We start from the raw sequence: 41,575 nt of genomic DNA, 5'->3' as shown, positions 1-41,575 counted from the left end.
CGTGAAAGTCACATGATCCACCAACCACGGCGGAACCAATCCTAACGCGAGAGAAAACAGCTCTTCAGGGACCATCAGCTAACTCCAATTCAGGGCACGACCGCTCCACAGCATTCTACCCCCTACCCACTCAATCTGACGAAGAGCCAGCAGCAGATAACGATACAACCGGTCCAGGCGCAGAATCACTGCTTTTTGTGTTTCTGCTCCTAAATGCAGAAGGAGATGTTGTACGAGTTGTTCGGCGCGTTCTACTGCCACACGTTTAGCCACATAATCACGGTGCTCGAGAGCGTTCTGGATACGCGTTAAATAGGCTACAACGCCCTCCAGGCCAAGCTGCATCAGTGAAAAATCTGTTTCCTGAATGGAATCGAGACTCTGGTCACGCGCAGATTGCTTCAATGTATGGTGCATAATGGATCTCCCCACCCGTAATGAACAGGATAACGGCACATCTCGAGAAAAACTTAAGGATGCCTCTTCAACAACGACTTGAGCCAAAAAGTCGGAAAATGGCATACGTTTTGCTTTCAAGAATCCCAAACGGAGGTGAGCCATGACTGCACGATCACAAACTGAAACATATGCGTATCCAAATAATGCTTCTCAAGTTGACAGCGGCCCCTATCTGGCTGATCTCGTCAATTTTTATGAGGCATGGAAATCATTCTGGCAACTTTGGCTACGCGAGCATCTGCAAGGACGCCCATTACCTCGACCGGCTGAGCAGGGCGTCCTGCAATCCATCCATACACCGGAATCGCGGGTCCCGGAAGCACGTCGTGTGTTTTGGCAGGAGCTCCAAAAAAGCTATCACAATATCCTGCAAAAACTGCAAGATCTCAATTTAAATGAGGAACCTGCCAATGATTTATTTGCGGTGATGAATGCTGCCGAGGCCCTTGAACGTCAATGTTTTGACGAAATCATGGCATTCAGTAGAAATTTGGGCGAAGTGGACCCTCTCACTGGCCTGCTTAATCGTCGCCGCATGGAGGATGACCTTTGTCGCGAACAGGCCTTGGTTGACCGTGGCGCTTCTGCATTTATTGCCATGCTGGATGTGGATCATTTCAAGACATTCAATGATCGCTTTGGGCATGTGAATGGCGACCTTGTTCTGAAGGAGCTTTCCCGACGTTTGCACTCTGCATTGCGCCCTTACGATGGATTATATCGCTACGGTGGCGAAGAGTTTATGGCCATATTTCCGCAAATGCATAAAAGCTGCGCGCTGCTTACTGCGCAAAGATTGTGTCAAAAAATTGCCTCCGCACCCTTTCCGCTAGAACAACACACGCCTGTTCAAGTAACTATTTCCATTGGGATCACCCCCTTGCTGCCTAACGTGCCATCCCATGAACGGGTTGTCATTGCCGATGCAGCACTGTATCAAGCCAAACACGAAGGACGAAATCAGGCCCGCCTACTGCCTTGACCTTTCCTTTTTTCCATTAAGTTATTACGATAGCTTTTGAGCGTAGCAATAATCAGAGGCATTATCAGCATGACCCACAAAAACCCCTCAGAAATTGCCCGGGAAGCCCTTAAACGCCTTATGGAGCTTGATTTATCCCCGACTCCCGAAAATTATACGCAGTACTATCATGAAATTTCTGGAACGCATAGCACCCCCGAAATAAATTGGCAACATCTTATGCGCCGCTTCTGTACGGAATGGGAAAGGTCGCAAGCGGGTTTATCGCATCTTCAAAAAATATTAGCTAAAAATCAGCTTCTGGACGAAAAAAATACCGGCACTTTAGCCATAAAACTGGAACAACTTCTCCAAAAATGGGAAAAGCTTCCCACACGTCAGGCAACAATCAGCTCCGATGAAATCAATGAAAATGATGGTTACGATGTAAATTGTGTGCTCTGGCAGAAGTTATTCAGGACAGTTATCCGGCATTCCATACGAGAACAAGATCAGCCTAGCGCCCTTCTTCTGGAGCAAATGGATGGACTCCTCAACGAAAAAGAAATTCAAGCGGATGCACTGTTTCCTCTAGCCAGAGATCTTTTACATCATCAGCAGGAACTGCACGAAAAGGAAACAAAAATTCGCAAGGGATTACAGGAACTTTTGCAACAACTTCTGCGAAATGTTGCCGACCTGCTTGATAATGATGCGTTTTTGTCCGGGCAAATGGACTTTGTGCGGCAGGCCGTTCAAATTGCCGATAATCACGAAGAGCTGGATTTGGCAATCAGCCGGGCGAAAGAAGTCATTTTTCAGCAAGGAAAGCTCAAATCTGAAGTTAGAGAAGCCCGCGAGGCCATTCGTGATCTCGTGAACCTGGTGCTGGTATCTGTCGAAAGTATGGCCGGTGAAAACGGACGCAATCACCAGCAATTGGAGAATTTGGCTAATGAGTTGGATAGCGCGGCAGATTGGCAGCAAATAAGAAAAATTGTCAACGAAGTCTTAAATACCAGCAAAAACATCACCAAACAATCCATTGAAGCAAGAGACACCTTGCTCCAGGCAAAAAATCGCCTGAGCGCTGCCCAGGAAAAAATTCGTAAGCTGGAAGAAGAAATGGAATCCATCAGTCAGCTGGTTCATGTAGACCCTCTCACAGGGGCGTTGAATCGCCGGGGCATGAGCGCCGCTTTTGACCGCGAATCCGCCAGGACCCAGCGCCTCAATCAGCCGCTGATTGTCGCCATTATAGATCTTGATCATTTTAAACAAATCAATGACCGGTATGGACACGATCTGGGTGATCAGGTGTTACAGGGAGTGGTTAAAATCATGCAAGATACCTTACGAGCCAATGACGTCATCACCCGTTATGGAGGTGAAGAATTTGTCATTTTGATGCCCGACACAACGCCAAAAAATGCGTTGGACATCCTCGAACGTGTGCAAACCCGACTGAATCGGCAGTCATTCCAGACTCAAGAACAGCCGCTGAAAATCAGTTTCAGCGGTGGGATCGTTCTCTGGCAAAATTCCTGCAGTCTGGAACAAAGCATAGCTGTTGCCGATGATGCCATGTATCACGCTAAAACAGACGGACGCCAGCGCATTTACCTGGCTGATCAGGCAAACTCATCCACTTGATGACCAGGCTCCCCCTTCTTGCGCTTAGGGGTTTTGGGCGACTTTGGATTTTGCTTTTGATCCTGACCGACAGAACGCAAAGGTTGGACAGGTTGAGTGCCGGTTTCTACTGGACGAAAAGGAATATCAGCCATGTGGTTGCTCCTTATTCCGCATAAAAGCTTTGAAGTCGTCCTTCAATAAGTTTTGGATTTTCTCCTTCCGCAATGCCGACCAGACCTTCAATGATCATCTCCCGCAAATAATTCTGCTGGTGAACAATGCCCTTAAGCTTGTTGGAAATAGGCAGAAACAGCAAATTGGCAGACCCTACCCCATATATCGTGGCAACAAAGGCTGTGGCGATACCTGCTCCCAGCTTAGCAGGATCGGCAAGGTTTTCCATCACGTGTATCAAACCCAGAACCGCACCGAGGATACCTATGGTCGGTGAGTATCCGCCCGCTGACTCAAACACCCGCGCCGCCTGACGTTCAATTTCCGAGCGGGAATCCATATCCACTTCGAGGGTAGCACGGATTTTGGCAGGCTCTGAGCCATCTACCAGCATCTGCAGCCCTTTACGCATAAATGGATCGGTGACGCTCTCCAATAATCCTTCCAAAGCCAGCAGGCCATTTTTGCGCGCTGTATTACTCCATTCCAGAAGCTCTTGAATAATCGGTTGAGGATCTGTTTTGGGGGGCAAAATAATCCACGGCACCATTTTCAAAGAACGTACAAAAACCGGGAGCCGATACTGCACCATTACCGCCCCCATGGTGCCGCCAATGACTATGATAAAAGCCGTAAGCTGCAAAACAGAACTCAGCTTACCGCCCTCCAGCAATTGCCCTAAAAATATCCCGCCAAAGGCCACCACCAGCCCTATGATTGTCAAAAAATCCATGTAGCACCCATTTTACGGAGCATCATTCCAATCACCAAGATTACTGCGCAAACGCAAAATCGCCTGACGCATAATCTGGCTAACCCGGGACTCCGTGACTTCAAGCACGATGCCGATTTCTTTCAGGGTCAACTCTTCCTGATAGTACAGGGCTAATACCTGCTGCTCCCGCTCGGGAAGGCCTTTTATACCACCTTGAAGCTCTCGAGCGAATTCTGCAGAACCCAATATGGAAGCCATGTCGGGGGTTTTATCGCGCAAATAGCGACCCGCAAAAACATCCTGATCCGCACTTAAATCTTCCAGATAAACAATTTGCCCGCCCGTATCCTGCAAAGCGGATTGATAGGTTTTGAGATTCCATCCCAACGCAGCGGCAATTTCTTCTTCTTCAGGAGCGCGGCCCAGTTGCTGTTCAAGGCGATTAATGGCTTTGCGTATAGATTGCTCCTTGGCCCGCGCACGCCGGGGAAGCCAATCCTGGTTACGTAGCTCATCCATAATGCTGCCACGGATACGCAAACTGGCATAAGCTACAAAAGCTTCACCCGGATTATTTTCCTGGCCGGAAAGCGCATCCATCAAACCAATCAATCCCGCCTGAACCAAATCTGCCAATTCAATATTGGCTGGCAACCGGGCCCATACCCGCTGAGCAATACGCTGTACCAATGGTGCGAAACGCGCCACCTCTGCACTCATTGCAACTGATGGATCAGCGGCCCGTCGAGCACTCATCAGATAGATGTCTCGGGATTTTTCATCAGCAGACGCTCCATGAAAAAAGCCATATGCCCAGAAGCATTAAAGGCGTGCGGCCAACGTTCAACCGCCACAGCCAAATCTTTCAGTGCGCGCGAAACCGGCGCATCCGGATACATTTCCACAACGGCTTTCTGGGAACGAACCGCCGCACGCAGGGCAGGATCCAGCGGAATACTACCAATCTGTTCCAACGTCACATCCAGATATCCATCAGCCACTTTGGCAATACGCTGGAATAAGGCATCTCCCTCTTTTTGATCTCTGACCATGTTGGGTAACACCTTGAAACGACGCACTCCGTGATTACGGCTAAGTACCTTGATTAACGCATAAGCATCTGTAATGGAAGCAGGCTCATTGGAAACTACGACCAGAATATTTTGTGCTGCCTGACTAAAAGTCAGCAAGTCCCCGGCGATACCGGCAGGCAGATCTATCAACAAATAGTCCATATCCAGACTCAGATCACTAATACCCTGAATTAAATTAGCTTGAGACTGTGCATCCAGATTGGCCATCCGTGCCACTCCACTGGCAGCTGGCAAGATAGAGATATTCCGAGGCCCGGTAATCAGCACCTCTTCCATACTTTTTTCGCCGGAAATGACATGCGACAGGTTATAACGCGGACTAAGCCCCAACAGCACATCGACATTACCAAGACCGAGGTCCGCATCAAAAAGCAGGGGTTTGGCCCCCTGTTGCGCCAAAGCTACCGCCAGATTAACGGCCACATTGGTTTTACCCACCCCGCCCTTGCCACTGGCAATAGCGATTACTTTGATTGGATTTCTTGCCCGCATTCGGCGCAGCCCTTCTGCCTGATCTATTCCGTTCTCTTCCTGAACCATTACATTTAACCCGGACTCATTCATAGCTGGGCGCCATGGTAACGGCTCCCTGATTCAACTGCCAGCTTATCCTTCTGGAGCACAATATTCATCTTGAGCAAGTTCATTAATTGCTCCCACGGAGCCTCATGCATATCTTCCGGGACTCTCTGGCCATCACTGTACCAGGCAACAGGCAAATGCTGAGCAGCAAGCCATTCCAGCACTGCCGCAAAGGCCGGAGTTTCATCCACCTTGGAAATAATGGCTCCACTGAGAGGAATATCCGTATAAGGTTGCAGAACGGCAGATAGATTTCGACCACTGAGGCTGGCCGGAATCAGCAAAAATCTTTGCGCATCAGTGCCCAGTGCCGCGAACCACTGGAGTTGTTCATTCAAGCGGGGATCCTTGGGTCCCATGCCGATAGTATCTATAAATATCCATGAACGGTCACGATGCTTTTCCAGGGATTTCAACAAATCCTCAGGGCCTTTGATCACATCCAGAGGAACACCAAGAATACGCGCATATATATCGAGCTGTTCAACACCGGCAATCCGATAGGTATCGGTAGTCAGAAGGGCCACCGAGTGAGGACCATGACGGAGAACCTGAGCTGCAGCTAATTTGGCGATGCTGGTGGTTTTACCCGAGCCCGTTGGCCCCATCAGAATAAATAAACCTGGTTTTTCCAAAGATGCCTGGCTAATCCCGACTTTTTCTTGCAGTATTCTGAGCAATGCTGGCTCCCACTCCTGGGATTGTTCCTGCTCTAGAAACTCAGCAATCCACGCTTCGGAAAAACCCATCTCCGTCAAGGACGATTGAGCAGATTGCTGCACGGGTTGCGCCCCCCAACGTCTTTCCACCAGCTGTTTGAGGGCTTGCAGTTCATCACGCAATGGCGCGGAGGCCTGTGGATGTGATAAGTCACGATGCGAGGCTGTTACCGAAGGTTGAGGCGGTGCTATTGCAGCTCCTTGAGTCAGTATTTGTGATGGCTGAAATGCTTCGGATTTTTCCGGGTTCGTACGCAAAGGCTCTGGCCAAGCCGGTATGGACTGATTTTCATTCCATTGTTTTTCTTCAAAATCAATGGCTGCTACTATTTCCACTTCACCGTCAGACTCCCGATTGGAGAGAATCACTGCATCGGGACCCAGAGTAAGCCGAATCTGCTGGAGAACCTCTCGGGTGTTGGCACCACTAAATCGTTTGATTTTCATAAAAACTGTCTCCTGTTAGACGTTCAGGCACCATCCTGAAAAATCAGGCACCCAGGGTAGCCACCACCCTGATTTTTTTACTTTCGGGTATTTCCGCATAAGAAAGAACCCGCATCCGGGGCGCACTGCGCGCCAGAAAACGCGCCAAAAACGTGCGCATGGGGGCCATGGCCAACAATACCGGCTGCATACCCCCTGCCTCCATTTGCTGCATCAAGTCCCCTGCCTTTTCCAGTACGCGTTGAGCCAAACCCGGCTCCAAAGCTTCGCCGTTACTATTGCGCAGACTCTCTTGCAATAAGTGTTCCAACTGCCCGTCCAGCACGGCAACAGGTAGTTCGGACTGCCCGGGAAACAGCCCCTGAACAATGTAGGGACCCAGAGCTGTGCGCACGGCTGCCGTCAATTCGTCAACATCCTGGCTTTGGGGTGCATGCTCCGCCAAAATTTCGACGATAGTGCGCATGTCGCGAATCGGGACCCCCTCATTCAGGAGGTTCTGCAAGACTTTTTTCAGTTTGTCCGGAGAAAGCATTTTGGGAATGACATCTTCCACCAGCTTGGGGGAGCGGCTGGCCAGATGAGAAAGCAAGCCTTCCACCTCTTCCCGACCCAGCAAGTCCGCACCATGGCTTTGGAGAATCTGGTGCAACTGGGTGGCAATGACGGTGGCCGGGTCCACTACGGTATAACCCAAAGCCACGCTTTTATCGCGTTCATCCTTATCAATCCAAACAGCGGGCAATCCAAAAGAGGGATCAGTGGTCGGGGTGCCCGCGATTTTTCCGAGAACATTTCCGGGATCAATCGCCAGCAGCAAATCCGGAAACACCTCCCCACCCCCCACCTCCACGCCTTTGACGTTAATACGGTAAGCCGTTGGCCTTAATTCCAGATTATCCCGAACATGGACTGCCGGTACCAAAAATCCAAAATCCTGGGCAAATTTTTTGCGAACGCCGCGAATACGTGCCAGCAATTCACCACCCTGACCTTTGTCCACCAGCGGAATCAAACGGTACCCGACCTCCAGTCCCAAAGGATCCAACGGCTCCACACTCGCCCAGGTCACCTCCTCCGGCTCTGTAGCACCAACAGGAGGTTCAACAACTTTTTCCGGCGCTTTAACTTGTTTGCCATACCAGACGATTGCACCCAGCAAGGCTGCCGCCCCCAGGAATGGCAAATGAGGCATCCCTGGAATCAGACCCAGAATGGCCAAAATAACAGCCACAATAGTCATCACTTCTCTATTTTGAAATACCTGGCCGATCAGCTGCTTGCCCAAATCCTGACCGGTATTGACGGTGCTGACCACAATACCGGCCGCTATGGAAATGACCAAAGCCGGAATCTGTGCAACCAGGGCATCACCAATACTCAACAAGGTATAATCGTGGGCGGCTGTACTCAAACTCAGACCATGCTGCCAAATGCCAATAATCAGACCACCAATCAGGTTGATAAACAGAATCAAAATGGCCGCTACCGCATCACCGCGTACAAATTTGCTGGCACCATCCATCGATCCGAAAAAGTCGGCTTCCTGAGCAATTTCGCTGCGCCGCCGATGAGCCTCTTCCTGATCGATAATTCCTGCATTTAAATCGGCATCAATGGCCATTTGTTTGCCGGGCATGGCATCCAGGGTAAAACGGGCGCTGACTTCGGCAATACGACCAGCCCCTTTGGTAATCACCACAAAATTGATGATCACCAGAATGGCGAAAACAATAATGCCAACGACGTAATCTCCACCCACCACAAACTGACCGAAAGATTCAATCACCTGCCCTGCGGCGCCCGGACCATTCTGTCCATGCAGGAGAATAATTCGCGCAGCAGCCACGTTCAGGGACAAGCGCAGCAGAGTCGTCAGCAACAAGGCCGTAGGAAAGGCGGCAAATTCGAGGGGCCGCTTCATGTAAAGGCTGACCAACAGAATAATCAACCCCAGGGTAATATTGAACGTAAACAAAATATCCAGCAGAAAAGTGGGTAGCGGGATAATCAGCATGGCCAGCACCATAATCACCAGTATGGGCGCGGCCAGGGTATGCCAGTTGAGTTTTTGCAAGAGACGGCTGATAAAATTCATCGGTTAATCCCGTTTGTCCAGTTCTGCAGGCACTGACCAGGTATCCGGCAATGGCGGATACTGCTGCGGAGCAGCAACCCGTAATTGATATAAATAGGCGAGAAGTTCTGCCACTGCCCGATACAAGCTCACAGGAATTTCCTGCTCCAGTTCGACATGATGAAACAAGGCGCGCGCCAATGGTGGCGCTTCGACAATAGGAATGTGATGTTCGCCGGCAATTTCACGAATTTTAGTAGCCACCAGATCGGCACCTTTGGCGAGTAACATGGGGGCACGTTGTTCCCCTTCTTTATATCGCAGGGCAACGGCATAGTGGGTTGGGTTCGTCACAATGACATCGGCTTTAGGAATGGCTGCCATCATCCGCCGGCGCGCCATTTCCCGCTGCATGGCGCGCACTTTGGATTTAATTTCAGGATTACCATCAGATTCTTTCATTTCATCCTTGATTTCCTGATGAGACATTTTTAACTTCTGATTCAGGGTCCATATCTGAAAAGGTACGTCAAAAAGTACGATCAACAGTGTGGTAGCGGAGAGGATCAAAAAAACCAGTCCGCTCATACGCATCAGATGTAAAAGAGCATGATCGGGGGTTTCCGCCATAAGGCCGAACAGGGCGTGGCGCTGCGCCCAAAGCAAGGTCACCCCGAAGCCACCGATCACCAGGGTTTTCAAAACTGCTTTCACCAGTTCCAGAGCACCATGTTTCGAGATGATTTTCTGGGCACCACTGATTGGGTCCAGCTTGGTAAAATCCGGTATTAAGGATTGGGTACTGAAAACCCAACCGCCGACCATCAGTCCCGACGCAATAACTGCCACCAGCAAAATCAGGAAGTAAGGCAAGGTCATCCAGGTAGCCATCATTAACATACGTGCAAAATGTCTGAGCAAATCACCAGAATCCGTCATTTCGGGAGTAGACAAATGCAGACCGGCATACAAAAAAGCCGCAAGACTCTGATAAATGTGGTTCGCAAACACATAAAACAGGCTGGCAGAAACCAGTAACAGAGCACTGGTAGACAGCTCCCGGGAGCGCGCCACCTGGCCTTTTTTGCGGGCGTCCTCCTGACGTTTCGGCGTCGCCGCTTCAGTGCGTTCCTGCGCGTTTTCTTCCGCCATCAGACGGCATCTCCAATGAGGTGTGGCTGAATAGTCATGGCTGTGCCGCCGTCAACATGGTTTTACCGGCAAAGCTCATGGACATGCTCAGCAAATGTTCAACCAGCATCTGCATGGCGGGCATGAATATATAAATGGCCAGCAGCCCAAGTCCCAACAATAGCGGAAAACCAATCACGAAGATGTTCAGTTGTGGTGCCAGCTTTCCCAATATCCCCAGGGCAATATTGACCAGTATTAATGTACCCAATACCGGCGTGGAAATGGCCAGGCCCAGGGAAAATATCACGGCACCTTCGCTGACCAGCAAATGCCAGGTTGATGGGTTGAGGCTGAGGCTGGCGCTGACCGGCAACAAGGTAAAGCTGCGCATCAAGGTTACGAGTACCAGCAGTTGTCCATTCATCCCCATGAACAGCAGCAGCACCAGCAAATTCAGAAAATTGGACAAGGTCGGGACTTGCACACCGGTAGTAGGGTCAAAAAAGCTGCTGAACCCTAGCCCCATCTGCAAACTGATCACCGAGCCCGAAAACTGGATCACACTGAAAATCAGGGTAACGGCAAAACCCAGTCCAAAACCAATCAATAATTGCTGAATCAGGAGAACCACCCCTTCGCCGCTCAGGAAATGCACGGCGGGCATGGCGGGCAATGCCGGGGCAATAGCCACGCTGATCAGCAGCGCCAAGCCTACCCGAACCTGGACCGGCACCTGCGTCGCACTAAATACCGGAGCCGTGGACAGTAGCGCCAGCACCCGTACGAAAGGCCAGAAGACCAGGCCTATCCAGTGCTCTAATTGCAGACTGGTAAAGTGAATCATTGATCAATAAGATGAGGAATATTATGAAAAAGCTGGATGGTATAATCCATCATCAAATGCAACATCCAGGGTCCGAGAATAACCATGACCAAGCCCATGGCAATCACCTTGGGCACAAAACTCAGGGTCATTTCGTTAATTTGCGTAGCCGCCTGGAAAATACTGACCAGCACCCCGACCACCAGAGCAATACCCAAGAGCGGAGCAGAAAGCAGAAGAGTCGTCCAGATGGCCTGTTGCCCCACATCAATAACACTTTCTGGAGTCATAATAGGCTCTCCTCAATGCACAAAACTTTGTACCAGCGAACCAATCACCAGATCCCAGCCGTTGACCAGCACAAAAAGCATCAGCTTGAAAGGAAAAGAGATGGTGACGGGTGACAACATCATCATGCCCATGGACATCAGCACCGCTGCCACGACCAGATCAATGATGACAAAAGGAATAAATATCAGAAAACCGATCTGAAACCCGGTTTTCAGTTCGGAAGTCACAAAAGCTGGAACAAGCAAAGTCATGGGCGTATCGACAGGGGCCTGCAACTGCTTGTGTCCGGATAATTTGACAAAAAGCGCCAGGTCATCCGGTCTGGTCTGGGAAAGCATAAATGTTCGCAGGGGCCCTTCGGCACGAGACATGGCCTCAGTGAGGTTGATCTGGTTTTTGGTTAATGGCTGCAGGGCCTGAGTATTGAGCTGCTGAAAAACTGGAGCCATCACAAAAAACGTCAAAAACAGGGAAAGTCCGACAATAATTTGACTCGGAGGCATCTGGGTAGAACCAAGAGCTTGTTTGAGCAGGGATAACACAATGATGATGCGGGTAAATGCGGTCATCATCAGTAACATGGCTGGCAGGAAAACCAGCACGGTCATGAAAATCAGGGTTTGGATGCTGAGGCTGTACTCAGTAGCACCTCCAGCCTGTGGAGTTGCGGTCAGGGCCGGGAGTCCTCCTGCCAGGGCAATCCCCGGCAGAAAAAAAACCATCAGTCCGGTGAAGAATCTCCTGAAGGCGGATGTTGATCGCCGGTTTTTACATTTCCCTTGGGGGCTGGGGTGTTTGGGCTCCATGTTCCTTGCTTACGCCTCTCCATCGCAGTACGTAACCAGCTGGCAAAAGCCGTTGCTGAATTACTGGTCGTATCCGGCAGCGCTGTCTCCAGGGTATGCAACAGATGAATGCCTGTTGGTGTTACCCCGAGTAGCAATTGCTGCTCTCCGACCTGTACTAGCAAAAGACGTTCCCGCGTACCCAAAGGCAGGGATGTCACTACTTTGAGCCCGGCAACCGGGTTATTCATTGCGCCCGGCTGGAAATGTTTGAGCATCCAGATCACCACAAAAAATATAGCCAATACAAACAACAAAGCGGCAAACAACTGCAATATGGACATCCACGAAAAGGGGCTGCCCGTGTCCATCACGGCGGGAGTACTGGCTTGGGCCAAGGGACTGAACCCGGACAATATCCAGAAGATCAGCCAAAATTTTGGCGTTTCAAAAAGACGTTTCATCGCAATTTTTTGGCACGCTCTGCAGGGCTGACGATATCGGTCAAACGGATGCCAAATTTGTCATTCACCAGCACGACCTCGCCCTGGGCGATCAGATAACCATTGACCAACACATCCATGGGTTCACCGGCAAGTCGCTCCAACTCGACCACTGAACCTTGGGCAAGCTGTAACAAATTACGAACCTGAATTTTGGTTTTCCCCAATTCCACCGAGAGGGTTACTGGAATATCCAGTATCATGTCGAGATTTTGTGCCTGGGTTCCGGTTGATCTGGAAGCTTGTAATTCCGGCATGGGCACGGGTGTTGCTGTTTTCGCAGATGCGGCAGAAGAAGGAACACTCTGCTCTGCAGTGGCCCCCGCCTCTCCGGAAACAGCTTCGGAATGATTTTCAGCCGTTGTTTCTGCAGCCTCCTGTTCGCTCATTGCTGCTGCCCAGTCATCCATAATATCGTCTGCCTGAGCATTGTCAGCAGACTCTGTTGCAGACGCCGTCGGGGTTTTCTCTTCTTCTGCCATCTTTTATTTCTCCATAGCTACCATTGCTGCCTGTCCAGCAATCATTTCCGGACATAAATGTTTTTCCAACTGTACAGCAATTTTTCCGTTAGAAACCCCATAACGTCCCGAAAAAATAGGGATACCATCCACCTGAGCAAAAACCTCCTCGGGCATTTCTACGGGAATAATGTCTCCGTCACGGAGTGCCATTAATTGTCGGAGAGTCAATTGTGCTTTCAGAAAAAGCACTTCTATATCCATAGAGGCTTCCTGCATTTCTTCTTGCATGGATTGTACCCAACGCCGATCAACTTCTGAGCGGTCTGCCGTCGTTCCGGCGGTCAGCTGATCGCGAACCGGTTCCACCATGCCATAAGGCAGACAGATCTCAAACGTACCACTCCCCGACTCCAGCTCAACATTGAATGTACTGACAATTACTACTTCCGTAGGCGTGGCAATACTGACAAATTGCGGGTTCACCTCGGAACGGGTTAATTCTGGATTTAATTCGGTTACGGGTGTCCAGGCACTTTTGAAGTCTTTAAATGCCAGGTCCAGCAGTCGTTTAATGATTCTTTGTTCCAGAGGCGTGAATTCACGGCCTTCGATACGCGCATGGAAACGCCCATCCCCCCCAAAATAATTATCCACCACCGCAAAAATCAGTCGTGGATCAAAAACAAACAATGCGGACCCTCGCAAGGGTTTAATTTGCACAATATTGATATTACTGGGAACGACTAGTCTGCGTATAAATTCACTATATTTAATTAGGCGCACCGGACCCACAGAGATTTCGGCCGTACGGCGGAGAAAATTAAACAGACTGACCCGCCAGAGTCGTGCAAAGCGTTCGTTGACCACTTCCAGAGTGGGCATTCGGCCACGCACAATCCGATCCTGATTCGCCAGATCATAAGTACGAATACCGTCTTGATCGGGCTCAGGTTCAGCTTGTGTTTCGACATCACCATCTGACATGCCCTTAAATAGAGCATCCACTTCATCCTGAGAAAGAATATCCTGTGCCATGGCGTCACCGTATATTGAATGTCAGGACAAAGCAAGATTCATGCAAAGGCATTGATCAGGCCTAATTGCACTCTAATAACAGAGGATGGCGCTGTACTATCCAGCGGCTTTGTCACGGATTTTAAAGTGTCTGACGGGGCTGATCTGTTTTTAGAAAAAAACCGTCCACCGCCATCTGCACCTACATTGGCTTGACCAAGACTCATACCCGCAGCGGCAAAGCTTTGTTGTAACTGCGGGATGGCCGTACTAATGGCCTGCAGAACCTCCGGATGGGGCGATATAAAAGTCGCATTTGCCTGTCCATTAGCCTGAATATCCAAATGCACTTCCAGTGGACCTAAATGCGGCGGATTGAGTTGTAATGTTGCCTGCTGAATCCCCTGCCCCAACAGAAACTGAACCTGCTGTCCCAGAGCTTCACCCCACTGCGGATTCGCACCGACCGGAGCGGCCACAACCTGCGCAGAAGGCGTCGATGCAACGGGTGGCAACATAATCGTGCTGGCAAGTAACGGCGGCGCACCATTACCTGCAAGGCTGACTCCCGAATCAGAAACAGTCTTTAATAATTGCGTTGAAGAATCGACCAGGGAACTGCTGAAAGTACTTGTGGAGACAGGTTGCGCGCCTGAAGTGGAACTTGCAGCCTGAGCGAGATTTTGCAGAAAACGTCCGACAATTTGTGAAGATGATCCATCTTTAATGGCAGAATGCACTACTGAAGCAGTTATTTTTTCGTCCGTAGCCGGGTGATCGGCATTTGCTATTTTTAAAAGATCCTGTTGCAAAGACCGGGGCAAAACGGGCTTTGCTGATACTTGCACTGACTGGTTCTCCAGTCCATCCATATGGATAGCAGCGTTAGACTCTCCAGCAGCATTAACGGATGAAAGCGCCTGACTGGAACCCGGCGGCATGATGACAGGTAACGGCAGCACTCCACTTGGCAAATTTTCTACCATTGAAGCAGGTAAATTGACTGATTGAACCTTCGATTTTTTATGGTCATCGTCTTTGGCAGCCGGTACATTTTGACCCCTAACATTTAACTGCGACTGTGACTGCGGCAAACTTTTGCCGCTTACGGATTGCATGAAATCCGCCAAGTCTGCCTGCGCAGTTTTAGCCAAGGGTTGCGAGCGCTCATTGTGATCCGAATCCGAATTCAGCTTCAGTTTAGAATTCTGCTTAGAATTCAGCATCGGATCCTGGTGCTCTGGTGACTTTTGCGGCAGCGTTTCCGGGGATTGCTGTTTTGCCATGACCGCAGCAAATTTTGTATTGTCAGACTTTTCCTTGCCTGCTGGCGCGCTGCCCTTACCCACGGGGTTTGAGGCAAGACTTGATGAAGACACGAGGTTGACGATGCTTACGGCTGCCATCCGGATAAATCCTCAGCTTAAAATTATCAGACAGTACCCAAGCAAATTTCACACCAGCTCATTGACAGCCAGGGCGACGATTCGCCCACTCATCCAGTTCTTTCTGAATTTTGCGTAATTCCAGCTCATGTTGTTCAATCTCGATACGGCGTGCCAAAGCGGCAAAGCCTTTTTCCTGGACACGGGCAGAAGCCCATTCAGACTGGATTTGCGCCACGCTTTGCTGTTGACGTAGAGCATTTTCCTTCTGAATCTGCAGGACCTGCTCCAGTTGATGAATAAAATTGCGGGTATCCAGAGCCTGCGCACCGAGGATTCCTGAAGTCTCGGCCGCAATCGCCTGATTTCGATACTGCTGCAGATAATTTTCCAGGAGTTGCAACTTCTGCTGCACTTCACTCAGTAAACTTCGCTGCTTTCCTAGACGAACAGCTATTTCTTTCTGTCTTTTATCAGCATCCTCCCGCAAAAATAACAAGACGTTCTGGCGGCTCATCATCTATAACTAACCCTCTTCCATATATGTTGCCATGATCTGCGCCAATTGCTCCTGACTGCTCTGCAAAGACACGGACTGCTGCTGATTCTGGCGGAGAAATCCCAGAATGGCCGGATAAGCACGTACTGCCTGATCCAGCAATGGATCCATGCCCGGCGTATACGCACCCACCGCAATCAGATCCTGATGCTCCCGATAACGACTGTAGAGACGTTTTAAACGATGAAGCTGATTGATCTGAGCAGAAGACACGATGTTGGGCATGACCCGACTGATGGATGCTTCCAGATCAATGGCCGGATAATGGCCCTGCTCCGCCAGACTGCGTGACAAAACCAGATGCCCGTCAAGAACTGCCCGGGCATTATCAGCAATAGGGTCTTGTTGATCATCCCCTTCCATCAAAACGGTATAAAAAGCCGTAATACTCCCGCCGCCCACCGGACCGTTGCCCGCCCGTTCCACCAGCGCTGGCAGCCGCGCAAAAACCGAAGGTGGATAACCCCGAACAGCAGGTGGTTCGCCCACGGCCAGGGCGATTTCTCTTTGGGCCATGGCATAGCGGGTGAGTGAATCCATGAGCAGCAAAACATGCTTACCCTGGCTACGATAATATTCGGCTATGGCTGTGGCCAGATGGGCCCCACGAATCCGGGTCAAAGCCGGAACGTCAGCAGGGGCTGCGACTACGACAGCGCGACGCAGCCCCTGGGCACCAAGAATATCTTCTATGAATTCCTTGACTTCACGACCACGTTCACCAATCAGCCCCACCACAATCACGTCAGCATCGGTGTTTCGCGCCATCATACCCAATAAAACACTTTTGCCGACGCCACTCCCGGCAAAAAGCCCCATGCGAGCGCCGCGACCAATGGTAAACAAGGCATTGATGGCGCGCACCCCAACATCCAGGGGGCGCTTAACCGGGGCACGCTGCATGGGATTGATGTTGACACCCAACAGAGGCACGCGGATGAGTCCTGATACCGGGCCAAGACCATCCAGAAACTGACCCTGTCCATCCATTACGCGACCCAGAAGACGTTCGCTGACACTCGCCTGTGCTTCCCCGGACAAGGGCTGCACCCGGGCACCGGGCCTGACTCCGTGCAAATCACCAGCAGCCATCAACTGCAGCTTTTCATTGTGAAAACCGACCACTTCAGCATCAATACCACGTTGATTGCTGGCTTCCACCCGGCAGCGGGTGCCGACACTCACGTCAAATCCTTCTGCTTCCAGAACCAGCCCCACCATGCGCACCAGACGGCCGCTGGGCAGCAAGGCGGGGAATGTTTCAGGTAATCTTTGCGTAAAATGATTCAGGGTATCTCCCCACAATTTTTGGCGATCAGCAAAGCGCAACATCATACTGAAAGCTCACCAAATAAGCGTTCGAGGACGGCACGCCAGCGATTTTCCAGGCGCAAATCAAGCTGAGTGGCCGCATGATCCAGATCCCGATCCTGCCAACGGCGGTCGGGTCTGGCCGCATTATCATCCAGACCCGCAGAAACCAGAACGCCTCCCCGTTCGATTTGGGGATCAGCAAGCAAGTCCACTCCCTGGTCGCCAAGTTCAGGCATAAGACGCTGCAGCATATCCACATCATCAGGATGCAAACGGATAACCGGGTTGACACTCCGCAGAGGTACCGCACGCAAAGCTTCCTTCAACAAGGGTAACAAAACTTGCGGGCGCAGCCGCAATTCTTGACGAATAACCTGGCGGGCGATTTCCAGAGACAGCGCCAGCAAAGATTGCTCAACACTCGCATCCAGGGCTTGTAAGGGTGAAAAAAGACCGGAAAGAATATCCTGCAAAGAACGTCTTTCAGCTTCTGCGCGGGCCAGCCCCTCTTGATAGCCTTCGGCCTGCCCTTCTTTATAACCTTGCTGATAACCCTGCTCATGTCCTTTCTGCTCACTTTCCGCATAAATGGCCTGCAGTTGCTCGGCCGTTGGTAAAGTGATGATGTCAGCAGAAAGGATTTCGCCCCCTTCCGGAGACGATTCCATCTCAGCATGGGAAGCTGTTGAAAAGCTGCTGACCTCCGGCAGTTGCCAGCGTTGCACCTGAGCACTGCTGTCTCTGGAGATGATCTCCGCACCCTTGTTCACAGGGGCTGCCCAATCACAACATGGCCTCGCTGCTGCCACCACCCAGACTGAGCTGACCGGCGGCATCCAGTCGCGTAGCTATCTGCAAAATCGCCTTCTGACTGCTTTCCACCTCACTGACCCGTACCGGACCTTTTGCCTCCAGATCATCGCGCATCATTTCTGCCGCACGTTTGGACATGTTGGCAAAGAATTTTTCGCGCAGTGCGGCATTGGCACCCTTCAGCGCCGTCACAAAACCATCCGAGGGTATTTCACGCAGTAACACCTGCATGCTGCGGTCATCCAGCTTGATCAGGTCGTCAAATACAAACATTTTTTCCTGAACCTTGTCGGCCAACTCATCGTCGGTCTCACGCATGTTGTCGAGAATGCTGGATGAAAGACTGGTTTCCAGGCGGTTCAGAACATCAGCGGCGGCTTTTGGTCCGCCCAGGCTGGCTACCTGCAGACTTTGCGCTTCACCGGAAATTTGTTCCTCCAGAATTTCATTCAACTCGCGAATGGCAGCTGGCTGCACCGTTTCCAGGCTGGCCAGACGCATCATGGCTTCACTGACCAGGCGATCAGGAAGATGATGAATGACCTCTCCCGCCTGCTCCGGCTCCATATAGGCAAAAATCATGGCAACCACCTGGGGATGTTCCAGTTTGATCAAGTCGGCTATGGAACGGGCATCCATCCATTTCAGATTCTCCAGACCACTGGCATCACCACCATGAAGAATCCGATCAATCAGACTACCCGCTTTATCCGCACCCAGAGCCTTGGTCAACATGGCCCGAATATACTGGTCGCTGCCCACGCCCAGAGAAGTCTGGCGCTCCAGTCGGGAACGAAAATCCGAGAGGACTAGCTGTACCTGGTCCGTGGAAATGTGCGATATCCGGGCCATTGCCGCACCGAGTTTCTGCACTTCTCGCGGTCCCAGGTGGCGCATGACTTCGGCAGCTTCGTCCTCACCGAGACTCAACAAAAGAATGGCACTACGATCCGTGCCACTGAGATCTTCACTCGTGCTCATTAGATAACCATTCCTTGACAACCTGCGCAGCTCTGGCGGGATCTTGCATGACCAGCTGCCGGGAGACATACAAATCTGTTTCCAGGGGATTGCCGGGAATATTGACCTGTTCGCGAATGGCTTCAGCATTAGCCATTGCTGCTGCTGATTCTGGAGAGGAATCCGGCGATCCATTGGCGGAATTTTCTCCAGATTCCATATCCGCACTATCCATGCCGGGTTCCTGCTGCACACGGCGTTTTAAAAGCGGGCGGACAACACCGAAGTAGAGGAGTAATGCCACAAAAAGAATGACCAGATAACGCAGCCCGCTGTTCATGAGATTCAGGAACCAGGGTTGCTGCCACCAGGGCAAAGCGCTTGCCGCTGACTGGGTAGTGAAGGGCATATTGACGACTTTGACCGTATCGCCCCGCTTGGCATTATAACCAATGGCATCTTCCACCAGCTGCTGGATTTGCGCCAATTGCGCTGTTGATAAGGGTTTTGCCTTGACGGCACCCAGGGAACTTTCGGAAACCTGATCATCGACGAGCACGGCCACAGACAGGCGCTTGACGGTTCCTACCGGCTGAACCGTGTGGACAATAGTCTTGTCCAAATCGTAGTTGGTGGTTGAATCCGTACTGCTTTCAGTAGGCGCCAGCATTTTCAGCGTGGGGGCCAGAGCAATAAGCGCTCCAGGTGACAAATTGGAAGCCACCGGCGCAACCAGGGGAGCTACCGCCACTCCGGGAGGCGTGTTGGAGAGTGCCCCAGGAACCCCGTAAGGCCCGGAACCACCGGTGCCAGAAGTATTGTGGGTTTGCTGGCTGAGAATCTGACCTTTACCATAACTCACCGAACTGCTTTCACTTTTGGCGAAATCAATATCTGCCGATACGGCTACGCGCACGCCTTTGGCACCGACAATAGGGGTGAGAATAGCCTGAATACGTTTTTCGTATTGCTGATCCACGCTACGCTGGTAAGCCAGCTGGGAAGGTTGTAATCCGTTATCCGCATTGCCACGGGTGCTCAGTATATTGCCATGCTGATCCACTACCGTAACATTTTTGTCCATCAGCCCCGGCACGCTGGCAGCAACCAGATGAACAATGCCTGCCACCTGGGCACCGCTGAGTTCGCGACCGGGATACAAGTTCAACATCACCGAAGCCGTGGGTTTTTCCTGCTCGCTCAGGAATACCGAGGGCTTGGGCATGGCCAGATGTACTTTGGCTCCCTCCACAGAACTGAGGGAGGCGATGGTTCTTTCCAGAGAACCTTCCAAAGCACGCTGGTAATTCACGTGCTCCACAAAATCACTGGTACCCATGGGTTCATGGTCCAGAATGGCGAAACCCACACCGGCACCTTTGGGTAACCCGTCTGCGGCCAATTTCATGCGGGTCGCATACACCTGATTGGCAGGTATTGAAATGACTGCACCGCCATCACCGATTTGGTAGGGCACATTCAGCTTCTGTAACTCGGCAATAACCTGCCCACCATCACGATCCGAAAGATTGGTGTACAACACCTTGTAGGAAGGACTTCCGTTCATGAAAATCACGGCAATCAGAACGGCAAGCACGGCAGCCAGAGCCACCAATACGCCCAGACGGCGATTCGGCGGCAGCTCCTGCCAGCGTCGCTGCACCTGTGCGGCTCCGCCTGCCAGGTTGAGATTCGTCGCGGTTTCAGTCGCCATCAGCAGAATCTACGCAAGTGCTCGAAACGCATGGAATCATGCCTGTATATTCATGATGTCCTGATACGCAGACACCAGCTTGTTGCGCACCTGAAGCATGGTCTGAAAGGAAAGATCCGCTTTTTGCGAAGCAACCATCACTTGACTGAGGCTGACCGATTTGTCGCCATTGGAAAAATCTGATTGCAGTGCACCCGCCTGACTTTGTTGATTATTCACCGACCCAACCATGCTTTTCAGCGTGTTGGCAAAATCATCGGGACCGGCGGCAGATTTATCCGGCACTTTGACACCCTGTGCCTGATCGGCCAGAGCGCGCAACTGAGTCATTAAGGAATCCAGGGAATCTACACTACTCATGGTCGCACCTTTCGTTTATTTTTCCTAAAAATTACAAGCAATATCCGGGCCAATTTTATCCCAACTCATAACCGGCTTCCCGAAAACGCTGTATTTTGTGACGCAAGGTCCTGGGACTAATGCCCAAACGCTCTGCAGCCTGAGCCTTTGAACCGCGACTTTGGCTCAAGGCCAAGGTAATGGCTTCACGTTCATGATGCGCACGCAGATCATCCAGGGCCACAACAGAGTCTGCTGTTTCCACCACCAATGTAGGACTCATCTCAGGCAAAGGTATGCTTGCAGATGATCCTTGTAAACCCAGATCATTTACCTGAATGTCATTTTCAACTGAGAGAATGAGCGCACGTTGCAGGGCATTTTCCAGTTCGCGCACATTGCCGGGCCATTCATAAAAGTAAAGCTGTTGCTTTGCTGCCATACTGAGCCCTTTTACGGGAATCCCCATCTGCTGACAGTGCCGCCTTAACAGATGCTCGGAAAGCGGCAAAATATCCGCCTGGCGTTCGCGCAATGGCGGAATCTGAATAGGAAAAACCTGGAGACGATAATACAGATCTTCCCGCAGTACGCCTTCCGCTACAGCCTGGCGCAAATCCCGATTACTGGTGGCAATCAGACGAATATCGAGGGAAATGGTCTGCTTGCCGCCGACCCGCTCCAGCTCACGCTCCTGCAGCACCCGCAGTAATTTGGCCTGCAACTGAACAGGCATTTCTGTCACTTCATCAAGCAGCAGCGTACCGCCTTGAGCCTGCTCAAACTTCCCTGAACTACTTTGCGCCGCACCCGTAAATGCCCCCTTTTCATGCCCAAACAGAGTGGCTTCGAGCAGGGTTTCCGGAATGGCCGCACAATTAACAGCAATAAATGGCCCCGACTGACGGCGGCTTTGCTGGTGGATATAACGTGCCAACACTTCTTTCCCGACACCGCTTTCGCCTACTAACAACACAGTGGCATCCGTGGAAGCCACCTTTTTCGCCATTTCCAGCGTCGCCAACATGGCCGGAGACTGCGCCACGGGTCCTTGGGTATCGGCCGGCAATTGTGGAAGCGCAAATTTACGCAGCTTTTCCAGCAGGACATCTACCGTAAAGGGCTTCACCACATAATCTACCGCACCATTTTGCAAAGCCTGCACTGCCTCGGAAATCGTACCCCAGGCTGTCATCATCAATACCGGCGGTGCATCATGTTGTACGCTCAAGGTTTTCAAAAGGGTATAACCATCCATAGGACGCATCTGCACATCGCTGACGACCAGATCATAAGACGTCGCCGCCAGCAGGCGTAATGCGGCCGTTCCATCTTCGGCCCATTGCACGCGGTAGCCCTGATCCTCCAGCGACTCCTGCAAGGCTTCAGCCAGATATTCATCATCTTCAACCAGTAAAATACGTGCCTGGTACTGCTCCATACTTCCTACTCCTGACTCATTGAACCGCTGGGCAGTGGCTGAGCTACCTGCCATAACGGCAGAATCAGCACCAAGCAGGTACCAGGAGATACCTTTTCCAGCTCTATACCTCCCCCCATGGCCACCACAAAATTACGGGCAATGGCCAAACCCAATCCGGTACCATCCCGACGAGTGGTATAAAATGGGATGAAAACCTTTTCCTGATCCGCTTCAGCAATACCCGGGCCAAAATCCCGAATGCTCAAGCGCAGGGTACCCCGATTGGCTTCGTCAAACCTAATAATCACTGACTGTCCAGCGTTGCTGAATAGCAGCGCATTATGCAGCATATTGGCCAAGACACTGACCCAGGCAGCCAGGGTCCCCGTCAAAAACCAGTCATCCCGTGCATCGCCAATATCCAGAGTGACATTTTTTTGACAAAAATGTGGGCCCCACTCCCGCTCTAACGCACTGCGAATCGCGGTCAAAGCCACAGAGCCGCTTTCCTGCTCCGCACCGCGCAAGAAACGCAGCATGGCATCAATGGTCGCATCCAGATGTTGCAATCTTTCCAGCGCGCGCTGCTGTTGCCGTGCAAAATGTTCGGGACCACGTTCAAATTGCAGGTGCGAAACAGAGAGCAGCGCCGTAGCCAAAGGGGTACGCAATTGATGCGCCAGTCCCGCCATCGTTTCTCCCATTGCAGCCAGACGTTCCCGTCGTTGGGCAGCCTCCTCACGGGCGCGCGCCGCTGTCACATCCTGTAATAAAATCACCTGCCCACCCTCGCCCGGCAACGCATTGACAGCAAGTGTCACCTGTACCGGCTGATCCCTGCCAGAACCGCGCAACAGCAACCACTCATCCCCGGAACCTGACATGGGTCTGGGTTGCAAGGCCTGCCAGTCCGAACCACGCAAATCCGCACCCAGCAAACGAATTGCTTCCGGATTCATTTCCGCAATCAGCGCCGTATGGTCCACCACCAACACCGCGCCCGGGAGCATTTCCAGAAGCAGGGCAAGGCGTTCACGCATTTGTTCCTTGGCTTGCAGTTCGGCGCGAAGGCGCACATTCGCCTCGGCCAGCTCTGCAGAAAGACGTTGGACTTCCTGCTGCAGGGTGCCGTAGGCTTCCGTCAGTTCCTGTGAGGTTTGGTTGAAGAGTTTGAAAGCTTCGATAAGGCTCGAAGCATCAGGCAAGGGCGAGGAGCCATCACCAGACATTAATGATCCATGTCCCTGATCGTGCTCAGTCCGTATTTTTTCAGCTTCTCGACCATGGTTGTCCGGCGCAGTCCCAAACGTTCCGCAGCCCGGGCAACAACCTGATCGCACATAGCCAACGCTTGCAGCAGGAATTCCTTTTCTATTTCTTCCAGATGCAATTTGAGATCAAAGGGCGGCTCCGGCAAACTCCCCGATGGCTCTGCCCACACGGCGGCAAGACTTTGCCGTTCATCCTGCAGCTCCAGATTCTCCACACTGCGCATGCGGGCGGGCAGATCAGTACAGGAAAGCGTCTCACCACCATGCAAAATTACCAGCCTTTCTGCCAGATTACGGAGTTCCCGGACATTCCCTGGCCACTCATAAGCATCCAAGGCCCGCAGAGAGCCTCCGTCAAGCTTAACGGCCAGATGACCTTCCGTGATCAACTTATCCATAAAATAAGCAAACAACAAATGAATATCACCCGGGCGATCGCGCAGGGGGGGCACGTGTACCGGAAAAACATTCAGACGATAGTACAGATCTTCTCTGAAACTGCCCTCCTGAATCCGCGTCTCCAGATTACGATGCGTAGCGGCCAGTATCCGCACATTACTCTCCATAACCCGCGCACCGCCCACCCGTTCAAATTGTTTTTCCTGAAGCACACGCAGCAGTTTCACCTGCATTTGCGGACTCATTTCGGCAATTTCATCCAAGAAAAGAGTGCCGCCCTCAGCCAGTTCAAAACGGCCTTTACGTGCGGCCAAAGCCCCCGTAAAAGCCCCTTTCTCATGCCCGAAAAGCTCGCTTTCCATCAATTCTTCTGGAATAGCTCCACAATTAACTGCCACAAAAGGTCCCTGACTACGCAAGGAATGCTGATGCAGACAACGGGCTATTACTTCCTTGCCCGTACCCGATTCACCCAGAATCAAGACAGTACTGTCCGTTTTCGCCACCTTAGCCAGCATCGCTGTCATCTGCTGAATAGGCACACTGTTTCCAACCAGTCCGCAACTTTCGCGCGACAGGCTGCGCCTCTCCAGAGTTGATCCGTTTTCCGTGCTTACTTCAGTGTACATAACAAACGCCTGTCATTCTGCGGACAAATGATGATGATCCTTTTGCCGCGCTATGGAACGCCGATGGTGACGGAATATTAGTCGATCCAGTGATTCTTGCACGCGCGCGTCTAGCTGAAAGTGCAAATGATAACTCAATAGCGTTTCTGCGCTGCCCTCCGGCTGAGTCACTGACATATGGAGGGTGCCCGGAAGAAACAGCGGCATGGCAATCCTGGGGCGCAAAAAAAGGGCCACGCAGACCGGGCCATGCTCATGGGGAAAATCTGCTGAAGAAGCGGCCTCCCAATACAGATCTTCTGCACCCAGCGCGCAGGAATAAGATGTTGGCAAAGGTTCCAGTCCTTGTATGCCCTTACCTACCAACAGCAGCAGCAAATCGATTTTGGTCTCGAGGCTGCTGATGGCTTCACGGTTGTCATCCTCCATCAGCAAGTGATCATCCATAACCAACAATGCCTTGAGAAGCGCCATATTATCCAGCATCAGGCGAGCGCGTCGCACAGTGTCTACTTCACCCTTCTCCAGACTCAGGGGAAGCACTTCCTCCAGTACCACGGCATGCTGCTCCAGCATCAGTCACTCCTTCAGATGCGGAAAGTTATGCCTCAGGAATGACCCAGCAGTCCCCTCCACGCATCGCGCAGATCCACCAGCACCGGCTGGCAGGCATCCAGCGCCTGCAAATCATCAAAAATATTGGCTTGTGCCAACTGATTTAACAGGAAACGATAAAGACTGTCGAGATTTTTGGCAATTTCACCGCCCTGCTCGAAGTTCACACTGGCCAAAAGGTGGGCAGTCAGCTGGTAGGCTTTATCCATGGAATCCGCCTTGACGCTCAGGTCCTTAGTCTGGATCGCCAGACGGGCGCGCCGGGTATATTCCAGAATACCTTCCAGCCCCAGCAACACCAGACGATCACTGGAAATCCCCTGATTGCCGACCTGCTTATAAGCCTGCATGGCCGCCGCTGTCGCTACACTCATAGCTTAAAACCTCCCTCAACTGCTGGAGCTCGAACTGGAACTGGACGAGCTGGAACTATTGGAAGAATAAAATGCATTCAGATACTGACTGGTAGACTGCAGAGAAGACAGTTGTGACTGCATGGCAGCAAACTGCTGCGTAAGCAAGGCGGTCTGATTGGAGGCTGACTGTTGCAATGTTGTAATCTGCGCACCCAAGCCATTGATGGAAGAAGTGATACCGTTCTGGGCGGCACTCACAAAACCACTTTGGGTATTGAGCGCGGAACTCAGCAGTGTAGTCATTTGTTGATATAACCCCTGGCTGAGGGTTACTGCTCCCAGGTTTCCCGTACTGTTTCCGGTAATGCTTACCTGCAAACCCGAAGCATTCCCCGGACCGGTGACCGTCAGGGTCTGACCGGAACCGCTGGTAGTTTGGCCATTAATCGTCCCCGCTACATCGGTTCCGGTAGCCGTCAACAAGCTCGTACCAATTCCGGTACCGCCAGAACCTGCCGCCACATTGGATTTTACGGTGAAAGACTGGGCGCTCCCGTAAGCATTGGACTGCAATTCCAGATAACCATTATTGGCACTGGCGGTAATGCCCGTCATGCCCGACTGCTGCAGGGTATCATTGATGGTACTCACAATATCATTAAGAGTGCTGCCCGAACTCAAGGACACCACTACCGAACTGCTCCCCGACCCAAAAGTCAGACTTTCGCTCTGAAGAATGCCACCGGAAGGAATGGCGGCACTCCCCGAAGTGCTGGCCTGGGTCGCGGCCTGACTCACATTAATGGCATAAGTACCCGCCTGCGTTGCGCTGGTCGCGTTCAGATACTGAACATTGGCGTTGCTGGTACTGCCCGCCTGCCCGAACAGACCCGCTACCGTATTGAAATCAGCAGAGAGCGCTGTAGTCAAAGTGCCGGTATTCAAACTGATCGTACCACTGCTGGTGAGTCCCAAACCCACACTGCCCAGGGAGTTATACGAACTACCCGAAGAAATCCCGATGCCCTGTCCGGAAATCATATCCAGCAACTGGGTCCGCAAACCCTGCACCGAAGCATCACCCAACAGAGGACCACCGGAACCAGCCTGAGCATTATAAGCGGTCAACTGGTTGATGGTGCCCATGGTCTTATTGAAAGCACTCACAAAACTCTGGACACCCGACACAAAAGCGCTATTACTGCTGGAAACCTGCAGGGTTGCACTACCGCTAGCTTGCAGCAAATTGAGTGTTACTCCGGGAATAGCTCCGGAAATCGTATTGGTCGTACTGGTAACCGGCAAACCATTAATGCTGACACCGGCATTTTGAGCCTGTTGGCTCAAGGTCATGGAACCAGATGCGCCACTACTGTAGCTGAGCGAAGATAAGCTGCCCGTTGTACCACTGGTACTCACCGAGAAAGCACTATTCACCCCCGTACCCTTTCCGGTCAAAGTCAGGCGATAGCCGGTGCCATCATAGACAACGGCGGCATTCACTCCGGTGTTGGCCTGATTAATGGCACTGGCAATGCCATCCAGACTGTCATTGGAAGCACTGATAGCCACATTCTGGACAGCACCACTACCGACCTGAATTTGCAGGGTACCGGTACCCACTGAATTATTGGTGGCGCTGGTAAAATTGCTGGAATAAATACTCTGGGACTGCGCCAGAACCATATTACTCAGACTGTAACTTCCCTGCGGCGCATTAGCAGAAGCCGTAGCCGAGGCCGCATTATCATTGGAAAGGGTCACGCTGCGATTATTGGTATTACCCAGATTCTGCAAACTGCTCATGGCTGACTGCAAACCGGATAGACTACTCTGCAGGGTACCCCAGGCACTTAAAGTCGTTTGGTAAGATTGTTGCTGATTCTGCAGGATAGTAATAGGGGCCTGATAAGCCGCACTTAAATTCGTAATAAGTGACTGGACATCAATGCCACTGACCAAACCAGATAGTGAAGCGGTCATAATCTTTACTCCTGCACAATAAATTTAAAAAATTCAGGCCTTGGTATTCATCAGGCTGCCGGGTTGCAATGCGTCTCCGGTTTCAGCACTTTTCACGACCTGTTCGGCCGGTACGTAATATTCAAAAAATGTTTGTTTGGTAATTTTATCACTGAGTTTCACCAGAACCTGTCCGGGATGCGTTCCGTCCGGGTCCAGACCAGCCTCTAAGGTAACAGAAGCACTCGCTGGTAAATTATTTTGTAATTTCTGAATAGCCTGCTGCACTTTTTCAGGATGCAATGTTTTGTTTTTGGGTGTTGTTGAAGTTATATCCAAGGTATTTTGCTGCGCTGTCGGCGGCCGTGTCGGCGGTACATTCGCCTCACTCACTTGCTGCGTATCTGACGCTGCACTTCCGGGTATAGATAACGAACTCTTTGTCATAGAGAGAGCATCCATGTTCATTCTCCACTGATAAAACTCTCCCACCCTGCAGAAGTGGGAGAGAAACTGATTAAAGCATCATCACCTTAGGGCAGAAGCTTGAGGTAGCTCTGCTGCAAGGAGTTTTCCTGCGCCAGGGTAGAAATACCTGCCTGTTGCAGAATCTGATACTTGGTCAACTGCGAAGTCGCCTGCGCGATATTCGCATCCTGAACCACCGATTGCGCAGACTGCAGGTTGGTAGCCGTAGTTTGATCATTGGAAACCGAAGCCTGAATCCGGTTCTGGATAGCACCCAGACTGCCGTTTTGCTGGTTCAGATAGTTGATGGCCTGATCGATGATCCCGATGGCCTGTTGGGCACCGGCGGCGGTGGTGACATTAATATCCGCAACAGCTGAACCACCTGCACCAGAAACCAGGCTGGCCGCCTGCGAACTGAAACCGATACCGCTGGCGTTGCCAATGGCATAGGAAGAGGAGGATTCAAATTGCACGGCGCCTTGGATGAGAAGACCGCCGCTACCAGAGCCAAAAGCGCCCCCAATTGAAGACGGTTTCGCACCAGCGGCGACATTATTATTTACCACTTGCAACTGTGCAGTAGAGCCAGAAGTCATACCCCCAGATGAAGCTGTGCTAGAGCTTGCCTGCATCACAATATTGCGGCCCTGACTTTGGGTGAGCACTAACTCCTGAGTTCCATTCACAGCTTGGGTACTAGCAGACACGCCAGTGATAGCAGCCTGATTATTAATGGCTGTCACCAAAGAACCGAGATCCAATTGCCCACCAGCACCACTAGTAATCGTCGCAGAAATGTTTACAGCGTTAGAAACACTCCCACTAGAACCATTTCCAAGAGTGAAACTCACACTACCCGTTGCCGCAACTGAAAAAGCCACACTGGTATAAGATTGAGCGCTTACACCAGTCTGGGCAGATACAGCATTGACACTCTGAGCTAGGGTAAATGCAGATTCATTAGCGGCTCCCACTTGAACTGAGGTGCTGCCAACTGAACCTGAAATTCCAAGAGTTTGGCTAGTAAAATTCCCCCCGCCACCTACACCACTTGTTGTACCACTACTAACGGTAAATGCACCTCCAGCAGCATAACCCCCATCCATGAATACGCCAGATGAGCTGGAATAAGCACCTTTGGTATTGGAAGTCACTGCGGTACTATAATTACCCATTGCGTTGGTTTTTGTATCGCCCACCGCCACATTAATGATCTGGTTAGAGTTGGCCCCTACCTGGAAAGCGGCACCCGCAAAAGTACCATCCAGCAGATTTTGGCCATTAAACTGAGTCTGGGTGGCAATGGTTTGCACCTGCGCCAGCAACTGACTGACCACACCCTGCAGAGCCTGACGGTCCGAAGTGGTGTTGGAAGCGTTAGCTGCCTGGACTGCCGTAGTCCGAACCTGCTGTAACAGGCTGGTCTGATTCTGAATGGCACCTGTAGCTGTCTGGACCAGAGAAACGCCTTGGTTACCGTTAGAAACCGCTTGGTTCATTCCATTGATTTGGGTCTGGAAACGTTGAGCAATAGCATAACCTGCAGGGTTATCCGCCGGACCATTGATGCTCTTGCCGGTGGACAACTGCTGAAGATAAGTGTTGAGGCTACCCTGAGTGTTATTCAAGGCATTTAAAGTGCTGAGTGCACCCACGTTGGTATTGATAATTCCTGAAATCGCCATGATCGTGCTCCTTTCTTAGGGTTGAAATGGCATCCTTGCCAAGCTGTACTTACTCTGTACACTCCCTATAACGACACTCCAGCGAAAAACTTGAATCGATTAAGCAGATGACCTTTATGAAGACAGCGAGCTTTGAGCCTCAGGGTAGCCAGGCCGCCAACCAGTCATCCAGATGCTCTTCCAGCAACCAGTGGGCGCGCACATATTCCCGTAAGTGGTCACCTGCTGTTGCCAGAGCCTGTCTATCGGCAATCTGCTCACGGATGGCCCGTACCCAGTCGCGATAGCGGTTGGCAACCCGGGTGACGGGGAAATCTCCCTGATAGGGGAAAATGTCTGAACAAATCACCGGATAGCCGAGAATCCCGTATTCCAGAATCCGCAGGTGGCTTTTGGCTTCATTGAACGAATTATTCTCTAAGGGCGCCAAAGCCAGATCCAGGTCCAGACTAGCCAATTTGTTGGGATACTGGGGTAAGGGTACCCCAGTATGAAACTCGCGGACATAAGGACGCAGGGCATCGGGACAGAGGCCGAAAAACACCCAGTCCACTTCGTCGGCCAGATCGCGCACCACATCGGCGATCATTTCCAGATCACCCGTGTGCCCTACACCGCCGGCCCAACCGACCCTGGGCTTAGCTTCGGCGCGTCGGCGGGGCTGCAAGGATCCCCAAATGGCTTCTTCAATACAATTGGGTTGAACGCGCACCTCATCGGCGAATCCTTTATAGGCTTTGGCGAGGGGCTCCGTCGCGACCACCAGACGGTTACACAAACCCGCTGCTTTGCGGAACCGCTTGGCGATATCCTTGTGTATCTGGGCCTTATGCAGGCTTTTCACCGGCAAATTGGTGATCAAGTCATCAATTTCAAATACCCGGAAGGTTTTCAGCAGCTTTTTGTGGCGTTCCAGGGCTTCGATTTGCGGCCATTCCATCTGCCGCTGCAACACAATACTTTCCGGAGAAAAACGTTCCATTTCCGCTGGTTCAAAAATCCGCATGGTTTCCCAGCCCTGTGCCCTCCCCGCCTTTTGCAAGGCGCGCATAGGGGAGATGATCCGGTACTCTCCACAACCCTCCCGGTCCGCCGGATGCACCAGAATGCGCGGACGCGGACGCCATTCCGGGTCCCAGGTCAGGGCGGCCTGATCTTCAAGCAAGAAATCCGTACTCGCCAGACTCAAATGGCGATTATAGGCAGGATCAAAAGCCAGTTGTGGCAGCCATTTCTGATAAAAAGCCATTTTTTCGCCGGCAAAGCGTTTTTCTTTTTCGGGGCTGGGTTTTTTCTCGACTTCACCGCGCTGACTGGCGGAACCTTCATGGAGGAGCATCGCCCAAGGAGTGAACACAATTTTATGACCGGCTTCGCGTGCCTTCAGGCAGAGATCAATGTCGTTGTAGGAAACCTGAAACTGTTTTTCATCCAGCCCACCCAGCTCTTGATATAAGGATTTTTTAATCAGCAGACAGGCTCCCGTCACCGCCGATAAATTCTGAGTCAGCATGGCCCGGCCAAAATAGCCCCGATATTCGGGTGGCTGACCAATAAAAGGATGTTCTGCCGGCCCGCGCATTCCTAGAATCACGCCGGCATGCTGAATTTTGCCATCAGGAAAGAGCAACTTTGCGCCGACAATACCCACCTCCGGACGCAAAATCTGGCTGACCATTTCATCCAGCCAGTCATCATGCAGTGCCGCCGTGTCGTTATTGAGCAAAAGGACGTAATCGCCCCGCGCCTGTTCCACTGCACGGTTATTCATGGCCGAGAAATTGAAAGGACCGGGATGCCTGAGTACGCGCAAACGACCACCCAGTTGCTCTTCCTGTGCCTTAAGCATATCCAAATAAGTGCGTGCCTCGGCATCATCGCTGTCATTATCGACAATGAGTATTTCATAATGCGCATACCTGGTTTTCTCGATCAGCGATTCCACGCAGCGCTGCAAATAGCCGAGTTGATTGCGGGTGGGGATAATAATGGAAACCAGAGGCGTGCCAGTCAGGGGATAACGCACCCGAGTGGCTGGCGGGAAAGGTCCGGGCAATACTTCCGCAGCAATATTCAGGCGCTGTAAATGCCTCTGCAAAGCAGCCTGACTGACCTGGAGGATTTCCTCAACGGACTTGTTACAGTGCCCGCCGCCCTGCAAACGGTGGTAAAGCACTTCAGGAATATGACCGATACCGGCATCGCCGATTTTTTCCCAGGCCCGCAGGACGAAATCGTAATCTTCCGCCCCATCGGCTTGCGGATCGAAACCACCCAGCGCCTCAAAAAGTTCTTTTTTGATGACCAGCAAGCCGCCTATGTAGGGGAGGCTTCGCAGGTAGTCGATGTTGAAATCGGGCTTGCAGTGCGGATTGACGTGCTGACCGTCAGCCGTGAGGGAGTCCTCGTCGGTGTAGATAAGTTGCCACTCGGGATGGTTCTGGACGGCCATCTGAATGCGGAAGATGGCGTCGGGGGCGAGTTGGTCGCCGGCGTCGATGAGTATTAACCAGTCACTATTGGTACATAATTCGATCCGATCAATTGAGTCAAAAAAGTCATAATTATTATAAACTAAATAAATTTTAATGCTGGATGCATACCATAGATTTTTTAGATTTATTTTGGTGATCTCACATTTTTCATTTAGACTAGAAGCAAAGCAAAGTGCCTGAAATACAGGAAAAATTTTCGCACCCGTCCACTCTTTGGCCCATTTTTCTACATTTCCAAGTGAACGGAATTCTAACAACCATGGATCGTTTTGTGAAATCAGCTTACTAAAAGCTAATTCCTTACGACGCCGACGTTGAGGAAATAAATTATACTGATTACTCAAAGCAACCAATTGTATAAGCCATTCGCACTTATTTGCTTTATCAAAATAAATTGCCGCTGCTTTGGCTGCTTTTTGCCCAATATCAGAACGCAGCTGAGAATTATTAAGAAGCATTTCAATCCAAACAGCGGCCTCCTCCACAGAAGGGTCGGCCCACTGCACGCCCGATCCTATAAAATCAGTTTGATAAGCTCTAATACTGCCATTTACTGGTATTAGTTTATAAGAAACAAGACAAGCACAATCAGCATCCATGTAGGCCATATTTCCTGACCATGCTGTTGCAATGACTGGTTTTCCTAGTGCCATAAACTCCAGAGGTACAAGACCAAACCCTTCGGCTCGATGCAATGAAATAAACACATCGCAACAATTATACAAAGAGATTGTGTCATCATAAGATAATAGTTTTTCAAAAATAATAATTCTAGAATCATTTGCAATAAAACGCAGTAATTCTTCTCGCCAATAATCACCTGTTGAATTTACTTTTATAATAAGAATGGCTTTTTGGCTATTTCCTACTCCACGGCGAAATGCATCTATTGCGGCGAATGGATTTTTTCGTTGAGGATCACTAAATGGTTCATACGCACTCAAAAAAACTATTTTATCTTCGGGCAATAAAAAATGGTCACGAAGATATTTCTGATGGACAGGCAGAACATGAGGGACCGCCGCATCCAAAACAATTGGGCCATCTAAAGAAGTCGCAACAGATGCTGTAACAAAAGGAGAACCTCCCATAATAAGGTCCATCAGCTGTAATCCAAAGTACCATTCTCGAGGTATTTTAGGTAATTCCCACATCGTCCAAAGCACATTTACACGCTCAAAAATCCGCAAGGAATTTCCCATGATAGGAAGGAGCCATGACATCGTTTCCGGTGGAAAAAGAAAAATGTTTATAGAATATTGAAGTTTTTCCGGAGGTAGCGAAAGATAATCAAAGCTAATATCATGTCGCCAGCGATTATGACCAGGGTCAACATCCAAAATTGAAACCTTAACACCAATATTCAACAAAGATGAAACCACCGATCTGGCAAAAACGCCTAGACCTAGATTTCCAGAAATATATCCAATAATGTTAACACCAAAAGGAATTTTATAATTATCTTCTCTGTCGATGACAGATGATCTTTTTTCTTCTTTCGTACAATCGGGTAAGGTTTTATATCCATCCACTTCTTTTAGCTCAGTGATGTTCATCAACCCATCAAATAACTGATCGACAAATTTTCTAGTTTCGTCACGCTTTTTTAAGAGCATTCCATTATAATAACTAACAAAATTATTTTTATTATTAGCATCATCTTTCATCAGGATTTCATCAGGATTTTGCACATCGGGGAAGTTTTTTTTATTATTTAATAACTCTGAATTACTCGCTCCTGACAACCTGTTGATAGACTTAATTAAACCCTCTAGCGTATTAGACCAATAATACTTGGAACGAATACCTTGAGGAGTTAAATCAGTTTTTCGCGGTTTATCAAGAGCAGTCCGTATTGCCGCTCTGAAGCTTTCTTGATTATCTGCGATATAAACATGATCCAATGCCATCGCATCTTCATAACCTCTCATGGCTTTACTAGTCGCCACAATAGGTAAACCAGACTCCAAAGCCTCAGCAGTTTTTAAATTTGATCCTTCACCACAAGTGATTGGTAACAGCACAATATGGCTAGCGCTAACAAGAGAATGAAGTTCGACCTTCTCCAACACCCCAGCAATAAAGAATTTTTCAATGTCAATACTTGAAACAGACTCTTGAATATTATTATTCAATATAATTGACCCCACACTCCCAATAACCAAAACTTTTTCATCTGGCATTAAGAATGATAAGTCTAACCCGATCATTTCCCAGAACCCATGCACATTTGGTAAATGCGCACTACTAACAAAAACTAATAATTTTTTATTTAAATTTTCATGCAACTCTAAAACATGTTCATGCTTATAACTAAATGGTTCTACACCATTACACGCTAAAATGCCGTTAAAATTTTTTTTACTTACTATATTTTCATAAAATAATAGATCCTCATTCGTACAAGCAACAACTAAATCAGCAGCGCGAGCAGCGCTTTCTTCGACGCATCTTATCTTTTCAACCAAAAGATCCCTATCGACACAACCATATCGTTGCAGCAAATCATTTTTCAATCTCCATTCAACATTCTGTGATGAGTAAACCAACTTGATATTACTATTTGATTTAACAACATTTTGCACTGCAGAAAAAAACCATGGCTGTTCAACAATTATTATCCTTGGTTCAAATTCGTCAACAATTTTTCTTAATGCAGAAAGGATAGCGATATCCTTCCTAGCAATCTCCCCACCAAAATAGTCAGATAAGATTGATTCACAAAGATTCCATGGGTTTGATCTATTGGGCAACTTTATATCCTCTGGCCCAACATCATTATAATTTTCATCATATAAGGCGATAGATTTTACTTTATGCCCAGACATTCGTAGAGCGTGCGATATCTGCGAAGCTCTTATCTGGCCACCATGTATTGGTTTCAGCGTAGGATATGGTGTTACTTGAAGAATACGCATAATATACCTTCTCTTGTTAAATTTTTTTAAAATTTATAATTATTAAAGCTTAAAAGATAGTCTAATAAACTTAACATTTTACATGTTAAGTTTATTATAACATAAAACTCTACGATTTGACTTGAAATGAGTCTCTTCGGAGATTCGGGTCCCGAGTTCACCTGCAAGAATGACACATTTCATAACATTTACCCGTAGTAATCGATATACAATTAATCGGATATCACGAAATATAATTAAACAAACTCAAACCCTGCACCTGCACAAAGGCCTTCTGTGCAGCCTGCAACGCCGTCGAGCTTTCCTGAAACTGGGTAATAACCTGAGGGTAACTCACATCGGCAATATTACCCTGGTCGGTCTGGAATTGCTGGGTCAGATTGGCATTCAGCGATTGCACACTCTGGGCCTGCTGGATGTTCGAACCAATTTGCGCCTGGGTACTCAGCAGCGTGGTCTGGAACTGGTTCAAATTTGCCAGAGCATTACTAATGTTTTGTGAGCGACTCGTGTTAGCACCTGGAGAACCGGCACTACCAGTAAAGGCGGCAATCAGATCACTGAACGTCTGAAAAATGCTTTGGGGCTTTGCCGCAGCCAGAGTAAATTGCGCGGTCTGTCCCGATACCGGCTGCCCATTGGTCGAGACCGTCATAAAGGGGCTGCCGCCCAAGGTGCTGGGTATGTTAATACTTTGCCCGGGCGTATAAGTGCCGCTGACAACGGTTCCGGAGCTGGCTGACCATCCTGTACTGTCAACCGTACCTGTGCCACTGCTGACCGTATATGTCAGGCCGCTGGAAGTATTACTGATACTGACTTCGTATTGAGCATTATCGGCCACAAACTGGCTATCCGCCGTCGCCTGATTCAGCACACTGCCCGGCCCTAAAGTGGTATTGCCTACATCCGTGGCCGTTGCTCCGGAAGTTGCCGGAATCAAATAATTACTGCCGGACGCCGTTACCGTAAAAGTGCCATTTCCTGCCGGAACATTCATGAAAATCGCATTACCCGCCTGAGAAACAGGCGTTGTCAGTCCCGGGCCGATTTGCAGGGTTTTCTGACTGGAATCGCCCATGTATTGAACAGTGCCATCACTCTGTAGCTGAAATGGCGGAGTCTGGGCATTGGACCCACCATAGATGTAAGTACCATTGGCATCTTGCGTATTGGCCAGTTGCACCAGTTGCTGCAGGTTTCCCTGCATGGTCGTTACAGCATTTTGCAGGTCATTGGAATTGACCGTAGCATTATTCATCTGCACCGCCAGTTGCTGCACCTGATTCATCAGGGTACCGACACTTTGCAAGGTGCTGGAACTCATACTGAGTCCCTGTTGAGCATAAGTATTACTTTGTTGATAGCTGCCCAGATTGGCAATTTTGGTATTGAGGTCCAAAACCTGAGCATTACCCACAGGATCATTGGTAGGGTTGATCAGCGCATTGCCGGTGGAAAGCTGCTGCGAAAGATTATTCAGCGTACTTTGTTGGTTCAACAAGGAATACAGGCTGCTTTGGTAAAATTCCTGGGTACTGACGCGCATGCTGTTCTCCTTATAGAGCCTGTATCAATGACTGAAACAAGGTACTGCCGACCGAAATGGCTTTTGCCGCCGCCTGATAGGCCTGCTGATACTGAATCAGGCTGGCGGCTTCCTGATCCAGATTCACGCCGGAAACCGCTTGCTGCGAGGCTTGGGCCGACTGCAAAACCGTGAGCTGGGCCTGAGCATTATTCTGGGCCTGAGCGGCCTGATTGGTCACCTGAGTGAGTAATTGCGCGGCATTGTCGTTGAAGGTCGCCGTTCCATTGTTCAAAACCTTGCTGGTGGCCAGCGCTGCCATCGCCTGGGCATTGCCGTTACTCCCCGCCCCGCCGGGACTCAAGGTAAACGCATCGCCGGAAGCCGCCAGGGTGCCACTGAGATTCACTTGCCAATATCCTCCTGGTGGATTGGGATACGGGATATTGATAAGCGTACCGGAACCACCTAGACTGACAGTTCCAGTAGTTATCACCGAGGCCGTAGTACCTGAACCTGAAGTAATCTGGAAAGTCGCCGTACCACCCTGACTGGCACCGCTGGTCATGGTGATCTGCAAATTAGTCGGAAATGACGATATGTCGCTAGGGGGGACTCCCACGCCGGAGGCGGCACCGCTGACATATTGTCCGGCAGAAAGGGTCATATTACCCAGATTATTATTCTGCAGACTGCCGCTGACTAACATGCCGGGGCTACTTACAAACGGACTGGCGGCTGCGATGCCCGCAGGATCAGTCAGCACCGTCTGCATGCCCACGGCACCCTGACGCGTCGGTTCTACCAGAAAGCTGTCCCCTGCTGCCGCAGTTCCGGAAACCTGCAACTGGAATCCTTCACTGGAAAAATTCAGGGTCGTCGTGTGCCCAGATACAAAGCCGGAACTGCTTGCCACCATTGCTCCCGTACTGCGGTCCTGCAAAGTCCATACGGAACCTGAGCTTTTGGTCAAAATATAATCATTGCCACTCAGATTTCCGACGTTGGTAATGCTGCCCAGCACAGAAGCCGCGCCACTACTGTTATGCGTATTTGCGAATACCTGCACCGCACCTGTGCTGAACAAGGCTGAACCGCTGCTACCGTTCAAATTCAGGCCTTGCGCCTGCTGGGCATTCAAGGCCGAGGCAATACCATCTGCCAAAAGTCCCAAGCCATTTTCGGCAGGGTTCAACGATTGACTGCGAAATTGCAATAATCCGCCCAGGGTTCCACCAGTGAGGCTTTTGGAGATGTCCGCGCCGCTGTTGGCATAACCTACATCCAGAGTTTGCTGGTTATATGGGCTACTCTGGGTCTGTAGGGCAAACGATTGACCACCCGCCACCAACACCTGTCCATTACTCAGAAAAACACTGAGCTGGGAATTCTGCTGTTTAAGAACCTGCACACCCACCTGACCATTTAATTCGGTAATCAGATGATCGCGCTGATCCAGTAAATCATTGGGTGACCCGTTGGGATTACCCTGCGCGGCAGAAATCTGAACATTCAATTGTGCAATCTGCTTGCTGATGCTGTTGATCTGGTCAACGGACTGGGTAATTTGCTGATTAACCCCGCTGCCAACACTGGCCAACTGCTGACCCAATGACTGAAATGTCTGGCTGAGGGTCTGTGCATTACTGAGCATACTCTGGCGGGCGGGAATGTCATCCGGGCTGGCAGCCACTTGCGCGACCCCGGAAAAAAACTGGCTGACCTGGGAGCTGACGCCGCCATTATTGAGCATGCCCAGAATATTCTGGAGGGAACTGGATAAACTGGCCTGCCCGCTGGCGCTGGCACTGGCCGTCCAGACCTGACCCTGCAAAAAGCTGCTGTAACTGCGTTGCACGGAATCGATCTGAGTGCCGTTTCCGTAATAAAGGCCGCCAATGGCGGTAGGGATAGCCGTTGACTGCAAAGCACTTTGTTGACTGTATCCGGGCGTATTTACATTGGCAATATTGTCCCCAACCACCTGCAAGGCGGATTGGGCAGCTTGCAAGCCGGTCAACGCATTATTTACCAACCCACTGATTCCAGACATTATTATGCACTCCCCAATGAACGACCCGTATATTCCCCGCTACCATAAACAATTCCGGCTTGTTGACGCAGCACAACCAGAGCCTCTCCTAAACCTGAACCGGCAACCCGCAAGGCATGATCCAAGGCGCTGTAACTTTCCTGAAGTGCCAATACCGCCTCACCAAGCTCTACTGAAGTCGCAATCTTTTGATTACTGGCACGAAGCGCCAATAGTCGCTTGCCCAAACGTTCGGGGGCATCGGCCTTGGGCATGGGCCGGGTCCAGTCACCTCGGACAAGCCACTGTCTTTGCTCTTCAAAGACCATCGTCAGCTGGATAACGGTTTCCAATTCTTGCCCCAACGATTGACTATCCATTTTCTGACCCGGTCCCCGCACTATTCTATATTCTTGTAACGACACAAAAAGGCATAAAGTTTAGCCACCGGCCTTAGCCAGCGACACGTCTCCCATCACTTCTTGCATGAGCGGGCTGTCTGCCACTGCCACCAGCTTGTTCGCATATTGCGGATCGGTCGCATAACCTCCCTGCTGCAAGGCTTCAGCAAATCCGGCAATATTGTTACCCTGCCCTAATGCCCCGCGATAACGGGGGTTATTCATCAACAAGCTGGCGTAATTGCGCACACTGTCCCCGACCGACTGGTAAGCGCGGAAAGCAGCATTTTCCACTTCATTCACGCCGTTTTCGAATTCATGCGTCAGACTATCCACCGAACTGCCCAGCCAGGAACCGCCCCCCTTGATGCCGAAAAGATTGTTACCGGCCACATGACTCCCCCAACCGGTTTCCAGGGCAGCCTGGGCAATAATGGCAGTAGGTGCCACGCCCAACTTCTGTGCCGCAGCCTGCACGGCAGGCAGTATGGATTGCACAAAGGACTTGGCCTGTTCCAGAAGACTCTGCGAAGGCTTGGCCCAGCTTGCCGAAGTCATGACCGGAGCCGATAAGGCCGCATTACGGGCGGGCATGGTCATCGCCTTGTCCCCGGCCGGTGATGCGTTCTGCTTACCCCAATGGAGGTTGTAACGCGTAGCAATTTCCTTGGCCAGGGTCTGGGCAATACCTATGCCCTGCCCCTGACTGACGGTTTGCGCAATCTGCTGGTTAAACAGAGACTTCAGCATCGGCCCGGAATTTTTTCCAGTTAAATCCGAACCGAAGGAAGTGGCCGACATGGACGAGAGCATCTCCTGCAGCAAAACGGCTTCAAACTGTTTGGCGACGGCCAGAATGGTTTTTGGATTGTGGGCTTGGGCCTCACTACGCAACTGGTTCAGTCCGGAAAAGTTGAGGGCGTCACTGGCAGTAGCTGCCGCAGCCTGTGGACCAACCTCCGCAGAGCGCGTTGTAGCGGTCAGATTGATGGCAGCACTCATATGACTTCCAGTTGCGCGTGCAAGGCACCCGCCGCTTTCATGGCCTGCAAAATGGCAATCAAGTCTGTAGGGGTTGCTCCCACCGCATTGAGAGCACGTACCACAGCTTCCAGACTGACTCCCGGTTCAAACATCAACAACTTCGCCTGGGGCTGCTGAACTTTCACATTGGCCTGCGGCGCCACCACTGTCTGCCCCGCGCCCAGGGGATTGGGCTGACTGACCAGATACTTTTGGGAAATGGTCACCGATAAATTGCCATGTGCAACCGCACAGGCACCCAGCGTGACATTTTGTCCTAACACGACCGTACCGCTGCGGGCATCAATAACTACCTTGGCCAGTGGTGTTTCGGGACTGACATCCAGATTTTCAATCTGTGAAAGAAAATTGACCCGCGCTCCGGGCGAACCGGGTGCATTGACCCGAACATCTCCGGCGTTCAGTGCTTCTGCCACCCCATATCCCAGCTGCTGATTGATGACATTGGCAATACGTGCCGCCGTCGTAAAACTCGGATTATGCAATTCGAGCATCATCGGCCCCGCCTGATCAAAACCCGACGAAACAGACCGCTCCACATTGGCCCCGTTGGGAATAGTTCCAGCCGTCGTGATATTTACCTGTGCCGAGGAGCCGTTACTGCTGGCCCCAAAACCGCTGACAATCAGGTTTCCCTGAGCTACTGCATAGGTTTGGCCATCGGCGCCCTTCAATGGCGTCATCAGCAAGGTACCACCCGCCAGACTGCTGGCATTACCCACAGCAGAAACTGTTACGTTAATAGTTTGTCCCGGTTGCGCAAAAGGCGGCAGATGTGCGGTCACAATCACTGCAGCCACATCTTTGGGTTGCAGATTGGTGGCAACAGAGGCGGGTAAATTGATTCCCAAACGCTGAAACATATTGAGCAGGGACTGGGTGGTGTAGGGCACCTGCGTAGCCTGATCGCCCGTACCATTCAGCCCGACTACCAAACCATAACCGACCAGCTGGTTGCTGCGCACCCCGCCTACCGACACCAGATTGCGGATTGTTTCGGCCTGGGCGGAAAACAATCCGGTAAATGTCATCAGTACCAGCATCAAGATGATTGCAGAAGATAATCGCAAAAGCTTGGGCATCTGTTTTTTCCTCAGAAAGGCCATAGCGACAGGAAAAAGCGCGCCAGCCAGGGCATCCGTGCGGCTGAGTAAATGCTGCCATTGCCGCTATATTCCACGCGCGCATCGGCAATTTGCGTGGATAAAATGGTATTTTGTGGCGTCACGTCAGCGGGCCGCACCACCCCGGCGACCCGGATATACTCATGCCCACCATTGAGCAGCACTTCTTTGGAACCCTCAATGACCAGATTCCCATTGCCCTGCACTCTCACTACCGTTACTTCCAGAGTGGCGGTAAAAGTATTGCTCTGGGTGGTCGCC

The 41,575-nt window shown here is 50.8% G+C and carries 38 protein-coding genes; 2 read left to right on the top strand and 36 right to left on the bottom strand.

Going from position 1 to position 41,575, the window contains the following annotated elements:
- Positions 1-78: 78 nt before the first annotated feature.
- Positions 79-417 (bottom strand): flagellar protein FliS, encoded by a 339-nt coding sequence (locus BLW97_RS06000; protein WP_075322643.1) that lies wholly within the window; start codon positions 415-417, stop codon positions 79-81.
- 142 nt (positions 418-559) lie between these two features.
- Between BLW97_RS06000 and BLW97_RS05995 the strand changes: the two genes are divergently transcribed.
- The gene (locus BLW97_RS05995) at positions 560-1,441 is read left to right on the top strand and encodes a GGDEF domain-containing protein (RefSeq protein ID WP_075322642.1); all 882 of its coding nucleotides are present in this window, start codon (positions 560-562) and stop codon (positions 1,439-1,441) included.
- 69 nt (positions 1,442-1,510) lie between these two features.
- A complete protein-coding gene (locus BLW97_RS05990; protein WP_075322641.1) occupies positions 1,511-3,073 on the top strand; it encodes a sensor domain-containing diguanylate cyclase in 1,563 nt (520 codons plus the stop codon).
- Here BLW97_RS05990 and BLW97_RS19380 read toward each other — a convergent pair.
- The 35 genes from BLW97_RS19380 to BLW97_RS05810 all read right to left on the bottom strand — a co-directional run.
- Positions 3,052-3,207 carry a hypothetical protein gene (locus BLW97_RS19380; RefSeq protein WP_158025130.1) on the bottom strand — a complete coding sequence of 52 codons (156 nt, stop codon included), beginning with the start codon at positions 3,205-3,207 and terminating at the stop codon, positions 3,052-3,054. The genes BLW97_RS05990 and BLW97_RS19380 overlap by 22 nt on opposite strands.
- An 11-nt stretch (positions 3,208-3,218) precedes the next feature.
- The gene (locus BLW97_RS05985) at positions 3,219-3,962 is read right to left on the bottom strand and encodes a flagellar motor protein (RefSeq protein WP_010639927.1); all 744 of its coding nucleotides are present in this window, start codon (positions 3,960-3,962) and stop codon (positions 3,219-3,221) included.
- A gap of 12 nt (positions 3,963-3,974) precedes the next feature.
- Entirely contained in the window at positions 3,975-4,664 is a 690-nt protein-coding gene (fliA, locus tag BLW97_RS05980) for an RNA polymerase sigma factor FliA (RefSeq protein ID WP_226852463.1), read from the bottom strand.
- Positions 4,665-4,699: 35 nt separating this feature from the next.
- Entirely contained in the window at positions 4,700-5,602 is a 903-nt protein-coding gene (locus BLW97_RS05975; RefSeq protein ID WP_226852464.1) for a MinD/ParA family protein, read from the bottom strand.
- Positions 5,599-6,786 carry a flagellar biosynthesis GTPase FlhF gene (flhF, locus tag BLW97_RS05970; RefSeq protein ID WP_075322639.1) on the bottom strand — a complete coding sequence of 396 codons (1,188 nt, stop codon included), beginning with the start codon at positions 6,784-6,786 and terminating at the stop codon, positions 5,599-5,601. The genes BLW97_RS05975 and flhF overlap by 4 nt, the downstream gene beginning before the upstream one ends.
- A gap of 43 nt (positions 6,787-6,829) precedes the next feature.
- Positions 6,830-8,884, bottom strand: a complete 2,055-nt coding sequence (gene flhA / locus BLW97_RS05965; protein ID WP_010639935.1) for a flagellar biosynthesis protein FlhA — start codon at positions 8,882-8,884, stop codon at positions 6,830-6,832.
- A 3-nt stretch (positions 8,885-8,887) separates the two neighbouring features.
- The gene (gene flhB / locus BLW97_RS05960; protein ID WP_075322638.1) at positions 8,888-10,015 is read right to left on the bottom strand and encodes a flagellar biosynthesis protein FlhB; all 1,128 of its coding nucleotides are present in this window, start codon (positions 10,013-10,015) and stop codon (positions 8,888-8,890) included.
- Between the two features lie 34 nt (positions 10,016-10,049).
- On the bottom strand, positions 10,050-10,841 hold the full coding sequence (gene fliR, locus BLW97_RS05955) for a flagellar biosynthetic protein FliR (protein WP_075322637.1): 792 nt from the start codon (positions 10,839-10,841) through the stop codon (positions 10,050-10,052).
- Positions 10,838-11,110 carry a flagellar biosynthesis protein FliQ gene (fliQ, locus tag BLW97_RS05950; RefSeq protein ID WP_010639942.1) on the bottom strand — a complete coding sequence of 91 codons (273 nt, stop codon included), beginning with the start codon at positions 11,108-11,110 and terminating at the stop codon, positions 10,838-10,840. Before fliQ ends, fliR begins: the two co-directional genes overlap by 4 nt.
- A 12-nt stretch (positions 11,111-11,122) precedes the next feature.
- Positions 11,123-11,833, bottom strand: a complete 711-nt coding sequence (gene fliP, locus BLW97_RS05945; RefSeq protein WP_075322636.1) for a flagellar type III secretion system pore protein FliP — start codon at positions 11,831-11,833, stop codon at positions 11,123-11,125.
- Positions 11,833-12,360 carry a flagellar biosynthetic protein FliO gene (gene fliO / locus BLW97_RS05940; protein WP_075322635.1) on the bottom strand — a complete coding sequence of 176 codons (528 nt, stop codon included), beginning with the start codon at positions 12,358-12,360 and terminating at the stop codon, positions 11,833-11,835. Before fliO ends, fliP begins: the two co-directional genes overlap by 1 nt.
- On the bottom strand, positions 12,357-12,881 hold the full coding sequence (fliN, locus tag BLW97_RS20285) for a flagellar motor switch protein FliN (protein WP_207650563.1): 525 nt from the start codon (positions 12,879-12,881) through the stop codon (positions 12,357-12,359). Before fliN ends, fliO begins: the two co-directional genes overlap by 4 nt.
- Positions 12,882-12,884: 3 nt before the next feature.
- Complete coding sequence (gene fliM, locus BLW97_RS05930) at positions 12,885-13,898, bottom strand: flagellar motor switch protein FliM (protein ID WP_075322634.1); 1,014 nt, start codon at positions 13,896-13,898, stop codon at positions 12,885-12,887.
- Between the two features lie 38 nt (positions 13,899-13,936).
- A complete protein-coding gene (locus BLW97_RS05925) occupies positions 13,937-15,283 on the bottom strand; it encodes a flagellar hook-length control protein FliK (RefSeq protein WP_075322633.1) in 1,347 nt (448 codons plus the stop codon).
- Between the two features lie 58 nt (positions 15,284-15,341).
- Complete coding sequence (fliJ, locus tag BLW97_RS05920) at positions 15,342-15,782, bottom strand: flagellar export protein FliJ (RefSeq protein ID WP_024892704.1); 441 nt, start codon at positions 15,780-15,782, stop codon at positions 15,342-15,344.
- A 6-nt stretch (positions 15,783-15,788) separates the two neighbouring features.
- The gene (gene fliI / locus BLW97_RS05915; RefSeq protein WP_075322632.1) at positions 15,789-17,156 is read right to left on the bottom strand and encodes a flagellar protein export ATPase FliI; all 1,368 of its coding nucleotides are present in this window, start codon (positions 17,154-17,156) and stop codon (positions 15,789-15,791) included.
- On the bottom strand, positions 17,153-17,905 hold the full coding sequence (locus BLW97_RS05910) for a flagellar assembly protein FliH (protein ID WP_075322631.1): 753 nt from the start codon (positions 17,903-17,905) through the stop codon (positions 17,153-17,155). The genes fliI and BLW97_RS05910 overlap by 4 nt, the downstream gene beginning before the upstream one ends.
- 13 nt (positions 17,906-17,918) lie before the next feature.
- Entirely contained in the window at positions 17,919-18,929 is a 1,011-nt protein-coding gene (fliG, locus tag BLW97_RS05905) for a flagellar motor switch protein FliG (protein WP_075322630.1), read from the bottom strand.
- Entirely contained in the window at positions 18,916-20,622 is a 1,707-nt protein-coding gene (gene fliF / locus BLW97_RS05900; protein ID WP_075322629.1) for a flagellar basal-body MS-ring/collar protein FliF, read from the bottom strand. The genes fliG and fliF overlap by 14 nt, the downstream gene beginning before the upstream one ends.
- A 36-nt stretch (positions 20,623-20,658) precedes the next feature.
- On the bottom strand, positions 20,659-20,982 hold the full coding sequence (fliE, locus tag BLW97_RS05895) for a flagellar hook-basal body complex protein FliE (RefSeq protein WP_075322628.1): 324 nt from the start codon (positions 20,980-20,982) through the stop codon (positions 20,659-20,661).
- Between the two features lie 55 nt (positions 20,983-21,037).
- Positions 21,038-22,402 (bottom strand): sigma-54-dependent transcriptional regulator, encoded by a 1,365-nt coding sequence (locus BLW97_RS05890; RefSeq protein ID WP_075322627.1) that lies wholly within the window; start codon positions 22,400-22,402, stop codon positions 21,038-21,040.
- Between the two features lie 5 nt (positions 22,403-22,407).
- The gene (locus BLW97_RS05885) at positions 22,408-23,613 is read right to left on the bottom strand and encodes a sensor histidine kinase (RefSeq protein WP_075322626.1); all 1,206 of its coding nucleotides are present in this window, start codon (positions 23,611-23,613) and stop codon (positions 22,408-22,410) included.
- A complete protein-coding gene (locus tag BLW97_RS05880) occupies positions 23,613-24,683 on the bottom strand; it encodes a sigma-54 interaction domain-containing protein (RefSeq protein WP_075322625.1) in 1,071 nt (356 codons plus the stop codon). Before BLW97_RS05880 ends, BLW97_RS05885 begins: the two co-directional genes overlap by 1 nt.
- A gap of 12 nt (positions 24,684-24,695) precedes the next feature.
- Positions 24,696-25,259: a PilZ domain-containing protein gene (locus tag BLW97_RS05875; RefSeq protein WP_075322624.1), complete on the bottom strand. Its 564-nt coding sequence runs from the start codon at positions 25,257-25,259 to the stop codon at positions 24,696-24,698.
- Between the two features lie 32 nt (positions 25,260-25,291).
- Positions 25,292-25,672 carry a flagellar export chaperone FliS gene (fliS, locus tag BLW97_RS05870; protein WP_010639975.1) on the bottom strand — a complete coding sequence of 127 codons (381 nt, stop codon included), beginning with the start codon at positions 25,670-25,672 and terminating at the stop codon, positions 25,292-25,294.
- A gap of 15 nt (positions 25,673-25,687) precedes the next feature.
- A complete protein-coding gene (fliD, locus tag BLW97_RS05865) occupies positions 25,688-27,637 on the bottom strand; it encodes a flagellar filament capping protein FliD (RefSeq protein WP_075322623.1) in 1,950 nt (649 codons plus the stop codon).
- Between the two features lie 33 nt (positions 27,638-27,670).
- Positions 27,671-28,078 (bottom strand): hypothetical protein, encoded by a 408-nt coding sequence (locus BLW97_RS19970; RefSeq protein ID WP_242947707.1) that lies wholly within the window; start codon positions 28,076-28,078, stop codon positions 27,671-27,673.
- Positions 28,079-28,149: 71 nt separating this feature from the next.
- Positions 28,150-29,772, bottom strand: coding sequence for a flagellin N-terminal helical domain-containing protein (locus tag BLW97_RS05855; protein WP_075322622.1), 1,623 nt, complete (start codon positions 29,770-29,772; stop codon positions 28,150-28,152).
- A 139-nt stretch (positions 29,773-29,911) separates the two neighbouring features.
- Complete coding sequence (locus BLW97_RS19760; protein ID WP_077218258.1) at positions 29,912-35,185, bottom strand: glycosyltransferase; 5,274 nt, start codon at positions 35,183-35,185, stop codon at positions 29,912-29,914.
- A gap of 223 nt (positions 35,186-35,408) precedes the next feature.
- Complete coding sequence (gene flgL / locus BLW97_RS05835; RefSeq protein ID WP_075322621.1) at positions 35,409-36,734, bottom strand: flagellar hook-associated protein FlgL; 1,326 nt, start codon at positions 36,732-36,734, stop codon at positions 35,409-35,411.
- A gap of 10 nt (positions 36,735-36,744) precedes the next feature.
- The gene (gene flgK / locus BLW97_RS05830) at positions 36,745-38,766 is read right to left on the bottom strand and encodes a flagellar hook-associated protein FlgK (protein WP_075322620.1); all 2,022 of its coding nucleotides are present in this window, start codon (positions 38,764-38,766) and stop codon (positions 36,745-36,747) included.
- A 2-nt stretch (positions 38,767-38,768) separates the two neighbouring features.
- Positions 38,769-39,125, bottom strand: coding sequence for a hypothetical protein (locus BLW97_RS05825; RefSeq protein ID WP_143214854.1), 357 nt, complete (start codon positions 39,123-39,125; stop codon positions 38,769-38,771).
- A gap of 60 nt (positions 39,126-39,185) precedes the next feature.
- Positions 39,186-40,148 (bottom strand): flagellar assembly peptidoglycan hydrolase FlgJ, encoded by a 963-nt coding sequence (gene flgJ, locus BLW97_RS05820; protein ID WP_207650562.1) that lies wholly within the window; start codon positions 40,146-40,148, stop codon positions 39,186-39,188.
- Positions 40,145-41,272: a flagellar basal body P-ring protein FlgI gene (locus BLW97_RS05815; protein WP_010640007.1), complete on the bottom strand. Its 1,128-nt coding sequence runs from the start codon at positions 41,270-41,272 to the stop codon at positions 40,145-40,147. Before BLW97_RS05815 ends, flgJ begins: the two co-directional genes overlap by 4 nt.
- A gap of 11 nt (positions 41,273-41,283) precedes the next feature.
- A partial coding sequence (locus BLW97_RS05810) for a flagellar basal body L-ring protein FlgH (protein ID WP_143214907.1) occupies positions 41,284-41,575 on the bottom strand: 292 nt, incomplete at its 5' end.

This window comes from Acidithiobacillus albertensis (genome assembly GCF_001931655.1).
Taxonomy (GTDB): domain Bacteria; phylum Pseudomonadota; class Gammaproteobacteria; order Acidithiobacillales; family Acidithiobacillaceae; genus Acidithiobacillus; species Acidithiobacillus thiooxidans.
This window is presented reverse-complemented; position numbering and strand designations above follow the sequence as displayed.

What these genes read in the sequence shown, in the direction of transcription:
- fliJ (WP_024892704.1), bottom strand. Translation starts at nt 15,782, where the DNA reads ATGATGAGCCGCCAGAACGTCTTGTTATTTTTGCGGGAGGATGCTGAT.
- BLW97_RS19760 (WP_077218258.1), bottom strand. Translation starts at nt 35,185, where the DNA reads ATGCGTATTCTTCAAGTAACACCATATCCTACGCTGAAACCAATACAT.
- flhB (WP_075322638.1), bottom strand. Translation starts at nt 10,015, where the DNA reads ATGGCGGAAGAAAACGCGCAGGAACGCACTGAAGCGGCGACGCCGAAA.
- fliA (WP_226852463.1), bottom strand. Translation starts at nt 4,664, where the DNA reads ATGAGTGCAGAGGTGGCGCGTTTCGCACCATTGGTACAGCGTATTGCT.
- BLW97_RS05815 (WP_010640007.1), bottom strand. Translation starts at nt 41,272, where the DNA reads ATGCCCAAGCTTTTGCGATTATCTTCTGCAATCATCTTGATGCTGGTA.
- BLW97_RS05855 (WP_075322622.1), bottom strand. Translation starts at nt 29,772, where the DNA reads ATGGCGATTTCAGGAATTATCAATACCAACGTGGGTGCACTCAGCACT.
- fliQ (WP_010639942.1), bottom strand. Translation starts at nt 11,110, where the DNA reads ATGACTCCAGAAAGTGTTATTGATGTGGGGCAACAGGCCATCTGGACG.
- fliI (WP_075322632.1), bottom strand. Translation starts at nt 17,156, where the DNA reads ATGATGTTGCGCTTTGCTGATCGCCAAAAATTGTGGGGAGATACCCTG.
- BLW97_RS05825 (WP_143214854.1), bottom strand. Translation starts at nt 39,125, where the DNA reads ATGGATAGTCAATCGTTGGGGCAAGAATTGGAAACCGTTATCCAGCTG.
- fliE (WP_075322628.1), bottom strand. Translation starts at nt 20,982, where the DNA reads ATGAGTAGTGTAGATTCCCTGGATTCCTTAATGACTCAGTTGCGCGCT.
- BLW97_RS05885 (WP_075322626.1), bottom strand. Translation starts at nt 23,613, where the DNA reads ATGTCTGGTGATGGCTCCTCGCCCTTGCCTGATGCTTCGAGCCTTATC.
- BLW97_RS05990 (WP_075322641.1), top strand. Translation starts at nt 1,511, where the DNA reads ATGACCCACAAAAACCCCTCAGAAATTGCCCGGGAAGCCCTTAAACGC.
- fliF (WP_075322629.1), bottom strand. Translation starts at nt 20,622, where the DNA reads ATGGCGACTGAAACCGCGACGAATCTCAACCTGGCAGGCGGAGCCGCA.
- fliS (WP_010639975.1), bottom strand. Translation starts at nt 25,672, where the DNA reads ATGAGTGTAGCGACAGCGGCGGCCATGCAGGCTTATAAGCAGGTCGGC.
- BLW97_RS05875 (WP_075322624.1), bottom strand. Translation starts at nt 25,259, where the DNA reads ATGCTGGAGCAGCATGCCGTGGTACTGGAGGAAGTGCTTCCCCTGAGT.
- fliG (WP_075322630.1), bottom strand. Translation starts at nt 18,929, where the DNA reads ATGAGCACGAGTGAAGATCTCAGTGGCACGGATCGTAGTGCCATTCTT.
- fliO (WP_075322635.1), bottom strand. Translation starts at nt 12,360, where the DNA reads ATGAAACGTCTTTTTGAAACGCCAAAATTTTGGCTGATCTTCTGGATA.
- flgK (WP_075322620.1), bottom strand. Translation starts at nt 38,766, where the DNA reads ATGTCTGGAATCAGTGGGTTGGTAAATAATGCGTTGACCGGCTTGCAA.
- BLW97_RS05925 (WP_075322633.1), bottom strand. Translation starts at nt 15,283, where the DNA reads ATGGCAGCCGTAAGCATCGTCAACCTCGTGTCTTCATCAAGTCTTGCC.
- fliP (WP_075322636.1), bottom strand. Translation starts at nt 11,833, where the DNA reads ATGGTTTTTTTTCTGCCGGGGATTGCCCTGGCAGGAGGACTCCCGGCC.
- flhA (WP_010639935.1), bottom strand. Translation starts at nt 8,884, where the DNA reads ATGAATTTTATCAGCCGTCTCTTGCAAAAACTCAACTGGCATACCCTG.
- BLW97_RS06000 (WP_075322643.1), bottom strand. Translation starts at nt 417, where the DNA reads ATGCACCATACATTGAAGCAATCTGCGCGTGACCAGAGTCTCGATTCC.
- fliD (WP_075322623.1), bottom strand. Translation starts at nt 27,637, where the DNA reads ATGACCGCTTCACTATCTGGTTTGGTCAGTGGCATTGATGTCCAGTCA.
- BLW97_RS19380 (WP_158025130.1), bottom strand. Translation starts at nt 3,207, where the DNA reads ATGGCTGATATTCCTTTTCGTCCAGTAGAAACCGGCACTCAACCTGTC.
- fliN (WP_207650563.1), bottom strand. Translation starts at nt 12,881, where the DNA reads ATGGCAGAAGAAGAGAAAACCCCGACGGCGTCTGCAACAGAGTCTGCT.
- fliR (WP_075322637.1), bottom strand. Translation starts at nt 10,841, where the DNA reads ATGATTCACTTTACCAGTCTGCAATTAGAGCACTGGATAGGCCTGGTC.
- BLW97_RS05985 (WP_010639927.1), bottom strand. Translation starts at nt 3,962, where the DNA reads ATGGATTTTTTGACAATCATAGGGCTGGTGGTGGCCTTTGGCGGGATA.
- flgJ (WP_207650562.1), bottom strand. Translation starts at nt 40,148, where the DNA reads ATGAGTGCTGCCATCAATCTGACCGCTACAACGCGCTCTGCGGAGGTT.
- BLW97_RS19970 (WP_242947707.1), bottom strand. Translation starts at nt 28,078, where the DNA reads ATGGATGCTCTCTCTATGACAAAGAGTTCGTTATCTATACCCGGAAGT.
- BLW97_RS05975 (WP_226852464.1), bottom strand. Translation starts at nt 5,602, where the DNA reads ATGAATGAGTCCGGGTTAAATGTAATGGTTCAGGAAGAGAACGGAATA.
- flgL (WP_075322621.1), bottom strand. Translation starts at nt 36,734, where the DNA reads ATGCGCGTCAGTACCCAGGAATTTTACCAAAGCAGCCTGTATTCCTTG.
- BLW97_RS05995 (WP_075322642.1), top strand. Translation starts at nt 560, where the DNA reads ATGACTGCACGATCACAAACTGAAACATATGCGTATCCAAATAATGCT.
- BLW97_RS05880 (WP_075322625.1), bottom strand. Translation starts at nt 24,683, where the DNA reads ATGTACACTGAAGTAAGCACGGAAAACGGATCAACTCTGGAGAGGCGC.
- flhF (WP_075322639.1), bottom strand. Translation starts at nt 6,786, where the DNA reads ATGAAAATCAAACGATTTAGTGGTGCCAACACCCGAGAGGTTCTCCAG.
- BLW97_RS05890 (WP_075322627.1), bottom strand. Translation starts at nt 22,402, where the DNA reads ATGGAGCAGTACCAGGCACGTATTTTACTGGTTGAAGATGATGAATAT.
- fliM (WP_075322634.1), bottom strand. Translation starts at nt 13,898, where the DNA reads ATGGCACAGGATATTCTTTCTCAGGATGAAGTGGATGCTCTATTTAAG.